The organism is Streptomyces sp. NPDC002701 (assembly GCF_042889045.1).
Taxonomy (GTDB): Bacteria; Actinomycetota; Actinomycetes; order Streptomycetales; family Streptomycetaceae; genus Streptomyces.
In genome coordinates this window covers 170,199-226,061 of sequence record NZ_JBIAQL010000001.1, presented here as the reverse complement: position 1 = coordinate 226,061, position 55,863 = coordinate 170,199, and the positions used below count along the sequence as shown (strand labels likewise).

The 55,863-nt window shown below is 69.8% G+C and carries 52 protein-coding genes, 2 tRNA genes and 1 pseudogene (2 of these 55 running past the window's edge); 31 read left to right on the top strand and 24 right to left on the bottom strand.

Going from position 1 to position 55,863, the window contains the following annotated elements; translation table 11 throughout:
* The 6 genes and pseudogenes from ACFYXC_RS00990 to ACFYXC_RS00965 form a co-directional block, all read left to right on the top strand.
* Positions 1 to 425, top strand: the final stretch of a protein-coding gene (locus ACFYXC_RS00990) for a hypothetical protein (RefSeq protein WP_389546717.1). 841 nt of this gene lie to the left of the window's left edge; 425 of the gene's 1,266 nt are visible here — the last part of the coding sequence; the start codon falls outside the window, past its left edge; its stop codon occupies positions 423 to 425.
* A complete protein-coding gene (locus ACFYXC_RS00985) occupies positions 416 to 2,050 on the top strand; it encodes a hypothetical protein (RefSeq protein WP_389545331.1) in 1,635 nt (544 codons plus the stop codon). Before ACFYXC_RS00990 ends, ACFYXC_RS00985 begins: the two co-directional genes overlap by 10 nt.
* The gene (locus ACFYXC_RS00980) at positions 2,047 to 3,381 is read left to right on the top strand and encodes an AAA domain-containing protein (protein ID WP_389545328.1); all 1,335 of its coding nucleotides are present in this window, start codon (positions 2,047 to 2,049) and stop codon (positions 3,379 to 3,381) included. The genes ACFYXC_RS00985 and ACFYXC_RS00980 overlap by 4 nt, the downstream gene beginning before the upstream one ends.
* Positions 3,382 to 3,461: 80 nt before the next feature.
* Positions 3,462 to 3,827, top strand: coding sequence for a hypothetical protein (locus ACFYXC_RS00975; protein ID WP_388916513.1), 366 nt, complete (start codon positions 3,462 to 3,464; stop codon positions 3,825 to 3,827).
* Between the two features lie 142 nt (positions 3,828 to 3,969).
* Positions 3,970 to 4,675, top strand: a pseudogene (locus tag ACFYXC_RS00970) (bifunctional DNA primase/polymerase).
* A tRNA-Lys gene (locus ACFYXC_RS00965) sits at positions 4,666 to 4,739 on the top strand. The pseudogene ACFYXC_RS00970 and the gene ACFYXC_RS00965 overlap by 10 nt, the downstream one beginning before the upstream one ends.
* Positions 4,740 to 4,839: 100 nt before the next feature.
* Here the strand turns inward: ACFYXC_RS00965 and ACFYXC_RS00960 are convergent.
* Positions 4,840 to 6,099 (bottom strand): M6 family metalloprotease domain-containing protein, encoded by a 1,260-nt coding sequence (locus tag ACFYXC_RS00960; RefSeq protein WP_389545325.1) that lies wholly within the window; start codon positions 6,097 to 6,099, stop codon positions 4,840 to 4,842.
* A 488-nt stretch (positions 6,100 to 6,587) separates the two neighbouring features.
* Here ACFYXC_RS00960 and ACFYXC_RS00955 point away from each other — a divergent pair, with 488 nt between their 5' ends.
* A complete protein-coding gene (locus tag ACFYXC_RS00955) occupies positions 6,588 to 8,663 on the top strand; it encodes a putative bifunctional diguanylate cyclase/phosphodiesterase (protein WP_389545323.1) in 2,076 nt (691 codons plus the stop codon).
* Here the strand turns inward: ACFYXC_RS00955 and ACFYXC_RS00950 are convergent.
* Positions 8,654 to 9,775 (bottom strand): LLM class flavin-dependent oxidoreductase, encoded by a 1,122-nt coding sequence (locus ACFYXC_RS00950; protein ID WP_388916521.1) that lies wholly within the window; start codon positions 9,773 to 9,775, stop codon positions 8,654 to 8,656. The two genes, ACFYXC_RS00955 and ACFYXC_RS00950, sit on opposite strands and share 10 nt — an antisense overlap.
* Positions 9,776 to 10,139: 364 nt before the next feature.
* On the opposite strand from ACFYXC_RS00950, the gene ehuB reads away from it, so the two are divergent.
* From ehuB to ACFYXC_RS00920, 6 genes are all read left to right on the top strand, one after another.
* Positions 10,140 to 11,087 (top strand): ectoine/hydroxyectoine ABC transporter substrate-binding protein EhuB, encoded by a 948-nt coding sequence (ehuB, locus tag ACFYXC_RS00945; RefSeq protein ID WP_388916524.1) that lies wholly within the window; start codon positions 10,140 to 10,142, stop codon positions 11,085 to 11,087.
* Positions 11,084 to 11,803 (top strand): ectoine/hydroxyectoine ABC transporter permease subunit EhuC, encoded by a 720-nt coding sequence (gene ehuC, locus ACFYXC_RS00940; RefSeq protein WP_389545319.1) that lies wholly within the window; start codon positions 11,084 to 11,086, stop codon positions 11,801 to 11,803. The genes ehuB and ehuC overlap by 4 nt, the downstream gene beginning before the upstream one ends.
* Positions 11,800 to 12,450, top strand: coding sequence for an ectoine/hydroxyectoine ABC transporter permease subunit EhuD (gene ehuD / locus ACFYXC_RS00935; RefSeq protein WP_388916531.1), 651 nt, complete (start codon positions 11,800 to 11,802; stop codon positions 12,448 to 12,450). Before ehuC ends, ehuD begins: the two co-directional genes overlap by 4 nt.
* Entirely contained in the window at positions 12,440 to 13,270 is an 831-nt protein-coding gene (gene ehuA / locus ACFYXC_RS00930) for an ectoine/hydroxyectoine ABC transporter ATP-binding protein EhuA (protein ID WP_388916533.1), read from the top strand. The genes ehuD and ehuA overlap by 11 nt, the downstream gene beginning before the upstream one ends.
* Positions 13,271 to 13,513: 243 nt before the next feature.
* Positions 13,514 to 14,272, top strand: coding sequence for an IclR family transcriptional regulator (locus tag ACFYXC_RS00925; protein WP_388916536.1), 759 nt, complete (start codon positions 13,514 to 13,516; stop codon positions 14,270 to 14,272).
* 146 nt (positions 14,273 to 14,418) lie between these two features.
* Positions 14,419 to 14,492: transfer RNA gene (locus ACFYXC_RS00920), tRNA-Lys, on the top strand.
* A 116-nt stretch (positions 14,493 to 14,608) separates the two neighbouring features.
* On the opposite strand, the gene ACFYXC_RS00915 is transcribed toward ACFYXC_RS00920, so the two are convergent.
* From ACFYXC_RS00915 to ACFYXC_RS00900, 4 genes are all read right to left on the bottom strand, one after another.
* The gene (locus ACFYXC_RS00915) at positions 14,609 to 15,253 is read right to left on the bottom strand and encodes a lytic polysaccharide monooxygenase (protein ID WP_388916539.1); all 645 of its coding nucleotides are present in this window, start codon (positions 15,251 to 15,253) and stop codon (positions 14,609 to 14,611) included.
* A 124-nt stretch (positions 15,254 to 15,377) separates the two neighbouring features.
* Positions 15,378 to 16,094 (bottom strand): nucleoside/nucleotide kinase family protein, encoded by a 717-nt coding sequence (locus ACFYXC_RS00910; protein ID WP_389545313.1) that lies wholly within the window; start codon positions 16,092 to 16,094, stop codon positions 15,378 to 15,380.
* Positions 16,081 to 17,316 carry an SPFH domain-containing protein gene (locus tag ACFYXC_RS00905; protein ID WP_389545311.1) on the bottom strand — a complete coding sequence of 412 codons (1,236 nt, stop codon included), beginning with the start codon at positions 17,314 to 17,316 and terminating at the stop codon, positions 16,081 to 16,083. The genes ACFYXC_RS00910 and ACFYXC_RS00905 overlap by 14 nt, the downstream gene beginning before the upstream one ends.
* A gap of 92 nt (positions 17,317 to 17,408) precedes the next feature.
* A complete protein-coding gene (locus ACFYXC_RS00900; RefSeq protein ID WP_389546714.1) occupies positions 17,409 to 18,743 on the bottom strand; it encodes a peptidoglycan-binding protein in 1,335 nt (444 codons plus the stop codon).
* A gap of 225 nt (positions 18,744 to 18,968) precedes the next feature.
* On the opposite strand from ACFYXC_RS00900, the gene ACFYXC_RS00895 reads away from it, so the two are divergent.
* The 3 genes from ACFYXC_RS00895 to ACFYXC_RS00885 all read left to right on the top strand — a co-directional run bounded on the left by ACFYXC_RS00895 (position 18,969) and on the right by ACFYXC_RS00885 (position 24,025).
* A complete protein-coding gene (locus ACFYXC_RS00895; protein ID WP_389545308.1) occupies positions 18,969 to 19,679 on the top strand; it encodes a FadR/GntR family transcriptional regulator in 711 nt (236 codons plus the stop codon).
* Positions 19,680 to 19,994: 315 nt separating this feature from the next.
* Positions 19,995 to 21,980: a glycosyltransferase family 2 protein gene (locus tag ACFYXC_RS00890; protein WP_389545306.1), complete on the top strand. Its 1,986-nt coding sequence runs from the start codon at positions 19,995 to 19,997 to the stop codon at positions 21,978 to 21,980.
* Positions 21,981 to 22,087: 107 nt separating this feature from the next.
* Positions 22,088 to 24,025 (top strand): galactose oxidase-like domain-containing protein, encoded by a 1,938-nt coding sequence (locus ACFYXC_RS00885; RefSeq protein ID WP_389545303.1) that lies wholly within the window; start codon positions 22,088 to 22,090, stop codon positions 24,023 to 24,025.
* 99 nt (positions 24,026 to 24,124) lie between these two features.
* Here the strand turns inward: ACFYXC_RS00885 and ACFYXC_RS00880 are convergent, their stop codons facing one another.
* The 6 genes from ACFYXC_RS00880 to ACFYXC_RS00855 all read right to left on the bottom strand — a co-directional run bounded on the left by ACFYXC_RS00880 (position 24,125) and on the right by ACFYXC_RS00855 (position 30,427).
* Positions 24,125 to 25,144 carry a glycoside hydrolase family 6 protein gene (locus ACFYXC_RS00880; protein ID WP_388916557.1) on the bottom strand — a complete coding sequence of 340 codons (1,020 nt, stop codon included), beginning with the start codon at positions 25,142 to 25,144 and terminating at the stop codon, positions 24,125 to 24,127.
* 473 nt (positions 25,145 to 25,617) lie between these two features.
* A complete protein-coding gene (locus ACFYXC_RS00875) occupies positions 25,618 to 26,301 on the bottom strand; it encodes a class F sortase (RefSeq protein WP_389545299.1) in 684 nt (227 codons plus the stop codon).
* A gap of 6 nt (positions 26,302 to 26,307) precedes the next feature.
* Positions 26,308 to 26,970 carry a hypothetical protein gene (locus ACFYXC_RS00870; protein WP_389545296.1) on the bottom strand — a complete coding sequence of 221 codons (663 nt, stop codon included), beginning with the start codon at positions 26,968 to 26,970 and terminating at the stop codon, positions 26,308 to 26,310.
* Between the two features lie 84 nt (positions 26,971 to 27,054).
* Entirely contained in the window at positions 27,055 to 27,834 is a 780-nt protein-coding gene (locus ACFYXC_RS00865; protein WP_388916566.1) for an HAD-IIA family hydrolase, read from the bottom strand.
* Positions 27,835 to 28,042: 208 nt separating this feature from the next.
* Positions 28,043 to 28,900, bottom strand: a complete 858-nt coding sequence (locus ACFYXC_RS00860) for a hypothetical protein (protein ID WP_389545293.1) — start codon at positions 28,898 to 28,900, stop codon at positions 28,043 to 28,045.
* A gap of 378 nt (positions 28,901 to 29,278) precedes the next feature.
* Entirely contained in the window at positions 29,279 to 30,427 is a 1,149-nt protein-coding gene (locus ACFYXC_RS00855) for an ROK family protein (protein WP_388916572.1), read from the bottom strand.
* A gap of 131 nt (positions 30,428 to 30,558) precedes the next feature.
* Between ACFYXC_RS00855 and ACFYXC_RS00850 the strand changes: the two genes are divergently transcribed.
* Both ACFYXC_RS00850 and ACFYXC_RS00845 read left to right on the top strand, forming a co-directional pair.
* Complete coding sequence (locus tag ACFYXC_RS00850; protein WP_389545290.1) at positions 30,559 to 31,710, top strand: Gfo/Idh/MocA family oxidoreductase; 1,152 nt, start codon at positions 30,559 to 30,561, stop codon at positions 31,708 to 31,710.
* A complete protein-coding gene (locus tag ACFYXC_RS00845) occupies positions 31,707 to 32,180 on the top strand; it encodes a heme-degrading domain-containing protein (RefSeq protein WP_389545287.1) in 474 nt (157 codons plus the stop codon). Before ACFYXC_RS00850 ends, ACFYXC_RS00845 begins: the two co-directional genes overlap by 4 nt.
* Before the next feature lie 39 nt (positions 32,181 to 32,219).
* Here ACFYXC_RS00845 and ACFYXC_RS00840 read toward each other — a convergent pair whose 3' ends face one another.
* Both ACFYXC_RS00840 and ACFYXC_RS00835 read right to left on the bottom strand, forming a co-directional pair.
* Positions 32,220 to 32,873: a hypothetical protein gene (locus ACFYXC_RS00840; protein ID WP_389545284.1), complete on the bottom strand. Its 654-nt coding sequence runs from the start codon at positions 32,871 to 32,873 to the stop codon at positions 32,220 to 32,222.
* Between the two features lie 35 nt (positions 32,874 to 32,908).
* The gene (locus ACFYXC_RS00835) at positions 32,909 to 34,384 is read right to left on the bottom strand and encodes an alpha/beta hydrolase (RefSeq protein WP_389545281.1); all 1,476 of its coding nucleotides are present in this window, start codon (positions 34,382 to 34,384) and stop codon (positions 32,909 to 32,911) included.
* Positions 34,385 to 34,570: 186 nt separating this feature from the next.
* On the opposite strand from ACFYXC_RS00835, the gene ACFYXC_RS00830 reads away from it, so the two are divergent.
* Positions 34,571 to 35,764 (top strand): sensor histidine kinase, encoded by a 1,194-nt coding sequence (locus ACFYXC_RS00830; RefSeq protein ID WP_389545279.1) that lies wholly within the window; start codon positions 34,571 to 34,573, stop codon positions 35,762 to 35,764.
* Positions 35,765 to 36,478 (top strand): response regulator, encoded by a 714-nt coding sequence (locus ACFYXC_RS00825; RefSeq protein ID WP_389545276.1) that lies wholly within the window; start codon positions 35,765 to 35,767, stop codon positions 36,476 to 36,478.
* Between the two features lie 214 nt (positions 36,479 to 36,692).
* Here the strand turns inward: ACFYXC_RS00825 and ACFYXC_RS00820 are convergent, their stop codons facing one another.
* From ACFYXC_RS00820 to ACFYXC_RS00810, 3 genes are all read right to left on the bottom strand, one after another.
* On the bottom strand, positions 36,693 to 37,550 hold the full coding sequence (locus ACFYXC_RS00820) for a fumarylacetoacetate hydrolase family protein (RefSeq protein ID WP_389545273.1): 858 nt from the start codon (positions 37,548 to 37,550) through the stop codon (positions 36,693 to 36,695).
* A 76-nt stretch (positions 37,551 to 37,626) separates the two neighbouring features.
* On the bottom strand, positions 37,627 to 38,430 hold the full coding sequence (locus tag ACFYXC_RS00815) for a YidC/Oxa1 family membrane protein insertase (RefSeq protein ID WP_389546711.1): 804 nt from the start codon (positions 38,428 to 38,430) through the stop codon (positions 37,627 to 37,629).
* Positions 38,431 to 38,649: 219 nt separating this feature from the next.
* On the bottom strand, positions 38,650 to 38,982 hold the full coding sequence (locus ACFYXC_RS00810) for a DUF6412 domain-containing protein (protein WP_389545270.1): 333 nt from the start codon (positions 38,980 to 38,982) through the stop codon (positions 38,650 to 38,652).
* A 453-nt stretch (positions 38,983 to 39,435) separates the two neighbouring features.
* Here ACFYXC_RS00810 and ACFYXC_RS00805 point away from each other — a divergent pair, with 453 nt between their 5' ends.
* Positions 39,436 to 40,452: an SEC-C domain-containing protein gene (locus tag ACFYXC_RS00805; RefSeq protein ID WP_389545267.1), complete on the top strand. Its 1,017-nt coding sequence runs from the start codon at positions 39,436 to 39,438 to the stop codon at positions 40,450 to 40,452.
* A gap of 194 nt (positions 40,453 to 40,646) precedes the next feature.
* Complete coding sequence (locus ACFYXC_RS00800; protein ID WP_389545264.1) at positions 40,647 to 41,009, top strand: very short patch repair endonuclease; 363 nt, start codon at positions 40,647 to 40,649, stop codon at positions 41,007 to 41,009.
* Between the two features lie 345 nt (positions 41,010 to 41,354).
* On the opposite strand, the gene ACFYXC_RS00795 is transcribed toward ACFYXC_RS00800, so the two are convergent.
* The gene (locus tag ACFYXC_RS00795) at positions 41,355 to 41,510 is read right to left on the bottom strand and encodes a hypothetical protein (protein WP_389545261.1); all 156 of its coding nucleotides are present in this window, start codon (positions 41,508 to 41,510) and stop codon (positions 41,355 to 41,357) included.
* Positions 41,511 to 42,047: 537 nt separating this feature from the next.
* On the opposite strand from ACFYXC_RS00795, the gene ACFYXC_RS00790 reads away from it, so the two are divergent.
* From ACFYXC_RS00790 to ACFYXC_RS00780, 3 genes are read left to right on the top strand one after another with little or no spacing between them, the layout of a single operon-like run.
* Positions 42,048 to 44,117 (top strand): helix-turn-helix domain-containing protein, encoded by a 2,070-nt coding sequence (locus ACFYXC_RS00790; protein ID WP_389545258.1) that lies wholly within the window; start codon positions 42,048 to 42,050, stop codon positions 44,115 to 44,117.
* Positions 44,114 to 45,088: a hypothetical protein gene (locus ACFYXC_RS00785; protein ID WP_389545256.1), complete on the top strand. Its 975-nt coding sequence runs from the start codon at positions 44,114 to 44,116 to the stop codon at positions 45,086 to 45,088. Before ACFYXC_RS00790 ends, ACFYXC_RS00785 begins: the two co-directional genes overlap by 4 nt.
* Entirely contained in the window at positions 45,085 to 45,966 is an 882-nt protein-coding gene (locus ACFYXC_RS00780; protein WP_389545253.1) for a DUF6339 family protein, read from the top strand. Before ACFYXC_RS00785 ends, ACFYXC_RS00780 begins: the two co-directional genes overlap by 4 nt.
* A 7-nt stretch (positions 45,967 to 45,973) precedes the next feature.
* Here ACFYXC_RS00780 and ACFYXC_RS00775 read toward each other — a convergent pair whose 3' ends face one another.
* From ACFYXC_RS00775 to ACFYXC_RS00765, 3 genes are all read right to left on the bottom strand, one after another.
* A complete protein-coding gene (locus ACFYXC_RS00775) occupies positions 45,974 to 47,146 on the bottom strand; it encodes a DNA cytosine methyltransferase (protein WP_389545250.1) in 1,173 nt (390 codons plus the stop codon).
* A gap of 11 nt (positions 47,147 to 47,157) precedes the next feature.
* Positions 47,158 to 48,174 carry a DNA cytosine methyltransferase gene (locus ACFYXC_RS00770; protein WP_389545248.1) on the bottom strand — a complete coding sequence of 339 codons (1,017 nt, stop codon included), beginning with the start codon at positions 48,172 to 48,174 and terminating at the stop codon, positions 47,158 to 47,160.
* A 65-nt stretch (positions 48,175 to 48,239) separates the two neighbouring features.
* Positions 48,240 to 48,899 (bottom strand): ATP-binding protein, encoded by a 660-nt coding sequence (locus ACFYXC_RS00765; protein WP_389546708.1) that lies wholly within the window; start codon positions 48,897 to 48,899, stop codon positions 48,240 to 48,242.
* Between the two features lie 222 nt (positions 48,900 to 49,121).
* Between ACFYXC_RS00765 and ACFYXC_RS00760 the strand changes: the two genes are divergently transcribed.
* The 5 genes from ACFYXC_RS00760 to ACFYXC_RS00740 all read left to right on the top strand — a co-directional run bounded on the left by ACFYXC_RS00760 (position 49,122) and on the right by ACFYXC_RS00740 (position 52,469).
* On the top strand, positions 49,122 to 49,970 hold the full coding sequence (locus tag ACFYXC_RS00760; protein ID WP_389545246.1) for a helix-turn-helix domain-containing protein: 849 nt from the start codon (positions 49,122 to 49,124) through the stop codon (positions 49,968 to 49,970).
* Positions 49,967 to 50,161, top strand: coding sequence for a DUF397 domain-containing protein (locus ACFYXC_RS00755; RefSeq protein ID WP_389545243.1), 195 nt, complete (start codon positions 49,967 to 49,969; stop codon positions 50,159 to 50,161). The genes ACFYXC_RS00760 and ACFYXC_RS00755 overlap by 4 nt, the downstream gene beginning before the upstream one ends.
* Positions 50,162 to 50,383: 222 nt before the next feature.
* Positions 50,384 to 50,845 (top strand): hypothetical protein, encoded by a 462-nt coding sequence (locus ACFYXC_RS00750; protein WP_389545240.1) that lies wholly within the window; start codon positions 50,384 to 50,386, stop codon positions 50,843 to 50,845.
* Positions 50,846 to 51,283: 438 nt separating this feature from the next.
* Positions 51,284 to 52,000 carry a hypothetical protein gene (locus tag ACFYXC_RS00745; RefSeq protein ID WP_389545238.1) on the top strand — a complete coding sequence of 239 codons (717 nt, stop codon included), beginning with the start codon at positions 51,284 to 51,286 and terminating at the stop codon, positions 51,998 to 52,000.
* Between the two features lie 166 nt (positions 52,001 to 52,166).
* Positions 52,167 to 52,469, top strand: coding sequence for a hypothetical protein (locus ACFYXC_RS00740; RefSeq protein WP_389545235.1), 303 nt, complete (start codon positions 52,167 to 52,169; stop codon positions 52,467 to 52,469).
* Positions 52,470 to 52,651: 182 nt separating this feature from the next.
* Here the strand turns inward: ACFYXC_RS00740 and ACFYXC_RS00735 are convergent, their stop codons facing one another.
* Positions 52,652 to 53,599 (bottom strand): GlxA family transcriptional regulator, encoded by a 948-nt coding sequence (locus ACFYXC_RS00735; protein ID WP_388916658.1) that lies wholly within the window; start codon positions 53,597 to 53,599, stop codon positions 52,652 to 52,654.
* Positions 53,600 to 53,813: 214 nt separating this feature from the next.
* On the opposite strand from ACFYXC_RS00735, the gene ACFYXC_RS00730 reads away from it, so the two are divergent.
* Entirely contained in the window at positions 53,814 to 54,392 is a 579-nt protein-coding gene (locus ACFYXC_RS00730) for a protease (RefSeq protein ID WP_389545232.1), read from the top strand.
* A gap of 3 nt (positions 54,393 to 54,395) precedes the next feature.
* On the opposite strand, the gene ACFYXC_RS00725 is transcribed toward ACFYXC_RS00730, so the two are convergent.
* The gene (locus ACFYXC_RS00725; protein ID WP_389545230.1) at positions 54,396 to 54,902 is read right to left on the bottom strand and encodes a hypothetical protein; all 507 of its coding nucleotides are present in this window, start codon (positions 54,900 to 54,902) and stop codon (positions 54,396 to 54,398) included.
* Positions 54,903 to 54,972: 70 nt separating this feature from the next.
* A protein-coding gene (locus ACFYXC_RS00720) for an MFS transporter (protein ID WP_388916667.1) crosses the window boundary here: on the bottom strand, positions 54,973 to 55,863 show its 3' portion. 630 nt of this gene lie beyond the right edge of the window; 891 of the gene's 1,521 nt are visible here — the last part of the coding sequence; its start codon lies beyond the right edge, outside the window; its stop codon occupies positions 54,973 to 54,975.

Genomic DNA, 55,863 nt, shown 5'->3' with positions numbered 1-55,863 from the left:
GCTTCGCCCCCGACCTCCCCGCCGCCGAGCTGACGGCCGCGGTGGAGTCGGTCCCGGCGACCTACGCCCCCGAGTGCCTCTCCGCCTGCGAACTGGCCTTCCACTGCCGCGCCCGCTCCCGCGCGGAACGGGCGGTGACCACCCTGGGCCGCTCCCTGCGGGCGGAACTGGGCTCCCTGGCGACGGTGGACGACGTCCTGTCGGCGGCCCGGGGCACCTCGGGCGACCCGGCCGACCCGACGGTCGCGGCCCTGCGCAGAGCGGCGGCACTCCGCGCGGAGGCACTGGGCACCCCGAGCACCGTAAGGGGCGCGGGGAACTGCGCGACCAGCCACGACGGCGCCGCACCCGACACATCACAGCCCGCACAGCCCGCACAGCCCGCACAGCGAACCGTCGGGCGACCGGGGGCAGCATGTCCCTGATCACCACCCTCGCCCGGCTGGAGGCCGTGGACACCGGCCGGGCCCAGCCCCTCGCCACCGTCCGCCACCGCCACCTCACCGACCGCCCCCTGGTCCTCGTACCGCTCACCACCGCGGGGGAGGCCGGCGCCCCTCTGGGCGCCCTGGTCGGCACCGACCGCGACGAGCCCCGTCTGCTCGTCGTGCCCCAGCCCCGGGACCGCGACCTGAGGTTCGCGTTCCTCGCCCAGCTCGCGGACATCGTCCTGCCGTACATCGACGGCTACGCCGAGGACGTGGAGGCGGCCGAGCGCAGCGAGACGGACCCGGAGACCGGCAAGCGGGTCAAGGTGGAGGTCGAGCTGTGCGCGGACGCCCCGCAGTTGATCGTGCCGAGCCGCGCCGGCATCGACCTCGTACGGCTGCTCGGCCGCTCCATGCGCTTCCGGCGCACCGCCGAGCAGGACCCGGAGACCCCGCACCCGGCGCCCCCGCGCGTGCCCCTGCTCGGCCGCTGGCTCACGCATTACGGGGAGCGCGCGCGAGTGCCGGGTTCGTCGCTCCTGGCCGCCCTCACGGACATGCTGTCGCGGCACTGGGCCACCGGCCAGTCCACCCTGGAGGACCAGCACCTCGGGGCACTGCTCGCCTGGATCGACCCGCCGGAGGGCGAGTCCGGCGCGGCGGCGGCGCTCCGCGCCGAGCTGCTGCGGGACGCCCAGGGGCAGCTCGTCTGCCCGCCCGCCGGGCCCGCCACCGACCCGGCCTTCGACAACAAGCTGCTCGCCCCCGCCATCGAGCGCTACGACCGCGCGCGTACGGCGCTCGCCGCCGCCGAGGACGGTGTCGAGGCGGACGAGCGGCTGGGTGACCTCACCGCGGCCGAACGGCACATCCGCGATCTGGTGGCGAGCCGCACCCGCCCCACCTGGGACGCGGTGTGGCACGGGCTCGACCTGCTGCGGACCCTGCCGGAGGGGCCGCACGCGGCCGACCGGTGGACCCGCGACCGCTGGTCGTTCACCGGGCACCGCGACCGGGTCCTGGCCGGCGAGCCACCGCAGCCGCGCCGGGACGACGCGGTCACGGCGGCGAACAAACTCGCCACGCGCGAGCGCGAACAGGCCCGGCTGGAGGCACAGGAGGCCCTCGACGACCCGCTCGTCATGGCGGGACGGCGGCTCGCGGGCGAGGCGTTCGCGGGTGAGGTCACCGATGTCGTGATGGCGTACGGCGAGGGGAAGCGGCCGAGGCCGCGCCCGCTGGTGACCGTGCGCACGGACGACACCCCGCATCTCGGCGAGCGCGCGAAGGTCTACCGCTCGCTCGGCGGAAAACCGCAGGCGGCGGAGTTCGTGGGGTACGCGGACGACGGCGCGACCGGGGCCGGGGCCACTCCGCCGGCGTCCGGCGGCGTACTCGTCGTGCTGCGCGTCCTCGACAAGATGGGCCGCGGCAAGGAGCCGGAGCCCGGTTCCGTACCGGAGAAGGGCGACCTGCTCTGCTTCACGCTCTTCGAGCACGAGCAGCGGGGCGGCGCCAAACTGCCCGACCCGGAGGACACGCCGTGGACGCACGGCGGGCCGCCCGGAGAGACCGACGCCGCCCCGCGGCCCGACGCCGTGACCGAAGAGGACGTCCTGTGACCACCGTGTCCGATCCGGGGGCCGAGGCCGGCCGCGCCACCGACGCGATCCTGCGCGACACCCTGCACGGGGCGCACCGCGGGGTCGTCGTCGACTCGCCGCCCGGCGCCGGCAAGTCCACGCTCGTCGTACGGGCCGCGCTGGAACTGGCCGACGCGGGGCGCCCGCTGATGGTCATCGCCCAGACGAACGCGCAGGTGGACGACCTGGTGCTGCGGCTGGCCGAGAAGAACCCGGAGCTGCCCGTCGGCCGTCTGCACAGCAGTGACTCCGACCCGTACGACAAGGCGCTCGACGGGCTGGCGAACGTCCGCAAGTCCGCGAAGGCGGGCGACCTCGCCGGACTGGACGTGGTCATCTCGACGGCCGCGAAGTGGGCGCACGTCAAGGGGGTCGAGCCGTGGCGGCACGCGATCGTCGACGAGGCGTACCAGATGCGCTCGGACGCGCTGCTCGCGGTGGCGGGGCTCTTCGAGCGGGCGCTGTTCGTGGGCGACCCGGGCCAGCTCGACCCGTTCGCCATCGTGGGCTCGGAGCAGTGGGCGGGTCTGTCGTACGACCCGTCTGCCTCGGCCGTGACGACGCTCCTCGCCCACAATCCGGAGCTGCCGCAGCACCGGCTCCCGGTCTCGTGGCGGCTCCCGGCGTCGGCGGCGCCGCTGGTCTCGGACGCGTTCTACCCCTTCACGCCGTTCCGCAGCGGCACGGGGCACGGGGACCGCCGGCTCACCTTCGCCGTGGCGTCGGACGGTTCGGGCCCCGACCGGGTCATCGACGAGGCGGCGGAGTCGGGCTGGGGTCTCCTGGAGCTGCCCGCCCGGCACACTCCGCGCACGGACCCGGAAGCGGTCCGGGCCCTCGCCCTGGTCGTACGCCGTCTGCTGGACCGGGGCGGCGCGGCGACCTCGGAGCGGTCCCCCGACCCCGCTCCCCTGACGGCCGACCGGATCGCCGTCGGCACGGCCCACCGCGACCAGGCGGCGGCCGTCCGCGCGGCGCTGGCCGAACTGGGCGTGCCGCAGGTGACCGTGGACACGGCGAACCGGCTGCAGGGCCGCGAGTTCGACGTGACCGTCGTCCTGCACCCGTTGTCCGGCCGTCCCGACGCGACGGCCTTCCATCTGGAGACGGGCCGCCTGTGCGTCCTGGCCTCCCGGCACCGCCACGCCTGCATCGTCGTCTGCCGCGCCGGCGTCACCGACCTCCTCGACGACCACCCCTCCACGGAACCGGTCCAGCTGGGGGTCACGGTCAAGTTCCCGGACGGCTGGGAGGCCAATCACGCGGTGCTGTCCCACCTGTCCGAACACCGGGTGCCGTGGGAGCCGTAGAGGCCCTCTTGCGCGGTCAAGGGACAATGGACGGTGGCCCACCACGAGGACGGGCCGACCGCGTACGAGGAGGAGCAGTCATGGCGGAGCCCACGCCGCGTCGGAACGAGCCGCGGCTTCGCCCCGCGCCCCTGCTCTTCGAGCCCGCGGAGGCCGCCGCGGATCCGGAGCACTTCTTCGACCTCGAGTCGATCGACGACCCGCAGGCGCTGCTGGCCCGCGCCACGGAGCTGACGCTCGCCTTCCGCGCGGCCGCCGACCGGGCCGTGGAGTTCCAGGCGATGGCCGCCGCGCAGCTCGCCGATCCCCGCCGCTTCGACCGGCTCACCCACGCGGCGATCGCCGAGCGGGCCGAGTGGACCGAGGACTACGCGAAGAAGATGGTCGAGTTCGGGCGGGAGCTGCTGCGCGGCGCGGACGCCGAGGGGTACGCGGACCCGGTCTGACCGCCCCCTTGGCATATGCCAGGCGGGCAAGATACTCCACCCCGCCCCACCCTGTCCTCGCTTTCCGCAACTCTGCGGAATCACTCGCTCACCCCCGGTACACCTGAATGTCATGAGCATCGATCGGAACCCGCTTCCGGACATGTGCGAGGCCCTCGGAACCCTGGCGGTCACCGAAGCCACCCAAGCCACCGACGCCTTCGAGGTCACCGGGGTCACTCCGGAAGGCGCGGCCTGGCTCGCCTCGGCGGGAACGCATCCGCGCAGCACCCGCATCCTGTGGGAGGACCGGCCCACCGCCCCCGTGGTGCTGGCCTGCGGCTCCGCCTTCGACGTCGTCAGCACCCCCGAGGTCTTCGGCCGCCTGATGCTGGACCGGCTGTGGGACGAGGGCCCCGGCTCGGGCCCGGTGGCCGCCCATCGCGGCCGGCTGCTCCTGTTCGCCGCCCCGGGCACGGCCCAGCGCCTGCCCTCGCTGCTCGGCTGGGAACAGCGCGGCTCGGGCGGCGCCTCCGACCGCGGCCGGGCCATCCCGCCGCTCCTCTGCCACGGCACCGGCGACGCGGTGACGGTCCCCGCCCCGACCCCGGTGCACACCGCGACGGCGGCGGCCACGGCGGCACCGGCCGCCGCCCGGCTCGACTCCCGCTGGCTCGTCGCCCCCGACACCCGCGCGCCCTGGCTGCCCGGCCCGGAGGTCATGCTCTGGGCCGCGGTACGGGCGGCCCGGTCAGCGGCCCGGCGGCGCCTGTCGGAGCCAGTCGGAGCCCTCCCCGGCGGCGCCGTTATCGATTTTTCCTCCCGCCGATCAGGATGCTAAGGTCTACGACGTCAGCAGGCGCCGCTAGCTCAGTTGGTTAGAGCAGCTGACTCTTAATCAGCGGGTCCGGGGTTCGAGTCCCTGGCGGCGCACAGACAGTGAGAAGCCCCTCGCGGAAGCGGGGGGCTTCTCGCATACCGCGTCGGGCCACCTTCACGTCATCACGTCCGGCGCGTCGTCCCGTCGGGCGCCTCAGGACGCGCCCGTCGAGACCGTCACCGTCCACGCCCCCGAGGCCGTCCGGTCCTCCACCGTGATCCGTACGTCCTCGCCGGGCACCGTGAAGCTCTCCCCGAGGGCGACCGGCGCGTCCGCGAGCGGGCCGTAGACCGAGTCCTCCCAGCAGTCCCCGGACCCGGGGTGCGCGTCGACGACCTCGATCGGCCCGCGCCCCGACTCCGCCTCGCTGCGCACGCGGTAGACGAGGACGCCCTGCGAGCAGGCCGCCCGGTCGTTGCCGGCCGGCCCCCGTACCTCGAAGGCGATGACGCGGTCCCGGGCCGTCCGCACCACCGCCAGTTTCGTCCCGCCCCCCGACCCGAACCCCGCCCAGCCCGGCCCGCCCTCCGGCGCACCCGCCCGCGTGGCGGCCTCCGCGCCCGCGGCGGCCGTGCCCGGTCCCGCCGCCAGCGGTTCGAGCGTCAGCCGCGTACCCCGGCGCCCGGCGCCCCGTACACACGCCACCTGGCGCGGTTCCAGCCACCCGAGCTTCCACTTGTGCCAGCCGAAGAGGTCCGGGGCCAGCCCGAACTGGCTGCCCATGAGGTCCCAGTCGCCGACGTACGTGTCCCAGTCGCCCTTGCCGTCGGCGGGGCGGTGGTACAGATCGGGCAGATCGAAGACGTGACCGGTCTCGTGGGCCAGGACCAGCCGGTCGGGCGGGTGCTTCTCGAACACCGTGACGACCCGGTGGATGTCCTTCCCGTCGGCCCGCAGGGGCACGTCGAGGTTCACCACCTTGGTCGCGTCCGAGTCGACGCCGGGAGCGTCGGGATCGGCGACGAGGTAGACGACGTCGTAGCGGGAGAAGTCGACCCGGGAATCCGTCACCTCCAGGGCGTCCCGCAGGTACGCGGAGCGTGCCGTCGTGTTCCAGTCGCGCCGTATGGCGTACGAGGTCGAGGCGCGCGGCATCCTGATCCACTCCTGGAGCGGGTGCGGACGCAGCCGGAACTTTCCGTAGGAAGCCTGTTCGAAGAAGCGGCTGGTGGCCGGGAAGTAGTCGGCCGTCAGTTCGCCGGGTCCGGTCAGCGGCTCGGCGTCCGGGAAGGACAGGAAGACCATCACCGCGTCCAGGCGGCGGGTGGGCCGCGGATAGGCGGCGTTCCAGGTGTCCAGGCCCTCGGAGTGGTGGGCCGCGGTCCGCTTCAGCGAGCACGGCATCGAGAGCGGCACGGCGACCGAGGGCCCGAGCAGGGAGGTGGCGGCGAGGGCCGACATGGAGGTGAACACGGCCGCGGGACCACGCCACCCGTACTGCCATCCATGCCGACGGGGTCCGGCCCCGCCACGGGTGGACCCCCTGAGGGGGAGCAGACGCGGCACGTCGACCTCCGGATGCGGAATTCGGGATACCGCACCCAGACTGTGCCGATATGTTCATCTACGCCCTGTTTATCTGATCCAAAGGAGTGAGGAGGCCGACATCCGACCGAGAGCGTCGGGGAGCACCAGGGGGGCGCCTGGCCGCGCCGACACCCCGACCACTCACTGAACGTCACAAGTGGTCGGCCGGTGAAGGAACCTGTCCAGGTGCGGGCAGAAACGATCTGTCAGAAAGGGGTGCCGTTCCTGGACACTGGGCAGTAGCTGGAAGGGCTTACGGACAGCCTCTATGATCGGCACACTTTCCTGCGCGGACACGGCTGGAGCGGCCGTCCACCACCGGCCGACCCCCGACGAGACCTGTACGACGAACGAGTGCACAGCGGGAGCGAACGGTGAGCGGAACGTCCGATGGGCCGGCGCCCACGGCAGACCTCGTCCGGTCGGCCGTCACAGAAAGTGATTTTGCGACCCCTCCTCGCGCCGGGACCCCCTCCCCCGAGGAGCGGGCCCGACGGGTCGAGCCCCTGGTAGACCCCCTGATCGATCCCCCGGTCGATCTCTCTGCGGAGCTTCCGGTCGGCCTCTCGGCCGAGTTCCCGGTCGGTCTGGCGGCGGGCCTTCCGGCGCGGCTCTCGGCCCCCGCCGCGGCCGGGAAACCGGCGCGCGCGGAGACCGGCACGGCGGCGGGCAAGGCTGCGGGCAAGGGCGACGAGGCCAGGACCTTTCGAGCCACCTTCGCCGCGGCGCCCCTCGCGATGGCCGTCGTGGACCGCGAGGGCCGGATCGTCACAGCCAACGACACCCTGGCCGCGCTGCTCGGCGCGGCGTCCGACGGGAACGGCCTCGCCGGCCGTATCGCCGCCGATCTGGTGGACCTCGCCTCGGACGCCCGTACCTGGCACGCGTACCGCGAGGTGCTGCGCGGCCGGCAGGCCCGGCTCCGCTGCACCCGGCGGCTCAAACACCCCGACGGCCACTCGCTCTGGGCGCAGGTGACCGTCAGTCCGCTGCCCGAGGAGGAGCGGGCGGTGCTGATCTCGGTCTCCGACATCAGCGGCCGCCGGGAACTCCAGGCCCGGCTGCGGCACCTGCAGATGCACGACCCGGTGACACGGCTGCCCAACCGCACCCTGTTCTTCGAGCGGCTCTCGGCCGCGCTGGAGGCGGAGGCGTACGAGGAGTCCGGCACCGGCCGGATCGGGCTCTGCTACCTGGACCTCGACGGCTTCAAGGCGGTCAACGACACGCTCGGCCACCGCGTCGGCGACCGGCTGCTCGCGGCCGTCGCCGAGCGGCTGACGCGCTGCGCGAACGAGGCCGGGTACGCGAGAACGGCCACGCCGCTGGTCGCCCGCCTCGGCGGCGACGAGTTCGCGCTGCTGGTCGAGGACTCGACGGGTACGGAGCAGCTCGCGGACCTCGCCGACTCGGTCCTCAAGTCCCTCCAGGTGCCGTTCGACCTGTCCGGGCAGCGGCTGTCGGTCTCGGCGTCGATCGGGGTCGTCGAGCGGCACGCGGCCGGCACCACCGCGACCGGACTGATGCAGGCCGCCGACACGACGCTGTACTGGGCGAAGGCCGACGGCAAGTCCCGCTGGACGCTCTTCGACCCGGAGCGCAACGCCCACCGCATGACCCGCCAGGCGCTCTCCTCCACCCTGCGTCCCGCCGTGGAGCGCGGGGAGTTCGCGCTGGAGTACCAGCCGCTGGTGGGCATGGAGGACGGCGTGCTGCACGGCGTCGAGGCACTGGTGCGATGGAACCATCCTCAGTTCGGCACACTGACGCCGAATCGGTTCATCGGACTGGCCGAGGAGGACGGCTCGATCGTGCAGCTCGGCCGCTGGGTGCTGGCCACGGCCTGCCGGCAGGCCCGCCGGTGGCAGCTGGACCACCCGGACGCGGAGCCGGTCCTCGTCAGTGTCAACGTGGCGGTGCGGCAGGTCTGGGACTCCGACCTGGTGTCCGACGTGGCGGCGATCCTCGCGGAGACCGGGCTCGCCCCGCACCTCCTGCAACTGGAACTCACCGAGTCCGCCGTGATGGGCTCCGCGGGCCGGCCGCTCCAGGCCCTGCAGGCGCTCAGCGACATGGGCGTGGGCATCGCCATCGACGACTTCGGCACGGGCTACTCGAACCTCGCCTACCTGAGCCGGCTGCCCGTGTCGGTGCTGAAGCTCGACGGGTCGTTCGTACGCGGCTTCCAGTACGAGAGCGGGGACTACGAGGGAGGTGACGGCAGCGCCGCGCCGCCCAACCCCGCCGACGAGGTCGTCGTCGAGGCGATGATCCAGCTCGCGCACCGGCTCGGTCTGACGGTCACCGCCGAGTGCGTGGAGACGGCGGGCCAGGCGGCCCGCCTGCGGCGCATCGGCTGCGACACCGGCCAGGGGTGGCTGTACTCCCGCCCGGTGCCGCCGGACCGTATCTCCGCCCTGCTGGCCGCGGCGGCCTGCTCTCAGCCCTGAGCCGCCCCCGGCAGGCCGTAGGCGTCCGCGATCAGTTCGTACGAGCGCAGCCGTACCGCGCCGCTGTGGGCGTTGGCCGTGAGCATCAGCTCGTCGGCGCCGGTGCGCTTGTGGAGGCCGTCGAGGCCCGAGCGGACCTCGTCGGCCGTGCCGTGGATGACGTTCGCGTTCCAGGAGTCCATGAACTCCCGCTCCATCGGACTGAAGTCGTACGCCTCCGCCTCTTCCGGCGTCGGGACCAGGCCGGGGCGGCCGGTGCGCAGGCGGACCATGTTCAGCGCGGCCGCCATGACCTGGCGGCGGGCCTCCTTCTCGTCGTCCGTCGCCAGCGCGGAGACGCCGATGAGGGCGTAGGGCGCGTCGAGCACCGCCGACGGCCGGAAGGACTCCCGGTAGAGGTCGAGCGCCGGGATGGTGTTCTGGGCGGAGAAGTGGTGCGCGAAGGCGAACGGCAGGCCGAGGGTGCCGGCGAGGCGGGCGCTGAAGCCGGAGGAGCCGAGCAGCCAGACCGGCGGGCGGTGCGGGTCCTGGACGCCGCCCGGTGAGGTCGCCTGGACGGGGCCGGGGACCGCGTGGATACGGGCGTACGGGTGGCCGGCCGGGAAGTCGTCGTCCAGGAAGCGGGTCAGTTCCGCGAGCTGCTGGGGGAAGTCGTCGGCGCCCTCGTTCAGCCGTTCCGTGCGGCGCAGGGCCGCGGCGGTGGCGCCGTCCGTGCCCGGGGCGCGGCCGAGGCCGAGGTCGACACGGCCCGGGGCCAGGGCTTCGAGCGTGCCGAACTGCTCCGCGATGACCAGAGGGGCGTGGTTCGGCAGCATCACGCCGCCGGAGCCCAGGCGGATGCGGGTCGTGTGGGCGGCCAGATGGGCGAGGATCACCGCCGGCGAGGACGAGGCCACGCCCGGCATGGAGTGGTGTTCCGCCACCCAGTAGCGGTGGAAGCCGCGGGCCTCCGCGAGGCGGGACAGCTCCACGCCGGTCCGCAGGGCCTCGGTCGCGGTGTGGCCCGCGCCTACGGTGACCAGGTCCAGGACGGAGAGGGGGACGGGGGCGGTGCCCTGTGCTGTGCCCCGTATGCCGTCTTTGTCGCTGATCGAGTGGTCCGGTGCCGCCACGGGGTTTCCTCCTGTTAGTGCTCGCGTACTCCGCGATGCCCTAACAGGAGGTGGTCTCCGCTTATTCCCTCGCCCCCGCCGCCCCTACCCTTCCCGTCACTACTCGGGGGCCAGCCCCCGAACCCCCGGTCCTCAAACGCCGGACGGGCTGAAAGCATTTCAGCCCGTCCGGCGTTTGAGGACGAGCGCGCCAGCGCGACAGGGGGGTCTGGGGGCGCAGCCCCCAGGGTCGGGACGGGAAGGGGCGGCGGGGGCGAGAAAAGGCTGCGAGCCGCTCGGTCCCGGCAGGCGCCGCGGATGTGCGCCAGGAAAGGGGCGCAAACTCATCCGCATACCCCGCATCGTTCTGGGTAGCCGCGCGCCCATGGCTCCACCAACTGGGAACGAGAAGAAGGCTTCGCCGGACAGAAGGACCCGCGACCGCGGCCCGCACGGCACGAGCCGCCGGTCGCTCCTGGCCGGCGTCACGGCGCTCGGTGCCCTCGGCACGCTCGGCGCCACCGGCTGCAGCCGGGTGGCGACCGCGTCGGGCGAGAACGGCGGTGACCTCCTGGACCGCCTGAAGGCGCAGGGCGTCGTCCGCCTCGGTATCGCCGGTGAGATCCCCTTCGGCTACATCGACAGGGACGGTGAGCTCACGGGCGAGGCCCCGGAACTGGCGAGGGTCATCTTCAAGCGGCTGGGGGTGGACCGTGTGCAGCCCGTACCGACGGAGTTCGGCTCGCTCATCCCCGGTCTGAAGTCCCAGCAGTTCGACGTGGTGGCCGCCGGGATGTACATCAACGCGGAGCGCTGCGCGCAGGTGATCTTCTCCGACCCCGACTACCAGATGCTCGACGCCTTCATCGTGCGCAAGGGCAACCCCAAGAAGCTGCGCGACTACAAGGACGTCGTCGAGTCGGGGGCGAGGTTCGCGACCGGGACCGGTTACGCGGAGATCCAGTACGCGGTGGAGGCCGGGTACGAGGAGAGCGACATCCTGATCGTCCAGGACCAGGTCGCGGGCATGAACGCCGTCGAGGCGGGCCGGGTCGACGTCTTCGCCGGCACGGCGCTGACCACCCGCGAGGTCGTCAAGAAGTCCCGCAAGGTGGAGTCGACCGAGCCGTTCGCGCCCCTCGTGGACGGCAAGCCGCACACGGACGGCGGCGGTTTCGCGTTCCGCCCCACGGAGACCGGACTGCGGGACGCCTTCAACGTGGAGCTGCGCAAGATGAAGGAGAGCGGTGAGCTGCTCCGGATCCTGCGACCCTTCGGCTTCACCGAGAACGAGATGACCGATCTGACCGCGAAGGAGTTGTGCGGCGGATGACACCGGGACTGTGGGAACTCGTACTGAAGGGCGTCTGGGTCACGGTCCAGCTGCTCGTCCTCAGCGCGCTGCTCGCGGCGGCCGTCTCCTTCGTGGTGGGCATCGCGCGCGTCCACCGGCTGTGGATCGTCCGCTTCCTCGCGGGCTTCTACACGGAGGTGTTCCGCGGCACCTCGGCGCTGATCATGATCTTCTGGGTGTTCTTCGTGCTGCCGCCCGCCTTCGGCTGGCAGCTGGTCCCCCTGTGGGCGGGCACCCTCGCGCTGGGTCTGACGTACGGGGCGTACGGCTCCGAGATCGTGCGCGGCGCCCTGAACTCCGTCGACCCGGCGCAGCTGGAGGGCGGGATCGCGCTCAGCTTCACGCCCTGGCAGCGGCTGCGGCTGATCCTGCTGCCGCAGGCGGTGCCGGAGATGATCCCGCCCTTCTCCAACCTGCTGATCGAGCTGCTCAAGGGCACCGCCCTGGTGTCCGTGATGGGCATGGGCGACCTGGCCTTCAGCGGGAACCTCGTGCGGCTCGCGCTGCAGGAGAGCGCGGAGATCTACACGTACATCCTGCTGATCTACTTCGTGATCGCCTTCCTGCTCACGCGGCTCATGCGCGGTCTGGAGAAGCGGCTGAAGGCCGGGATCGGACAGGTTCCCGAGAAGGGTGTGTCCCAGCGTGAGCTGCACCGCCCGGAGACCACCGGAGTCGGCGGAGGTGCCGTATGACCTGGGACTGGAGTGCCGTCGGCGACTTCATGCCGCACTTCTGGGACGGGCTGCTGGTCACCCTGCAGGCCCTGGTGCTCGGCTCGCTGATCTCCTTCGCGCTCGGCCTGGTGTGGGCGCTGCTGATGCGGGCGCCGTCCCGCTGGGTGCGCTGGCCGGTCGGGGTGGTGACCGAGTTCATCCGCAACACCCCGCTGCTGGTGCAGCTGTTCTTCCTCTTCTACGTGCTGCCCGAGTGGGACATCACGTTCTCCGCGATGACCACCGGTGTCGTCGCGATCGGGCTGCACTACTCGACGTACACGATGCAGGTCTACCGGGCCGGCATCGAGGGCGTGCCGGCCGGCCAATGGGAAGCGGCCACGGCACTGAACCTGCCCCTGACCCGGACGTGGACCGCGGTGATCCTGCCGCAGGCGATCCGCCGGGTGGTGCCCGCACTGGGCAACTACGTCATCTCGATGCTCAAGGACACGCCGATGCTGATGGCGATCACGGTCCTCGACATGCTCGGTGAGGCGCGGCTCTTCGCGCAGCAGAACTTCCAGTTCACCGAGCCGCTGACGGTCATCGGCGTGGCCTTCGTCCTCATTTCCTATCCGGCTTCCCTCCTCATGCGAGCCCTGGAGCGACGTCTTGTCCGCTGACACCCCCCTGACCAAAGACTCCGCGGCCGGCTCCGGCGCCAATCCGGCGGTGGACGGCAGCGAGCTGATCCGGTTCGACAAGGTCACCAAGCGCTTCGGCGGCAACACGGTCCTCGACGAGCTCGACTTCTCCGTCGCGTCCGGCAAGCACGTCACGCTGATCGGCCCGTCCGGATCCGGCAAGACGACGATCCTGCGGCTGCTGATGACCCTGCTCAAGCCCGACGAGGGCACGATCAAGGTGGGCGGCGACTACCTCACCCACGAGGAGAAGAACGGCAAGCTGGTCCCGGCCGGCGAGAAGCACGTCCGCGAGGTCCGCAAGAACATCGGGATGGTCTTCCAGCAGTTCAACCTCTTCCCCAACATGAAGGTGCTGCGCAACATCACCGAGGCGCCGGTGACCGTGCTCGGCATGTCCAAGGACGCGGCGGAGGAGCGGGCCCGCGAGCTGCTCGACCTGGTGGGTCTGGCCGAGCACATCGACAAGTACCCGAGCCAGCTCTCCGGCGGTCAGCAGCAGCGGGTCGCGATCGCGCGGGCCCTGGCGATGCGGCCGCAGGTGCTGCTCCTCGACGAGGTGACGTCCGCGCTCGACCCCGAGCTGGTCGCGGGCGTCCTCGACGTGCTGCGGGACATCGCGCGCACCACCGACATCACGATGCTGTGCGTGACCCACGAGATGAACTTCGCCCGGGACATCTCCGACCAGGTCCTGATGTTCGACTCGGGGCGGGTTCTGGAGTCCGGCCCGCCGGAGAAGATCTTCGGCGCTCCGGAGCACGACAGGACCCGGGAGTTCCTCGGCGCGGTGCTCTGAACCCGCACGGTCCGGGACCGGCCCTTCCGGCCCTGTCGGCGCATGAGCACGGCATATGCCGGGAGAACGCGCCGCAGGCGGGAAGGGCCGGAACGCGCCATCAATCTCGCCGACAGCCCCTCCTCGTACCTGCCGCGGCGGCTATCGTGGAGGGGGCCCGGCCGTCCGGGCCGCGTTGACGCGCAGGTCGCAGAGCGTTCCGCCGACCTGCGAGCCGGGCCGAAAAGCGCAGGGGGACCAACCGTGGCGCTGAAGCACGAGCCGACCGCCCCGTACCACTCGGCCCAGGACGCCCTGCGTGTCCTGGAGACCGTGGCACGGCACACCACCGGAGTCACGGACGCCGAGCTCGCCCGTGACACCGGCCTCGGCACCGACCGCCTCACCGCGCTCCTGCGGATGCTGCGCCGGGAGGGGTACGTCGAGCAGCTCGCGGACGGGGCGTACGTCACCGGGGACGCCTTCGGCAGGCTGGAATCCGCGCACGACCGCGACGAGGCCCTGCGCGGCCAGCTCCAGCGCAACCTCGACCGGCTGCGCGACTCGCTCGGCGCCGCCGTCTACATGAGCCGGTACGTGGACGGTGAGATCCATGTCACCCAGTGCGCGGACGGCCCCGCCACCCCGGCGGTCAACGAGTGGGTGGACTTCCGCTCCTCGGCGCACGCCAGCGCGATCGGCAAGAGCCTGCTCGGTCAGCTCGACCTCAACGGCCGGCGCGACCATCTCTCCCGTCACCGGATGGCCCGGCTGACCTCGCGCACCATCACGAACGAGCGGGTGTTCCTGTCCCGGCTCGACGCCCAGGCGCCCACGGTGCCCGTGCTCGACCTCCAGGAGTACGCGGTCGGCACGGTCTGCGCGGCGGTCCCCATCACGGCCGGCTCGGCCGTGGGCTGTCTCGCCCTCTCCCTGCCGCTGGAACACGTCCACCGGCTGCGCCGGGCGGCGGACACCCTGAACCGCGGCGCGGCTCCGGTGCTGCTCTCCCTGGCGATCTGAGCGGCGCCCCGCACCCGCGGGCCGGGGCAGCTCCCTGACCTGCCCGTCCCAGTGGCCCGCGGCACACGCGGGTGGTGCGGAGCACCCCTGCGGACCGGGTAGTATTTTCTTTGTCGCCGGCCGCGAAAGCGGCAGGCGGGAGTCACGCGCCGCTAGCTCAGTTGGTTAGAGCAGCTGACTCTTAATCAGCGGGTCCGGGGTTCGAGTCCCTGGCGGCGCACAGAACGAAGGGCCTCCGCGAGAGCGGGGGCCCTTCGCGTTGCGCGGGGTCGCGGTTCCACGCACACCGTCACGGCCGTGCCGGCGTGCGTGGAACCGTCCCGTGGGGGGCGGCGGTCAGAAGGTGACGTCGGAGCAGGCGTAGAACGCGTTCCCCGTGTCGGCGATGGTCCAGACCGCGAGGATGACGTGATGACCGCTCTTGCCGGACGGCAGGGTGCCGTTGTGCGAGAGCGTCGCCGGGGGCTGGCCACTGTAGGGGACGGTCAGGAACGGGGCGGTGTCCAGCGCGGACCGGCTCAGCGGAGCGTTCTGGTTCCAGCCGTTCCTGGTGATGTAGTACTTGAAGTCGGTCGTGGAGTGCCGTGCCGTGAACTGCCAGCGGAAGGTGTAGCTCTGCCCGCCGCTGACCCTGGTCGTCGGCCAGGCACCGCCCGAGGGGGTCGTCGCCTTGTCGAGGGCCCCGAAGTTGGTGTGGTTCGCGGAACAGATCTGGCCGTCCGCGGGACCGCCCGCCGGGAAGCCCTTGGGGCCCTCGACGCTCTGGGGCTCCCACTGGATGGCACCGCAGTTGGCCACGCCACCGTTCTGGCAGAGCTTCTGCCTGCTGACGGGAAGGTCGGTGTAGCCGTGGCCGGTGGCCCCGCCGCTGGAGAGCACGAGCGCTCCTGTGGTGGCGAGCCCGACGGCGGCGGCGTACCACTTGAGCCGCTTGCGGGGCGGGGGAGCCGGCTGAAGAGTCGACTGGGGAGTTTCTCGCATGCTGCCGCTCCTGGAGAACGTGGGGGAAGTTCCGTGAGCCGTGCGTGCGCGTCGCGATGCGTCGAGCGATGATTCAGGTCTAGACCAAGTACCAGATTATTGCCAGGACTTGGCTGTGTCCATATCAAAAATGAGATGGGTCCACACGCACCGCGGAGAGAATTTGGTGGCACCGGTCCCGCGAGCCCTCCACGAGCTCCCCGTTCGGGCCGTCGTTGGCCGCCACCCAGTCCCGCGCCTGCGCCTCGTCCCGCCCGCCCGCCAACTGCCGCTCCACCAGCCTCTTCTGCCGCACGTCCCCCGGCACCTCCACGTACCAGCACTCCCCCAGGAGCACGTACGCGTCCCGCCAGCCCGGCAGATCGCAGGCCAGGTAGTTGCCCTCGGTGACGACGAGGCGGGCGGTCGGGGGCACCAGATGCCGTGCGGCGACCGGCTCGTGCAGGGTGCGGTCGTAGTCGGGTACGTAGATGTCACGGGTCGTCTCGTCGGTGACCCGGCGCAGCAGGTCGACGTACCCCCACACGTCGAAGCTCGGCTCGGACCCCTTGCGGGCGGTCAGGCCGAGGCGTGCCAGCTGGGCGTTGGAGAGGTGGAAGCCGTCGAGCGGCAGATAGGCGGCGCCCTCGCCGAGGTGCGCGACCAGGGCGCGGGCCAGGGTCGACTTGCCGGCGCCGGGCGGTCCCGCAAGCCCCAGTAGGGCACGCGGGGTGTCCTCGGTCAGACTCCAGGCGTCCGCGGCGAGTTCGGCGAGGGGACGGGGGGCTTCGGCAGGGGCAGGGGAACCTTGCGCGGGGGTACGGGGGTCTTCGGCGCCAGTGCGGTGGTCAGCGATCTCCATGCCCCGTATAGAACGCCACCGTCAGATCCTTCACCAGGGCCTTGCGCTCGTAGTCGTCCAGCTCGACCAGTCCGCGCACGGTCAGCCGGGTCACCGTGTCCTCGACGGAGTCGACGACCGAGGTGAGGACCTTGTCGCGGTGCCGGGCGTCCAGGGCCGCGATACGGCGGCGCTGCATCACGGCGGCGACCTCGGGCGCGTACTCCACCCCGAGCGGCTGGGCCGAGAACACCTGGAGGCCGACCGCCGCCGCGTCCGCGGCCACGAGGCGGGTCAGCGCGTCGCTGACGGCCTCCGTGTTGCGCAGGGCCGGGGCGTCCGCCCCCCATGCGGCGGCCGGCGCGTTCGGTGAGACGTCCGCCGGCTGCTGGGCGAGCACCCGGGCGAGCGCCGCCTCCACGCACTCGCGCAGGTACCGCTGGTGGTCCTCGACGCCGAGCGCGGCGCGGGCGGTGTCCTTCACCCGCCAGACGACGAGCACGACGACCCGCAGCGCGACCCCGTTCGCGTCGACCGCCGCCAGCGCCTCGCTGCGCCAGTGCCGCAGCCGTACGTCGACCCGGCGGCGCAGCAGCAGCGGGTTCACCCACATGAGCCCGGTGCGCCGCACGGTGCCCCGGTAGCGGCCGAAGAGCCCGAGCACCCAGGCACGCCCGGTGCGCCCGCGCGCGAGCCCGCCGAATCCGAACAGGCCGAGGGCCCCGCAGCCGGCGAGCGCCGCCCACTGGGGGCCGCCGAGCCCGGCGCCCGCGCGGTCCGGCAGGCCCAGCGCGGCCACGGCGAGCGACGGCAGGACGCCCGCCCACCACGACACGAGGACACCCCCGGCCGCACCGGCGGCACCGGCCAGCACTCCGGCGATCCCCGGCAGCACCCGCGCGGGCCGTTCCGTCAGCTCGGGGTCGGCCTCCGGCGCGGGCCGCCGCGGCAGCGGGGCCGGTGTGCGCCGGGCGATCCGCGGCTGCTCCCCCTCCCCCTTTCCGGGCTGCGCCCGCAGGGGGGCGCCGACATCGCGCCGGCGGCTGACGACGGCGGGCGCGAGCGTCACGGACACCGGCTCGGACTCGTCACGGAACAGCAGGTGGACGGGGATCTCGGTGGTCGCCTCGGTGCGGATGACCCGCGCCCCGCGGACACCCGTGTCGCGGCCCGCGGGGTCGCGCCCGCCCGCCTGAGGGCACCCCTCGGACTCCGGTGAGTGTGAAGTGGTCGTCGTACTCATACGTGCCTCCGTGCCTCCGCGCCAGGAAGAACTGCCATGAGAGAAGGCCCTCGCGAGAGGGGCCGCCGGGTCGGGCGCCAAGTGAGGCGCCCTCAGGAGAAGAGCCGCCGCCAGGTCTCGGGGCCCGGGTAGCCGTCCGCCGCCCCGCCGCGCCACCCCTGCGCGCGCTGGAACGCCTCGACGTTGCGCCGGTCGCCCTCACCCCAGCGCGGTCCCGGCCCCTGCGTGTAGTGCTTGCCGAACCCCTTCTTCACGAGTTGCCTCCCGAGCCGGGTGACATGGGCGTTGTCGGCACCGGGGCGGAACATCGCCCGGCCGGGGTAGCCGTACGGGGCGACGCCCGACGCCGGGGGCCGCGTGGGAGTGCCGGAGCCCCCGCTCGCGGCCCCGACGTCCCGGCCCTTCCCTCGCACCAGGTACGACCAGGTCCCCGGGCCGGGCAGTCCGTCGGCGTCCGCCCCGGTCCAGCCCTGTGCCAGCTGGAACGCCCGGGTCGCCCGCCGGTCCGCGTCCGACCAGCGCGGACCGGGCCCCCAGGTGTAGAAGGCCCCGGCTCCCCGCGCGACCAGCATCCGTCCCAGCCGGGTGACGTACGCGTTGTTCGCGCCGGGTCCGAAGGCGGACGGGCCGGGGTAGGCGTTCTTGCCCGGAGCGGTGATCGGCGTGCCGGTGCCTTTACCGCCCGTCCCCGGCGGATCCGGCGTCAGTCCCACGTAGCGGTACGGGAGATAGCGGTCGGAATTGCTCCAGTAGGCGTACGGAGTGGCTTGCCTGCGGGCGTGCGGGCGGGTCTGCTCGTACGCGATGTACTGGCTCTGGGTGTGATCGGTCCAGCCGCCGAAAATCGTGACGTGCGACCCTTTCTCGGGGTCGGCCGGATTGTGGAAGAGCAGCATGTCCCCGGCTCTGAGATCTCCCTTGCCGATCCTGACGCCGTACTTGTCGAGGCTGCCCGTCCATTCGTTGCCGCCGAGTTTCCAGGCCATCGAGACGAAGCCGGAGCAGTCCTGCCGGTAGCCGTCGGACCAGTACGCGTCCATGTCGTAGGGGACTTGCGCGGCGACCCACTCCTTGGCCCGGTCGATGATCTCGGCCCGGGTCGTCGCGGGCGCCCTGACCTCGGCCGGAACGCCGCCGGGGCCGTGCAGCGGGGCCCTGTCGCCCTGGGGCGTGCCGGGGTCGTCGGCCGCGGGGAGGCCGGGGTGCTGCGGGGCGTGCGCGGCGGCGACGGCGGGCACGGCGCCGGGGACGCCGAGCACCGTGCCCGCGGCCGCCGCGAGGACGAGGCCGAGGGCCGGGGGGCCGGCCGCGGGATGCGCGCGGAATCCGCCGCCCCTGGAATGCGGCAGTACGCGCCGCCAGTGTGTACAGCCGGGACAGTCGCAGTCGCTCGCGGGATCGAATTCCTCGAATACCGGAGCGGTCATGCTTTTCCTCTCGTCGTCCTGCCCGTCGTTCTGCTGGAGATCTGCACGCTTCTGCACGTTCGTCAGTTTCACAACGGCTGGCGGACATCGCATGTTGACGGTCCGAATGATGTAGCGGGGCGCGGCCCGCTTTTCCAGGGGCGCGGACATTCGCGCGCTCAGCCCCTACTCACCGGCGGAAGGCGCCCGGGAGGGCGCCGGCGGGGGACCCGCTACTCTCTCGCCATGGCGCGCGACCTCCAGGAGCAGATCAAGAAGCTCATCATCGACCGTCGGCTGCCCTCGGGCGCCGTACTGCCGACCGAGCCCGACCTCATGGAGCTGCTCGGCGCCAGCCGCAACTCCGTGCGCGAGGCACTCAAGGCCCTCCAGGCGATGGGCATCGTCGAGATCCGCCACGGCTTCGGCACCTACGTCGGCCCGATGTCCATGGCCCCGATGATCGAGGGCCTCGCCTTCCGCACGGTCGCCGGTCACTACCGCGGCGAGGACAGCCTCCTGCAGCTGCTCCAGCTGCGCGAGGCGGTGGAGACCGGGCTGGTCTCCCGGGTCGCGGGCAGCGTCACGGGTGAGGACCTGGCCGCGCTGGACGCGCTGGTCGACCGGATGGAGGCGGAGGCCACCGCGGGCGGAGGTCTCGCCGAGACCGACCGCGCCTTTCACGCCACCCTCTACCGGGGTCTGGGCAACGCTCTGCTGAGCGAGCTGCTGGAGGCGTTCTGGGACGCCTTCCACCGCGTACGCACCGACCTCGTGGAGCTTCCGCAGGATCCGAAGGTCACCTGCCGGCAGCACCGGGAGATCCTCGACGCGGTGCGCTCGGGCGACGCCCTCAGAGCCGAGGACGCGATAAGAGAACACTTTGGCAACATCCGCGCGCGATTGACCACAACGGTACCGAACGAGACCAGCAGGCACCCCAATGAGCGCGTATGACCGGTAAACACCGTGTTTCGCATCTTGCGATCATGGGGAACCGCGTAGAACCCTGGGCAACAAGAGGCTGCGGTTACAGCGCAGTCGGGGGCTTGGAACCGGTTGCGTCCGAAGGCGGGGATTGGGGCCCCGTTCATGAGCGGATGTCGAGGGGGACATCATGCAACCGGAAGGGCGCTCCACCATGTCTATAAGGTATGTGGATGATGTGGTGACGGGGGCCTGCTGTTGATACGCCTGTGCATGGTCCAGGGGGGACCGGCCGGCGAAGGGAACAACGAGCACGCGGAAAACTCGCGTGTGGGGGGATGACTCATGACGTCGACGCCGACGGGCGCCCGGCAGAACTCCGACCCGTCCGAGACCACCCAGCTCAGGGTGCCGTCACAGACGCGGACCGGCACTTTCCGCAGAATCAAGAAGAACCTGCCGAGATACGACTACGAGCACTACAGCCGGCTCGCGGGTCCTCTCACACAGCCCGATCCGACCAAGCCGTACAAGGTGCAGTACCGCACGCTGCTCTCGCAGGAGCCGCACCGGCTGCGCGCCGCCCTGATGCTGGGCGCCGCCCCGCTCCTGTCGATCGTGCTGCTGGCCTGGCTGCTGCAGCCCGCGCACTGGACCGAGCGCGACTATCCCGCGTACGACTTCCTGCCGGCGCTCGACATGGTGATGCTCGTCTCGATCGGTCTGATCGAGCTGTTCCGCTGCATGAACGTGCTGTCCAACGCGCACGCGACGCTGGTCGCCCGCGACCCGGTCCCGGTGGTCCCCGAGACCGGCACGAGAGTGGCCTTCCTCACCTCCTTCGTGCCCGGCAAGGAACCGCTGGAGATGGTGACGAAGACGCTGGAAGCCGCGGTGCGGATCCGTCACCGCGGCCTCATGCACGTCTGGCTGCTCGACGAGGGCGACGACCCCGAGGTGAAGGCGGTCTGCGAGCGCCTCGGCGTGCACCACTTCTCCCGCAAGGGCGTCGCGAAGTGGAACCAGAAGAAGGGCCCGCACCGCGCCAAGACCAAGCACGGCAACTACAACGCCTGGCTGGACGCGCACGGCGACCACTACGACTTCTTCGCCTCCGTCGACACCGACCACGTGCCGCTGCCCAACTACCTGGAGCGGATGCTCGGCTTCTTCCGTGACCCGGACGTCGGCTTCGTGATCGGCCCGCAGGTCTACGGCAACTACGACAACCCGATCACCAAGGCCGCCGAGTCGCAGCAGTTCCTCTTCCACGCGCTGATCCAGCGCGCGGGCAACGCCTACGGCTCGCCGATGTTCGTGGGCACGTCGAACGCCGTGCGCATCAGGGCGCTGAAGCAGATCGGCGGCCTGTACGACTCGATCACCGAGGACATGGCGACCGGCTTCGAGATCCACCGCCACAAGAACCCGGCGACGGGGAAGAAGTGGCGCTCGGTCTACACCCCGGACGTCCTCGCGGTCGGCGAGGGCCCGAACGCCTGGACGGACTTCTTCACCCAGCAGATGCGCTGGTCACGGGGTACGTACGAGACGATCCTCAAGCAGTACTGGAAGGGCGCCTACTCGCTGCCGCCGAGTAAGTTCTTCAACTACACGATGATGATCATCTTCTACCCGATGTCCGCCCTCAACTGGATCCTGGCCGCACTGAGCTGCGCCCTGTTCCTGGGTCTCGGCGCCTCGGGTGTGAACATCGACCCGGCGATCTGGCTGATGCTCTACGGCAACGCCTCGGCGCTGCAGATCGGTCTCTACGTCTGGAACCGCCGCCACAACGTCTCACCGCACGAGCCCGAGGGCTCCGGCGGTGTGGCGGGCATGATCATGTCCGCGCTGTCGGCGCCGCTGTACGCGAAGGCGCTGATCGACTCGATGCTGCGCCGCAAGAGCAAGTTCGTGGTCACCCCGAAGGGCGACTCCGCGAGCCCGGACACCTGGTTCGGGACCTTCCGGTACCACTGGTACTTCATCGCGATCTTCAGCGGTTCGATCGCCGCCGGCTTCGTCTACGGTCACGCCCACCCGGCGATGATCATCTGGGCGACGTTCGCGCTGCTCATCACGGCCTCGCCGATGTTCGCCTGGCGCTGGATGATGCGGCAGGACAGGAAGGGCAGGAAGCACCGCCACGGCCGTGCTCCCCAGGAGGCCCCGGCGCCCGTGCACGACAGCCGGATCCCCCTGCAGCCCCAGCAGTCCCCGGCCGCCGCGCACACGGCACAGCACAAGCCGAGCTGGGCGTCGAACGCCGGGAACGACCAGACCGTACAGATCTCCCTCGGTGGCCGGCGGGACTCGTCCGGGCACTGAGGCCGTGGCCGACCCGCCGGCGCCGGGCCGGCCACCGGGCGCCCGGCGCCGGAAAGAACCTCCGGGCGCCGCCGAACATCACCAGCACACGTCAGACGGGAATTGAAGTGAAAGACGGTTCCAGCCGCCGCCGTGCCCGCCGCATCGCGATAGGTGCGGCGGTGGTGCTTGCGCTGGCCGGGATGAACGGACCCGCGCTCTACCGCTTCGGGTCGGAGCAGTACCACGAGTACAAGATCAACAGACCGGAGTACAAGGCCGAGAACGGCAAGTGGGACGTCGTCGAGTTCCCGGAGGAGTACCGGCTCAACACGATCCACGCCGCGCTCCTGCACACCGGCAAGATCCTGCTGATCGCCGGCTCGGGCAACAACCAGGACAACTTCGACGCGAAGAAGTTCGACACCCGGGTCTGGGACCCGGTCGCGAAGAAGATCAAGAAAGTCCCGACGCCCGCCGACCTGTTCTGCACCGGCCACACCCAACTGCCCAACGGCAACCTGCTGATCGCGGGCGGTACCAAGCGGTACGAGAAGCTCAAGGGCGACATCACCAAGGCCGGCGGCCTGATGGTGGTCCACAACGAGAACCCGGACAAGCCGATCACCCTGCCCGCGGGCACCCGCTTCACGGGCAAGGAGAACGGCAAGACGTTCGTCTCCAAGGACCCGGTCAACGTCGAGCGGGCCACGAAGGTCTTCGACCCGGCGACCGGCAAGTTCCTGCGCAACGAACCGGGCCTCGGCCGGATCTACGTCGAGGCGCAGAAGAGCGGCGCCAAGTACGAGACCGGCACGCAGGACAACTACCGCGTGCAGGGCCTGTCGGGCGCCGACACCCGCAACACGTACGGCATCGCCGAGAAGCTCGCCCTGGACAAGAAGGACTTCCAGGGCATCAAGGACGCCTACGAGTTCGACCCGGTCGCCGAGAAGTACATCAAGGTCGACCCGATGAACGAGGCGCGCTGGTACCCGACGCTCACCACGCTGTCGGACGGCAAGATCCTCAGCCTCTCCGGCCTGGACGAGATCGGCCAGCTGGTGCCGGGCAAGAACGAGGTGTACGACCCGAAGACCAAGAAGTGGACGTACACCAAGGGCATCCGGCAGTTCCCGACCTATCCGGCGATCTCCCTGATGCAGAACGGCAAGCTGTTCTACTCGGGCGCGAACGCCGGCTACGGACCCGACGACGTCGGCCGCGACCCTGGCGTCTGGGACCTGCGGACGAACAAGTTCAAGAAGCTCAAGGGCATGTCCGACCCGAAGCTGCTGGAGACCGCGGGCACGGTGCTGCTGCCGCCCGCGCAGGACGAGAAGTACATGGTGATCGGCGGCGGCGGGGTCGGCGAGTCCAAGCGGTCCAGCAAGAAGACCCGCATCGTCGACCTGCTGGCCGACAACCCGAAGTTCACCGACGGACCCGAGCTGGAGAAGGGCACCCGCTACCCGCAGTACTCGATCCTGCCCGACGACGACGTGCTGGTGTCGGGCGGCTCGGAGGACTACCGCGGGCGCGGCGACTCCAACATCCTCCAGGCCCGGATGTACGACTCGGGGACCAACGAGTTCAAGCGGGTGGCCGACCCGCTGGTGGGCCGCAACTACCACTCGGGCTCGATCCTGCTGCCCGACGGCCGCGTGATGTTCTTCGGCTCGGACTCGCTCTACGCCGACAAGGGCAACACCAAGCCGGGCAAGTTCGAGCAGCGCGTCGAGATCTACACGCCGCCGTACCTGTTCCAGGGGTCGCGGCCGACGCTGTCCGGCGGACCGAAGACCATCGAGCGCGGTGACTCGGCGACGTTCACCACGCAGCACTCCTCGTCGATCAAGACGGCCCGGCTGATCCGGCCCAGCGCGTCGACGCACGTCACCGACGTCGACCAGCGGTCCGTCGCGCTGGACTTCGAGAAGACCGAGGGCGGCATCGAGGTCACCGTCCCGAAGAGCCGCAACCTCGTCGGGTCCGGCTGGTACATGCTGTTCGTGACGGACGACCAGGGCACTCCGAGCAAGGCGCAGTGGGTGAAGATCCCCTGACCGGAACGGTGACACCGGTCGGTCACATCGGTCGGTGACAGTCGGGTTGCCGGGGGCGCCCTCCGCACACGGAGGGCGCCCCCGGTCGTCCCGCAGCGGCTACTGCTTGCCGGCCTTCGCGAGTTCCAGCGCGTACTCCGGCCACCACTGGCCCGCCTTCGGCCCGTCCTTGCAGGTGCCGTCGGACTCACCGGGCCGCTTGACCCACAGGTAGGCGTCGACGAGGTCGTCACCGGTCTGCGTCGTCGGTGACTCGCCCAGCGCGCGCCCGGGCGGGTTGCACCAGTTCTCCTCCGGGTCGCCCTCCGTGTACGGGCCGTTGCCGTTGCGGCTGGTGTCGATCACGAACGGCTTGTTGCCGACCTTCGCCGACAGCTCCTTGCCGTACTTCGTGCTGTCGGGCGTCTTGTAGAAGTTGGACACGTTGACCGCGAATCCGTCGGCGTTCTCGACGCCCGCCAGTTTCAGCGGCTCCACGATGTCGTCGGGCTTGCCCCAGCCCGCGTTGCCCGCGTCCAGGTAGACCTTCGTGTTCTTCAGCGACTTGAACTTCTCCACCGCGCCCCGCAGGAGGTCGTAGCGCTCCTCGTGGAACTCGTCGGGGGTGCAGCCGTCCACGATGTGCAGGACGGCGTCCGGCTCCAGGATCACCGTGGCCGCACGGTCGCCGATGCCCTTGGCGACCTGGTCGATGAACGCCCGGTACGCGTTGCCGTCGGCCGCGCCGCCGCCGGAGAACTGGCCGCAGTCGCGGTGCGGGATGTTGTAGACGACGAGCAGCGCGTCCCGGTCCGCCTTCGTGGCGGCCTCGGTGAAACCGCGCGCCTCCTGCTCGGCGTTCTCCGGAGTGAGCCACTCGCCGGTGGGCTGTTCCGCGATCTTGCGGATCAGTTCGGCGTCCTTGTCCTTGCCGTCCTTCACATAGGTGGCGACCTGTTCCGCCGCGTTCCCGTCCGGGTTGACCCAGAACGGGTCCTTGTCCTTGGGCTGCTGGCTCACCTTGGCGCCCGGCTCGTCCTTGTCACCGCCGTCGCCCGAGGACGAACATCCCGCGAGCAGCAACACAGCTCCGGCCACCGCCACGGACGCCTTTGCCCCGGCCCCCCTGCTCCCGTACATCAGAAACTCCCCCTCGGGTGCACCGTCCGAAAGTACCAATCCTGACATACGTGCCGGTCGGCCCACGAGCGCAGTCCCGCCTTGTCGGCCACCTGTTACAGCGTTCGACGACCGGTCGGAGGTCCGGCACACGGGCGGTCCCCGGCGAGCCCGCCCCGGGGTGGCGGAAGCGCGTCGACGGCGCGGCCAACTGCGCGGATGACGCAGCGCCACCGGTGCGGGACGTGACGTCATCCAGACCCTAGGCCGGAACGCTCATCCGTTCTACAGTCGTCTCAGACGGCCCCGGCCCCCGGCTGTCGGCCCCTCCGCGCGCGCCCGTACGCACCTGTACGCGCCCTCACGCGCCCGGGGGCCCCTGATCCTCCCGTGCCGGTCGCCGGGTTACTCCCGCAGCCCGTGCGCCCACGGTCGAGGACCGGCCCGGTCGGCGGCTCCGGGGGGAGCGGGCCACCGACCGGGCCGGGTGCCGCTCACCGGTCGCTGCCGCTGAGGTACGCCGAGACGACCACGTTCGCCGTGTAGGTGCGGCTGTCCCGGTCGAAGGAGCCGCCGCACGTGATCAGCCGCAGTTCGGCGCGCCCCGACTGCCGTACCCCGTACACCTGCTGGGCGTCGAAGCGGTCGCGGGCGAAGACCTGCACGTCCTCGACGGTGAACTCGGCGACCGTGCCGTCCTCGCGGGTCACCCGGACCGCCGCACCCGGCCGCACCTCGCTGAGGTGGTAGAAGACCGCGGGCCCGGTCTCGGTGTCCACGTGCCCGACGAGCAGCGCGGTCCCGGGTGCTCCGGGCCGCACACCGCCCCCGTACCAGCCGACGGTGCCGGGCCGCCCGTACGGCGGTGCCTCGACCGCTCCCCGCGGATCGAGACCGCGGGTCACCACGGGTGCCCGCACGTCCAGCGCGGGAATCTCCACGAGTTGCGGCCGCGCACCCCGCAACGGCTCGGCCGCGGGCGGCAGTTGCACGCCGAGCGGCCGTCCGACCGCCGCCATGTCGCCCGTGGTCGGCGAGGACGTGCCCTGCCGTATGTCGGTGACCTCGCGGCCCCACAGCCACAGTCCGAGCAGCAGCAGGGCCCAGGCGACGCCCATCAGGAGCCGGCCGCCGCCCGGGGTGTGCTCCCGGCCGTCCCGGTGTTCGCGTGATGACATGGCGCCTCAGTCCGTACGGCCGCGCCCCCGCCGGGCGCTGCTGACGGCCACGGCGACGACGGCGACGGAGGCCAGGACGAGACCGACGACCGCGTGCCGGGTGCCGGGCCCCTCCGACCGGTCCTCGGCGGCGACGCGGGCGGAGCCGCCACCACCCGCGTGCACGGGGGCGACGGGGGACGCGGGCGCGACGGGGGAAGCGGGCACGGTGTCCCGCCGCCGCTCCGGCCCTTCCTCCGCTTCCCGCTTCTCCTGCGCCTGCTTCTCCTTCTTCTCCCGCTCTTCTCGCCTTTCTTCCTTCTCCTGCTTCTCCTGCTTGTCCCGCTGCTTCTTGTCGAGGACGGTGACGGTGCTCCTGACCTTGTCCTCCAGGCCGTCGCAGGTGACCCTGACGTCGTACGTGCCGGGGTCGAGCGTCGAGCGGACGCGGGTGCCGCCGGTCAGGGCGCCGGACTTGCCGGTGAGCCGCGCGTCGGCGACGAACGCCTCGGACGCGGCGGTGCCGGACTTCCCGGTGCAGCCCTGGACCCGCAGCTGGATGTCGCTGCCGGGAACCGGGGATCCCGGAGTCACAAAGACGCCTCCGTCGGCCGCGTACGCCGGGTACGCGGCGGGGGAGAGTGCGGCGGCCACCACTCCGGCACAGAGAGCGAGTCGCAGTGAACCCATCGTGAACCTCCAGACATCTGGAGCGTCCTCCGCGGGCCACGGGGGCGCATCCGGGGAGGGGGCCCACTGCTCCGTACGGGTGGCTCAGACGCGTTCGACGAGGTCCGCGATGGAGTCGACGATCGTGGACGGGCGGTACGGGTACTTCTCGATCTCCAGGGGCGTGGTGAGCCCGGTGAGGACGAGGAAGGTCTGCATGCCCGCCTCCAGGCCAGCCAGGACGTCCGTGTCCATGCGGTCGCCGATCATCGCGCTGGTCTCCGAGTGCGCGCCGATGGTGTTGAGTCCCGTACGCATCATCAGCGGGTTGGGCTTGCCCGCGAAGTACGGCTTCTTGCCGGTCGCCTTGGTGATGAGCGCGGCGACCGCGCCGGTGGCGGGCAGCGGGCCCTCGGTGGACGGGCCGGTCTCGTCGGGGTTCGTGGCGATGAAGCGGGCGCCGCCGTTGATCAGCCGTACCGCTTTGGTCATGGCCTCGAAGGAATACGTACGGGTCTCACCGAGGACCACGTAGTCGGGGTCGTGGTCGGTCAGCACGTACCCGATGTCGTGCAGCGCGGTGGTCAGCCCCGCCTCACCGATGACGTACGCGGAGCCGTCGGGGCGCTGTTCCTCCAGGAACTGGGCGGTGGCGAGGGCGGACGTCCAGATGTTCTCGACGGGTACGTCCAGGCCCATCCGGCGCAGGCGGGCGTGCAGGTCGCGGGCCGTGTAGATGGAGTTGTTGGTGAGGACCAGGAACGGCTTGCCGGACTCCCGGAGCTTCTTTATGAAGGCGTCGGCGCCGGGGATGGGCACGCCCTCGTGGATGAGCACCCCGTCCATGTCGGTGAGCCACGATTCGATGGGCTTGCGCTCTGCCATGTGCCGTCTCCTGCCGTACGCGTGCGGAGTCCGCCGTGCGGGGTGGGTGCCGTGCGGGGTGTGGGGGACGCCGCCACGGCTGTGTACCGGCGCCACCGGACACAGCTGTGTGCCGACGCCCCCAGCCTAGCCATCCGCTCGATCTTGGTGGAGGGGGCGGCGGGTGGGTGCCGACGGTGGCTGCGGACGGTGGGTGCGGGCGGCGCCGTCAGCGTCTGCCGCGGCGGGCCAGGACCACCGCGGCGGCCCCGGCGCCGAGCAGCAGCAGCGCGGCGGCCGTCGCGGCGAGGATCGCGCGGATGGAGGAGAGCCCGGTGCCGGCCAGCTCCTCGGCGAACGGAATCCCGTCCGGCACGCCGTCACCGTCGCTGTCGCTGCCGCTGTCGGAGGCGTCCTGGCGGTCCCGGCCGCCGGTGTCGCCCGTACCGCCGGTACCGCCCGTGTCACCGCGCCGCTCGTCGGCTCCCTCGGCCGTGTCGCCGCCGACGATGCGGAACCGGTAGTCGTTCGACTGCCCCACCCAGGCGCCGTCGTCCTCCTGCCGCTGTACGACGGCCGCGTTCGCGACGACGTCGTTGGCCACCGCGTCCGAGGTGACCGCGAGCCGCACCTTCACGGAGAGGGTCTTGCCGGGTGCCACCGTGAACCCCGCGAAGTCGCCGTCCTCCCCGGCGGAGCCGAGCACGCCGATGTGCTCGTCCTCGTCGGTCCGCTCGAAGGTGACCGGGCGGGCCCGCTCCCCGACGTAGAACTCCAGGCGCGGCTGCTCCGGCCTCAGCGCCCTCTTCCCGTCCACGAGGACGACGACGGGGTGGATGTTCTCGCAGGTGGCGTCGGTGGTGTTGGTGAGATCGATGTACCAGGTCCGGAACCCGCCCCCGGCGTCATAGGCGTCGGGTCCACCGTGGATACGGGTACGGACGGGGAACTCCCGCCTCCCGGCACCGGCACAGCTGGTCCGTCCGGGTTCGACCCGCCCGACGTGCCGATCGGTCCCGGCCGCGGGAACCGCCTGCGCGGAACCGGGCACGGCGGGCACGGAGGTGAGGGCGGCTGCGGCGGTCACGGCAAGAGACACGGGCTTGCTCAGTCGCATGAACAAGGGACACTGCCACGAACCCCCGCCCCACCACCCCCGACCCGCCGCCCAACCCCCCAAACGGCCCAGCACCACCCTCCAAGGGCAGGGCCAAAGGGCCGAGGGCCGAAGGCCGAGCCCCAAAGGGGCGCGGGGAACTGCGCGCCCAGCCCCCACCACCCGCAGCCGAACCCCTCACCGATCCCGCCAGCCCCTCAAAGCCCCAAGGCCCCCGGGGCTACCGGGGCTACCGGGGGCCTCGGGGGCGAGGGCCGAAGGCCGAGCCCCAAAGGGGCGCGGGGAACTGCGCACCCAGCCCCGACCCCCCGCAGCCGAATACCCCCAGAGGGCAAGGCGGAGCCAACCTCACCCCTGCGACCGCCCGAACAACGGCGCCAACAACAACTGCGCCGCCCCTTCACCCACCCCCCGCCCCCCGCCGGAGGCAACCCGCACAGGGACAGGACTCCCCGCCCCCTCCCGCCGGGCCCGCTCGTCGAGCACGGCCCCCACCCCCCGCACGAAACGCCCCGGCTCCGCCGCCACCGTGCGCCCGCCGAGCAGGACGAGATCGATGTCGAGCAGTCCGACGAGGTTCGCGGCGCCCTCGCCGAGGACACGGGCCGCCTCGTCGATGTCGCCCCGCGCCACCGCCGCGAGGCAGAGCACCTCGACGCAGCCCCGGTTGCCGCACGGACAGAGCGGCCCGTCCAGCTGGACGACCTGGTGCCCGAACTCCCCCGCCCCGGTACGCGCCCCGCGATGCACGGCGCCGCCCAGGACGAGCCCGGCCCCGAGACCCGTACCGAGGTGCAGGTACGCGAAGGATCCGACCTCGCCGCCGACCGCCAGCCCGAGCGCGGCGGCGTTCGTGTCCTTGTCCAGCACGACAGGCACACCGAGCCGCCGCGCCAGCGCGTCCCGCAGCGGAAACCCGTCCCACTCGGGGAACCCGGTCACCCGGTGCAGCACGCCGTGCGTGTGGTCGAGCGGCCCCGGCATGGCGACACCGACCCCGAGAACGGACGACGCGACACCGGCACCGGCACCGGCCTCGTCCAGCCCGCCCAGCACCCCCTCCGCCAGCGCCCGGACCTCACGCACGACGACCGCCAGCACGGCCTCCGCCCCCGCGCCCAGGTCCAGCGGGGCCCGCCGCTCCCCCACCACCGCGCCCGTCAGGTCGACCAGTACCGCCCGCAGCTCGTCCCGGTCGACGTGCAGCCCCACCGCGTGCCCCGCCTCCGGCACCAGCCGCAGCGCGGTGCGCGGCTTGCCTCCGGTGGATGCCTGCCGGCCCGCTTCGGTGACCAGCCCGTCCTCCCGCAACCGAGCGGTGATCTTGCTGACGGCCTGCGGGGTGAGCCCCGTACGCTCGGCGAGTTCGAGGCGGCTCACCCCCGCCCGCCCGGCGCGCCGCAACAGGTCGAGCAGCAGCGCGGCATTGTGGCTGCGCAGCGAGAACAGGTTCACGCCACTGCCCCCGCTCGTCCCCGCGGCCCTGATCGAAGCCACTCGGCACCCTCCGCACTGCTCGTCGCGCCGCACATCACACCACCGACCGCCCGGCCCGTCCCAGAACCCGCGTCCACCCCCATTGTCACCGGCGCTTGCACTTTGGCAACAGCGTTGTTTAAGTGGAGGGCATGACTGGCACAGGCTCTGACACCTCCCTCGGCCAAGGCTCTCCCGGCACCGGCTCCCGCCGCGAGGGCCCCTTCCGCGTGGGCCTCGTCGGCTACGGCCTCGCGGGCTCCGTCTTCCACGCCCCGCTGATCGCCGCCACCGAGGGCCTCACCCTCGACACGGTCGTCACGGCGAACCCGGACCGGCAGCGACAGGCGAGGGACGAGTTCCCGGACGTACGGTTCGCGGCCACTCCCGACGAGCTCCTGGAGCGCGCCGGCGAGCTGGACCTGATCGTCATCGCGTCCCCGAACAAGACGCACGTCCCGATCGCCCGGGCCGCTCTCCAGGCGGGCCTGCCGGTCGTCGTGGACAAGCCGATCGCGGGCACGGCGGCACAGGCCCGCGAGCTGGCCACCCTCGCCGAGGAGCGCGGCCTGCTGCTCTCCGTCTTCCAGAACCGCCGCTGGGACAACGACTTCCTGACCCTCAGGAAGCTGATCGCCGAGGGGAACCTCGGCGACGTCTACCGCTTCGAGTCCCGCTTCGAGCGCTGGCGCCCCGAGCTCAAGGGAGGCTGGCGCGAGTCCGGCGACCCCGCAGAGATCGGAGGTCTGCTGTACGACCTCGGCAGCCACGTGGTCGACCAGGCGCTGGTCCTCTTCGGCCCGGCGGCCACGGTGTACGCGGAGTCGGTCGTACGCCGCCCGGGTGCCGAGGCCGACGACGACACGTTCATCGCGATCACGCACACGAGCGGCGTCCGCTCCCACCTCTACGCGTCCGCGACGACGGCCCAGCTCGGCCCGCGCTTTCGCGCCCTGGGCTCGAAGGCCGGCTATGTGAAGTACGGCCTGGATCCCCAGGAGGCGGCCCTGCGCGACGGCGAACGTCCGACCGCGGGCGGCGGCGGGCAGCAGGGCGAGAAGGAGTGGGGCGTGGAGCCCGAGGAACTGTGGGGCCGTATCGGCGCGGGCGAGTCCCCGCTCACCGGCGGCGGCACCCCGGTCCCGACCCTGCCGGGCGCGTACCCGGCGTACTACGCGGCCGTGGCCGACGCCCTGCGCGGTACCGGCGAGAACCCGGTCACCGCGCTGGAGGCCGCCGCCGCCCTGGACGTCCTGGAGGCCGCGCACCGCTCGGCCCACGAGAAGGTGACGGTGACCCTGTGAGCACTCCCGACGCACCGACGATCGCCGAACTGGAGGAGCAGGAGCGTCGCCTGACGCTCCCCCGCTTCACCCATGACGACGCGTGGACCCTCGGCACGCTCCTGGTCGAACTGGCCCGCGAACGCGAGGCGCCCGTCGCCATCGACATCCGCCGGGGCGGCCAGCAGCTCTTCCACGCCGCGCTCCCCGGTTCGGCCCCGGACAACGACGCCTGGATCGACCGCAAGCGCCGGGTCGTGGAGCGCTACGCGGCCTCGTCCCTCCTGGTGGGCACCCGCTTCCGCGCGAAGAACACCACGTTCGAAGCCTCGTCCCGCCTGGACCCCGACACGTACGCGGCCCACGGCGGAGCCTTCCCGATCACGATCGAGGGAGCGGGCGTGATCGGCACGGTGGTGGTCTCGGGCCTTCCGCAACTGGAGGACCACGCGCTGGTGGTGGAGGCCCTGACCCACTTCAAGGGCCGGTAGCCAGCCCCCCGGCCCCCCAGCACCGACTCTCCGCCTGGTTCAGCTCGCCGCGCCGTCGAGCAGTCGGCTGTACCGCACCCGCAGGGCCCGCTCGGTGCCGGCCGCCGCGGTGAGCAGGGTCAGCACGGCGTTGCACCAGGCCGGTGGATGGACCGGCGCGGTGAAGGCCCCGACGTGCTCGGCCACCTCGGGCACCCCGGTGACGTGTTCGGCGAGCTGCGCGGCCAGCACGAGCAGGGCGACGACGAGCACGCTCAGCGAGGCGGTGCCGATCCCCCGGCTCAGTGCCGGACGCGTCCGGTCGAGGTGGGCGCGGCGCCCCTCGGCGGAGGCGCTGTCCGGGACGAGCAGGTGTTCGGTGCCCGCGGCGGTGACGTAGTGGCAGCGCCGCAGCCCGAAGGCGCTCAGCCGCACCTCGACGGTGCCGCCGGGGACCGGGAAGGCGGCGGGGAGCCGCGACCGGGCGTGGTGCCGGCCGTCGAGGTACAGGTCGGCCCCGGCCTTGGTGGACGTCTGGTCCTGACCGCGCCTGACGTCCACGGCGTAGACCGGCTGTCCGCCGTCACCGCCGGTCGGCCGGAGGTAGAACAGGGAGCGGTACGGCAGCTGCCACCAGCGGAACCGCTGGAGCGGCCGTCCGTCCCCCGGGGTGATCCGCCGGGCGGCCCGGCGGTTCCGCATCTCCTCGAACATGTCCGGCGCCTCCGTCACTCGCTGCCGTCACTCGCTCACTTGACCGGTTCCGCCGCGCAGGCGAGGTCCCGCGCGGGGCGTTCTCCGGTGGTCAGGAACGTCGTCGCCGCGTCGTCGGCGCACGAATTGCCGGCGTACGGGTAGACGCCGTGGCCGCCCTGATCGACCGTCACCATCGTGGCCCGCCCGCCGAAGGCCCGCCGCAGCTCCCGGGCGCCGGCCAGCGGCGTGCCCGGGTCGCGCTCGTTCTGCAGCATCAGCACGTTCGACGGGCCCCGGCCGGTGATGCGTACCGGCGGCTCGGTCCGCTCCCGGGGCCAGAACGCGCAGGGGTTGACGCTCGCCGTGGAGCCGCCCAGCATCGGGTACCTCAGCCGGTCGACGGCGGCATTGCGCTGGTACTCCCGGATCGTCCCGGGCCAGCGCGTGTCACCGCAGACCACGGCGAAGCGTGCGGACAGCAGGTTCTCCGCGTTCGCGGGCAGTTCCGGGAGCGGCAGCCGTCCCCCCGTGTCGACCGCCTTCCAGAACGTGGCGAGTTCGGGCAGGGAGACGTCGGCGTAGAGCTTCTCGAAGGTGTGCCCGCGAAACAGGGTCCCGTCGAAGCCCTGGACCGGCTTCGCGTCCAGGCGCTCCACGAGTTCGTAGAACGTGGCGGTGACCTGCTCCGGTGTGGAGCCCAGGCCGTACTCGGGGTGCCCGGCGGCGAACGCGGCGAAGTCGGGGAAGCGGTCCCGCATCCCCCGGGCGAACAACCGCATCGCCGTGACGTCGTAGCCGCCGGGACCCAGGTTGCTGTCGAGCACGATCCGGTCGCCGCGCCGCGGGAACAGCGTCGTGTAGACCGCGCCGAGGTAACTGCCGTAGGACGCGCCGAGGTACGACAGCTTCGGCTCGCCCAGGGCCACCCGCAGGCGGTCCATGTCACGCGCGGTGTTCGCGGTGGTGGTGTGCGGCAGCATCCACGCCGTCCGCGAACCCACGCACTGTCCGGCGATCCTCCGCGCGTACGGGGCCTCCCGCGTGACGTCGGCCGCGGTGTGCGCGTACGGCGGGAAGTTGCCGCGCCACTGCTGCTCCCGCGTCAGGTCGCAGGTCACCGGCGTACTGCGGCCCACACCACGCGGGTCGAAGCCGATGATGTCGTAGGAGTCGAGCACCTCCCGCGGCAGCCCGGAGGCGGCGAGGACGGCCGGGTACGTCAGGCCGGAGCCGCCCGGACCGCCCGGGTTGGTCAGCAGGACGCCGCGCCGCTGCGCGGGCTTCTCGCTCGCCAGCCGGGAGACGGCGATCTCGATCTGCCGGCCGTTGGGACGGCGGTGGTCCAGCGGGACGTCGAGCGTCGAGCACTCCAGGCGGGGCGCGTCGGCTCCCTCGGGGCACGGACCCCACTCCAGCGCGCCCGGCGTCGGTATCGCTGTCGGCGTCGTGGCCGCCGACGACACCGACGCCGGCAGCGCGGTCACCGCCAACGCGGCGGCGGTGAGGGCCAGGGACAGACTTCTGCGCATGGGGTGTCCTCCTGTGGGGGGCTGTACCGGCACGTGAAGGAGTCTGTTCACCGGGAACGGCCGGCACATCGGCCCGGCGGACCGGCCCGCCCCCGACCGCGGGAGGGGCGCGGGTTAGACCTGGGTCCAAGACGCATCGGTCCTCGGTCTGACCCGCCGGCCGCGCCTTGTGGGGACAATGGCCTGGTGAACACGGACGGTGTGCCGCGGATCGGGACGTGGCGGCGGGTCTGGCCGCTGACGGTGGCCGCGGCCGTGGGCGTGCCGATCTGGCTCGCGACCCTCGCGCTGATGCGGAACCAGGCCGGCGGCCCGGGCTCCTGGACCCTCATCGGTGACCCGCTGACGGCCCTGGGCTGTATCTCGGTGCTCCTGTGGCGGCGGCGACGGCCCCTCACGGTCGCCCTGACGGTCACGGTCGCCTCGACCGTGTCGGCGCTCGCCACCGGCGCCGCGCTGATGGCGCTGTGCTCGGTCGCCACCCGCCGCCGCCCGGTGGAGATCGGGGCCGTCGTCCTGGCCTACGTGACCGCGTCACAGGTCGCCGTCTGGGTGTACCCGGTGGAGGGTTCGGCCGACACGTCGTGGTGGGTCCCGGTCGTCGTGCCGGCGCTGACCGCGGGGATCGCGGTGGCCGCCGGCATGGCGGTCGGGGCGCGGCGCAACGAGGTGCGGTCCCTGCGGGAGCGCGCCGAGAGCGCGGAGCGGGAGCAGAGCGCGCGGGCGGCGCAGGCACGAGCGCTGGAGCGCAACCGGATCGCCCGCGAGATGCACGACGTCCTCGCGCACCGCATCTCCCTGGTCGCCATGCAGGCCGGCGTGCTCGATCACCGCCGCGACCTCTCGCCCGACGAGAACCGCGTCCTGGTCCGCGGTATCGCCGAGGGCTCCCACCAGGCGCTGGAGGAGCTGCGGGAGGTCCTGGGCGTGCTCCGCGCCGACCCCGGCCACCCGGAACCACCGCAGCCCTCCCTCGACCGGATCCCCGACCTGGTGGCCGACGCCCGCGCCTCGGGCCTCGACGTCCGGCTCGCCGACACCGTGACCGGGGTCCCGCCCGACGGCATCGGACGGACCTGCTACCGGATCGTCCAGGAGGCGCTGACCAACGCCGCCAAGCACGCCCCCGGCGCGGTCGTGCGGATCACGCTCGACGGCGCCGCGGGCACCACCCTCGACATCGGCGTCCGCAACGGACCGGCCCCCCTGCGCACCGCACGGCCACCGGCCTCCGGCTTCGGCCTGCTGGGCCTCGGCGAACGGATCACCCTCGCCGGCGGCGAACTCGACCACCGCCCCACGCCCGAGGGCGGGTACGTACTCACCGCACGGCTGCCCTGGCCGGACGGCCCCGCCCACAGCCACGAAAAGAGCGCCTGAGTGAAAAGCCGACCCGCTCCCGATTCCGGCCCCGGCCCCGGTCCCGGTCCCGGTCCCGTACGGATCGTCATCGTCGATGACGAGGAACTGGTGCGCATGGCCCTGCGGCTCGTCATCGACGGCGAACCGGACCTGACCGTCGTGGCGGAGGCGGCCGACGGGAACGCCGCGCTCGCCGTGGTGGACGAACAGCGGCCCGACGTGGTGCTGATGGACGTACGGATGCCGGGCCGGGACGGTCTGGACACGACCCGGGAACTGCTCACCCGGCCGGCGCCGCCCCGGGTGCTGATGCTGACCACCTTCGACTCCGACGACCTGGTGCTCGGGGCGCTGAGCGCCGGGGCGCTCGGCTTCGTCCTCAAGGACACCCCGCCCGCGCGCATCCTCGACGCGGTACGGACCGTCGCGGACGGGAATCCGGTGCTGTCCCCGGCGGCCACGGCACGGGTGATCGCCGCGGCCACCGGCCCGGACTCCTCACACATCCGTGAACGGTCCCGCGAGAACGCCCGCCGACGGCTGTCCGTACTGACCGAACGGGAACGGGAGACCGCCCAGGCCATCGCGGACGGCCTGGGCAACCCGCAGATCGCCGAGCGCCTCCACATCACCGTAGCCACGGTCAAGGCCCACACCAGCAGCCTGTTCACCAAGCTGTCAGTCGAAAACCGAGTACAAATCGCCCTCCTGGTCCGCGACGCAAACTCCTGACCCCTGCCTCACAGGGGCGCGGGGAACGGCGCGTCTTTCGCCTTTCAGCGGCGCGGGGAACGGCGCGGTCTTTGTCTTTAGGGGCGCGGGGAACGGCGCAGTCTTTTGCCTGTCAGGGGCGCGGGGAACTGCGCGACCAGCCACAACACCCCGCACCCACCAACACACCCCAGCCAACCCCCGCCCACAAAAAACCCGCACCCCAGTGGAACGCCTACGCAGAGGCAAAAACCTGCCGCTGCCGCCCCAACCCCTCAACCTCCAACTCCACGACATCCCCCGCCCGCAAGAACGGCTTCGGCTCAGCCATCCCCATGGCAACCCCCGCCGGCGTCCCGGTATTGATCACATCCCCGGGATGAAGAGTCATGAACTGACTCACATACCGCACGACCTCCCCCACGGAGAAGATCTGGTCCGACGTACTCCCGTCCTGCCGCACCTCCCCGTTCACCCACAGTCTCAGCCGGAGCCCCTGCGGATCGGTCACCTCGTCCGCAGTCACCAGCCACGGCCCCAGCGGATTGAACGTCTCGCAGTTCTTCCCCTTGTCCCAGGTCCCCCCACGCTCGATCTGGAACTCCCGCTCGGACACGTCGTGCGCCACCGCGTACCCGGCGACATGCCCGAGCGCCTCCTCCCGCGTACCGAGGTACCGCGCCGTACGGCCGATGACGACCGCCAGCTCGACCTCCCAGTCGGTCTTCACCGAGCCACGCGGCACGAGCACGGTGTCGTGCGGCCCGACGACCGTGTCCGCCGCCTTGAGGAAGACCACCGGCTCGGCGGGCGGCTCGGCCCCCGTCTCCCGGGCGTGGTCGTGGTAGTTGAGGCCGATGCACACGACCTTGCCTATCCGGGCGAGCGGCGGCCCGATCCGCAGCCCGTCCGCGTCGAGCGCGGGCAGCTCCCCGCCGGCGGCGGCGGTACGAATCCGGTCGAGGGCCCCGTTGTCGGAGAGCAGCACCCCGTCGATGTCCGGCACGACGCCCGACAAGTCGCGCAGGACGCCCTCGGTGTCGAGGAGCGCGGGGCGCTCGTCCCCGGCCGGACCGACTCGCAGCAGCTTCATGAGCACGTTCTCCCTTGATCGCGGGCAGCCCGACCGATGGGGTAGAGCCATCGGAGGATTGGTCGATCCTCCAAGGTCAGCGTCCAGTAGGCAATACCCGGTTCACGGACTGGACCGCACCCGGCATGTCCCGGTACAGCACCGCCCGCTCCACCGCGCTCCACGTCGTGCTGGTCACCACGTACAGCGCGGCGGCCAGCGGCACGAACGCGACGGTGAACAGCGTGAAGAAGGACATCAGCGGCATGACCGTGGTGAGCGCACCGAGCCCGGGCACCTGCGGCTGCCCGCCCTGGCCCCCACCGGCCGCACCCGCTGCTCCCGCGGCACCCAGCGCACCGCCCGCACTCGCGGCCATCATCGACTTCGTACGCCGGTAGTTGAAGGTGGCGACGACGGCGACCACCCCGAACAGTCCCAGGTACACCAGCCCCTGCGCGCCGAGGACACCACCGTCGCCGAGCGCGTCCGCCCACCGGCCCCCGAGCGGTGCCGCGAACAGCTTGTGGGCGAGCAACGCGTTCGGTTCGTCGCCGATCCGCGAGGCGGAGAACAGGTGGTAGAGGAGGAAGAACGCCGGCAGCTGGAAGAGGCTCGGCAGGCACCCGGACAACGGGGACACCTTCTCCGCCGCGTGCAGCTCCAGCACCGCCTTCTGCAGCTTCTCGGGATTCTTCCCGTGCTTCTTCCTCAGCTCGGCCACCCGTGGCTGCAACGCGGCCCGAGCCCGCTGCCCACGCGCCGAGGCCCGCGACAGGGGGTGCACGAGGAGCCGTACGAACGCGGTGAACAGGACGATCGCGGCGGCCGTCGCCGAGGTGTGGAAGAGCGGATCGAGCACCTCCGCGAGCCCTTCGACGAGGCTCGCGAAGGCGGACATGAAGGAGGAGTAGCCGGAAGCGAAGACGGACATGGGTGAGCCCTCCGAGGGTCTCGTCGTGCCGAGGAGAGGAGACGTGACGTGACGTACGTCGGCATGACGACCCGCGAGGGGCGTGCGGAAGCGGAAAACCAGTAGCAAGAAGCAAGTAGCAAGAAGGCAGAAACGCGGCGGCCACCGTCTGCGCCGCACGCCGCGTGCTGCGTGCCGCGTGCTCTCCTACGTCCCGTACGTCCCCTGCGCGGCCGTCGGGAGGGACAGCCCGGGAGCTCGGGGACGCCTGCGCCCCCGGGCGTCGGGATCGCGCTGCGGCAGGAACGCCGTGCGCTGCTCCCGGTCGCGCATGGCCGTACGGACCCGTGTACGGGGCACGGCGGGCGCGAGCCGCGAGGCGATCAGGGAACAGGCGGCGAGCGCGGACCCGGCCGCGGCGGTCGCCGCGAACGTGACGGCGACGGCACCGGAGAGGCTGCCCGTGTCGAGGAGCGCCACCTGCAGGACGAGGACGAGCAGCAGAACGGCGGGCTTCACCTGCGCCCAGGTCCGTGTCATCGGCTGCTCCTCCTTCCTGATGTCCTCCTGCCGTTATACACGACGCCGGCAGACAGGAGGCACGACGGACTCCAGCCTGACCGTGGTACCCCGGGGGCATGGTCGTCACCCTCCGAGCGGGGGCAACACGCTTGCGGATGGGCGGAGTTGATGGTGCAGCGGAGACCCGTGCGACTGCGTCGGCGGCGGGCGGGCTCCCGGGGTACGCGCATCGCCTCGGCCGCCGGTCCTGCAGTCCGCGTTCCTCGGCGAAGCGGGCCCGGCGGCGGAGGGCTGAGTGCTGCGTGCTGGGTGCTGGTGACGACCTACGTCGACCCGTCCGAGCCGCGGGGCGGGCACGCCCCGCCCCGGCACCGGCGCGGCGTGCCCGTGCGGTGCGGGATCCCGGCCCTGGCCTGCACATGCCTCACGCATACCTCACCTCTGTCGGCCGTCGGCAGTACCGTGTCACCCATGCGCCCCGACACGTCTGCCGAGTACGTCGACCACAACGCCGAAGCAGCACGCCTGGAGCGGACAGCCGGCCTGTATCCCGAGGACGCCGAACACCTGCTGTTGCAGGCCGCGGCCCACCTCGAACTCGCCGACGACCGCCCACGAGCCACCGCTCTCTACGACCGCCTGCTCGCCGGCACGACCCCTCTGGAGAACCCGTTCCTGGTACGGGCCCTGAAGGCGGCCAACCTCTGGGAGTACGGCCACGAGGCGGAGGCTTCGGCCATCATCGCCGGAGTCCGCGCGGCGGCCCCCCGGGACCCCGCCCCGTGGGTGATCGTCGCGGAGGCCCTGGAGGCCCACGACGAGCTGGAGGCCGCCCAGGAGACGTTCACGGAGGCGGCGGTCCACCTCCTGACCGACGTCCCGGAACCCCCGTACGCGACCCACTCGATCCTCTTCGGCCGCCACCGCGTACGCCGCATGCTGGGCCTGCCCCACGACGCCTGGGACGGTCTCGCGGACACGCTCCACTCCTCCCCGGTCTCCCTGGACGAACTCCACGACCCGAAGCGCGTGTGGTCCCTCGGCTCCGAGAACCCGGCGGAACTGGCAGCGGAGATCTCACGCCTGCGCGCCGAACTGGGCACGCACCGGGAGACGTTGTCCCGCCCGTTCCCGGTGGCGGTCCTCCACTGGCCGGCCCCCGAACTCACCGAACTCCTGACGGCGTACCCGTCCCTGTCCACGGAGTACCCGTCCCACGAGGAACACCTCACGACGATAGAGGCGTCCCTGCGCGAACTCGCCTCCTCCGGCACCCCGAACCTCGGCATCGTGACAGGCACGGTCCCGTCGTACGAGGCGTTCGCAGCCTCGGAAAGCGCGTCCCCCGCAGACGCGTCACTCCTACCGCAGTACGCAACAACCCTGGCCGCCAGAGGCAGGGCAACAGCCTGGCCACCGGAGCGGGGGGCGGGTTGTTGGTGTGGGTCGGGACAGGCTTATGAGGCTTGTCATGGGGGCGGCGCCTGAGAACGCCAGCGCTCGACTTGGCAACCGGCGCCACCAACTCCCCTTTTAATACCCGGGGTTGGTGGTGCAGGCGCCCATCCGTGACTAGTTGAGACACACCACCCGACCGACCCGGTTCTTCATGGAACCGACGCTGGCATAATGCCTCCGTGCCTCACTCTGTCGTCCCGTCTTCCTCTGCCGTCTCAGCTCGCATGAGCCGCCAGGGCTCCCGTGACACTGCACCGGAGATTGCCGTCCGACGGCTTCTGCACGCTTCGGGACTGCGATATCGAGTGAACGTACCCGTGCCCGGCATGCCGCGTCGCACGATCGACATCGCCTTCCCGAAGGCAAAGATCGCTGTCTTCTTGGACGGTTGCTTCTGGCACGGGTGCCCCAAGCACGCGACACAGCCCAAGGCGAACGCCGAATGGTGGCGGGCCAAGCTCGACAAGAACATGGCCCGGGACCGTGAGACGACTGAGCATCTGAGAGCCGAAGGTTGGACTGTTCTGCGCTTCTGGGAACACGAAAAGCCTGCGGAAATCGCCCAGTTCGTCATTGACCGTAAATAGACACCAGGGACGGTTGACCCAAAATGAGACATATAGGCCACCGAAGCGACTCGAAGCGAAAAACGTAGCCACCGTCGACGATTTCACTCAACCCCTCTCAAACGAGGCAGAGTTGAAGCGCGACGGACCGCCGCAAAGATCAAAGGACAACGCGAACCCGGCAGCCCAGGGCGAACAGGACCTGGGAGAATGTCATCACTACCGCAAAGATTCGTCTCGCCTATGGCAAGGCGCAATTAACGAACAAGCCTTGGACCGGCCGAGACTGGCCGCACCGCGTCAAGTCCAACACCTGGCGCCGATGGCCCTTCGTTGACGATTGCGAATCCCTCAGGTTGCTGACGACTATGAATCAGCCCCGCGCTCGCCTTCTGTGGGCTCTGCAGTGATGCCATCGACGACGTCACTGATGCCGAGATTGATCTCCTCCGGCCCTCTGGTGAGTTTGATCACGGTTGATGAACCGCTGACAGTGAACTCCACGGAGTAGTGCCCGTCCATGGGCACCTCAGCGAAGACCTCGCGCCTATTGGGACGCACGGAACCTCCACGATTCCAAAGATTGCTTGGACAACAACAAGCAGGAACAGTCGCCGTAGCGGTTGGGTCACTCCCCAACCGTGGGACGGTTCGACATGACGAACCTGGGGACAGCTCCCATCAGGGTCACCTGCGCGAACAGGCACTTGCGACGCACCAACACAACGATGTCCGGCCGTGATTCGCGCTGCACGGCCCCAGCCGATCAAACAAGAAGCAGGGGAACCAGGCGTGTACCACAGGACGTCTGGACAGTATGAAGACAACTGAGACCCCGCAGGAGTGCGGAGTGACCGGCAGCCTACCGCGTCTCGCTCGTCCGTGCGAACGAGTCAAATCCGTTCGATGCGGCATCGATCGGCCTGCTAGCATCGCACCCATACCCGCCATCGGACAATCACATGAACTAAATATGCACCATATGTCCGAATCTAGTTAAGCAATGTTAAGAAGCAAAAGATCAATTAACCACGTGCCCGCCGTAGAGCGAAGGTGACGATGAAGGACTTCAGTACGTGGCTCAGCGACCGACTGGCTGAGCGCGGGATGAGCCAGAAGACACTCGCAGAGCTGACCGGGGTCACTGGCGCAGCTGTGACCGGCTGGATCAACGGCCGTTCAGAACCGCGGTACGAAAAGATCGCCGCCATCGCCGCGGCCCTGAACGTCGAGGTCGAAGACGCTGTCAACCGCCGAACTCCGGTGGCACCTTCTGATGACGTCAAGTGGATCTTCCGAGTAGCTCCGGAGGACGGCGGGCGGGAAGGCGGCAATACGGCTACTTTCGCCTTCTCCGCGAGCCTGGACGTTCTGGCACGAGAGGCGACCCAGAACAGCCTCGATGAACAGTTGCCGGGATCCGAACCAGTCACCACCAAGCACACGCTCCATGAGTTGACCGGCCAACACCTACGGGACTTCATGGGTGCTCTCGGATGGGAGTCGATCGAAAGACACATCCATGCGGCGGCAGACACCCGTCAGAAGGTCGGCCGTGTACTGCGCGACGGACTCCTCGAATTGGAGCGTTCCCAGCGACTCATTCTGCTACGCGTGGACGACTTCAACGCAACCGGCCTCACTGGGCCGGAGTTCGAGGACGGACGATTCGCTCGTGTTGTCCGGCGGACACTGGACAGTGGCAAAGCGGGTGTGCAAGGCGGATCCTTTGGCCTGGGGAAAGCCGCTCTGTGGGCAACCAGCCGATTCGGGCTGGTTCTGGTGAACAGCACACTGTCTGTTCCCGAGGGCGGGCGCACAGAACGACGCATGGCCGGCAGGCTGGAACTGCCTTGGCACACGCTGGATGGCGTGGAGTATGCCGGTCCGGGCTGGTTCGGTACTGTCGCTCCAGAGCGCCAGAACACGGCTCAGTCCTGGTGGGGTGAAAAGCAGGCCGCAGAGTCTCTCTACCTGGAGCGGGACGACTCCTCCCCAGGTACCACGTTCCTTGTCGTCGCCGCCTACGACGGTTCGGGTGAGACCGAGGACCTGGAAGACATGCACGATCGCTTGGTACAGAGTCTTGCGCACAATTTCTGGGCCTCCATGGTCGGAGGGAGACTGGAGGGCGCGAAACTCCGTGCGTCCGTTGCCTCGTTCCGCAACGGCACCCCAGTGCGGGCCGAGGAATTCATCGACCCGTATGCGCACGAGCCTGCGCGTTCACGAGCTGTGCAAGCATTCCTGGACGGCGAAACCGTAGATGAGCTCACTGACCGCGACCAAGTTCTGCAAACCACAGTGCCCCTGGAGTTGCGCCGTCGTAAGGACGATCAGAGCTCCAAGGATCCGGGTGTCCATGAAGCGGTGTTGCTCCTCACTCCTGCCAGCGATGACGATGAACATCCGAATTCCATTGCCTACATGCGTGCGACAAGAATGGTCGTCAAGTACAAGCGAGTCGGCGACCTTCCTCTAGGACATCGCCCGTTCCAAGCTGTTCTTCTCGCTGGAGCAGCAACCCGCAGCGAGGCACCGGACGCCGTGGCTGCAGAGCATTTCCTTCGCACTGCGGAGCCACCGGATCACAACGACTGGATCGGTACAGAGGACCTCACTGCAACGTACGAACGTGGCGCGCGTCAAAAGGTCATGGATTTTAAGAAGCTGGCGGAGCAGAAGGTAAGAGAGGTCCTGCGCGGTCAACAGAATGAGACTCTCCAGGACGAAGGACCGGAAGTACTGCGCGAGTTGCTTCGTTTGGATCCACCGAAATCGACGCGAAGTCACGGATTCCCGATCGTGAAGGCCATCGAAGGGTTTCTCGATGACACAGGTGCTTGGGACGTGACGGTCACAGTGAAATTGCCCAAACGCGACGAGCCGTGGGTTCTCGCGGCGGTGCCGAAATTCCTCACCCGCTCTACAGCGCCACTCAACGTCGAATGGAGCAAGTTGCTTCCCCTTGATTCCTGTGCGTTGACGCCCCTCGGTAACCTAATCTTTCGCGATGGCGCCACTCAGGGGAGATTCCGAGGGGTCACGGATATCTCCAGCCACCCTGTGTCCGCGGCGATGTCGCAAGTCATGGTCGACGTGCGACGGGCGAAGGAGGAACTTTCGTGAGATCGGTCTTCCCCTACCGGGTACTCAGTAGCGACGTTACCCTAAGGGTGGAAAAAATCTCGGTGGACAACAAAGCCAAAGGGCTGGACCGGATCAATGACAAGGCTCAGGTCGTAGCTCTGCAGGATCTCGAGGAGACCAACCAGCGATGGGCAGACATACGTCTAAAGGTGTCTGTGAGAACAGACGGGACAGAGCTTTCCTCTGGACCATGGACGCTTCCGCAATGCGTCGCCGTGGTTACCAATCGGCGGACCAACGTCTATCACTCGTTCCCCTTGGACCCTCAAGATGGGGGGGTCTGGGTCGGCGACATTGAGCTGAGACGTGAAGAGCACGTCGGACGAAGCCAGTTGTCCGCAAGCATCGTGGCCACGGTTGATGGCATTGAGGGCCGGCTCATCGGCGTTTCCGAAACAAGCTGGGATGTGGACTTCGAAGCGAAGGTACCTGCACCCGAACGTTCAATGAAGATGCGCTGGATCGACTTCACCGAGCACGACCACCTCAAGGAATACCGCGACGACCCGTGGCTGGTCGACTCAGAAGCCGGCGAACCTGTACTTCTGCTGAATTCATCTGTGGACGGGCTCCGTGGCGTACTGGAAACCCCCCATGGAAGTGAACAAAAACTTGTCCGAGAGATCATGGCATCCCAGGTGGCGTCCGAAGCATGGAGTGCGATGTTCAACGCAGCCGTGTATGCCTGCGACGTACTGGACGGCGAACCGCAGTGGCCTGGTGGGTGGCACGAGGATGTCCTGCGAAAGATGATCCCCGATCTGTATCCCGACCTCTCCCCCGAGGACGCTCTGATTGAATTGGTGGAGGCTCGTACAGACGGCGAGAACGGGAGCGACTTGCAGCGTCGGTTGATGCACGGTTCCGGCGTGCACTCCCGTAAGCCCAGAAAGGTGTCAACCGCTTTGCGTGATCTGCGACGCATGGCCAACAGGAGGGAGACCACATGAGATCAGATATCGGGTTCGAGATACCGGAGAGACTGGGGCGGCTCTCGGATTCCGTGGCCGGCAAGGTCCTGACTCCCAGCGTCGTGAACGGTGGGCCCCTACCTCAGGCAACGCTGATCAGCAACTCCACCGAACCTCCGGATGATTCACCCCGATGGAACGCCGCGGAAGTACGCGCCTTGGTCGAAGAAGCAATGGAGCGTTTCATCGACGAACGCCCTACGACGTCCGATGCATGGCTTGCTCCCCGATTGCACTACACGCTGCGCCTGACCCGCGCCGAGGCAAGCGATTCAGGCTTGTGGAACTTCATAGCGCTCCGGGTCGCACCGGACTATGTCCGGTGGCGTTGGGGAAAAGACAGGGGCGGCCAAGTGTCCGTGCGGCAGGCGGCACGGTTCAGTGGACGCTGGGATATCCAATGTTTCTCCCGCCTCTGGTGGGCAGCGGAACTGTTCCGTGACGGCGAGGACTACCGGCCTGTGGTCGTCGCATGCAGTAATCAGGACGTACTCAACACGGTACTAAGATTGAACATGAACCATCATCGACCGTCTGCGCAGGCTTTGGTGGAGCTTGTTGAAAAAAAGACCGTAAGCACAGGACGCGAGGTGAATGGTCTCGTCAAAGCGGCAGGTGCGGCAGGTAGCACGCTGACATACGAGGTAATCGCGCCCGATGAGCCCAAAGATTACGAAGCCCTACAACAATGGATCGATGCCATCGAATCGGATCCTGTATGGAATCCGAACAGCCTTCCCCAAGGCCCTATTGACGGTAGTGTGCCGTACCGCTCAGTCCAGCGGTTGGCCGAATGGTTCGAGGAACTCTTCGAGACAGCACCGGTTCGCGGCAAGCTCAACGAAACAGCTGAGTGAACAAGGATCACCCTCTGAGCGCCCCGTACACCATTCCGGCCAGAGCTCTCGCAAGACCGACAGGAACAGCATTTCCGATTTGTCGGCCAATTTGAATCTTGCTGCCGCTCCACTTGAACGAGGCCGGAAATCCCTGAATAAGGGCGGCCTCGTAATGAGTGATTGGTCGATGCTCCCGAGGATGTAGATAGCGTCCCTTCTCTGGCTTATAGAACTCAGTCCTGATCGTCACGGACGGCCGATCCCAGTACATGCGGCCCATTACATCGTGAGAGCCGCTCCGGTGCGCCAACCACCTCTCCGTGGACAGTTCCGGGGGAAGGTCATGGCGGTTGCCACCCACAGGAATGGCCCTGTAACGCTTTTGCGAGAGCTCCGTCGGATTGCGACCAAAGTGCAAATCCGTCGTTCGAAACGATCCAGGAAGGGTGACCTTGAGCGGCTCACATGTTCCTTCTGGCAGCTCTGTAGTGAGCGTCTCAGCCGGCGTTCTCCCGAACACCGCAGGACCGACCGCGACCCACTTCTCGATACCACCACCAGGAATAAACTCGTCCGCCTTCTTGGCGTGACTCGGATCCGGATATCTCAGATTTTCCAGATCCTTCAGATCTCGACGTACTGCAAGCACGATCACTCGACGCCTGGACTGAGGAACTCCGTAGTCTGCAGCGTTCAGAACCGAGTGTTGAACCAACATGTAGTCTCGAAGCATGCCGTCCGGCTTTTCTGTGGCCTCGTGAAGCAATGCAAATTCAGGAGACAACAAGAATCGATCGACGTTCTCGACAATAAAAATCTTAGGTTTGATGGCGTTGACGACCCGCGCATACTCTTTCCAGAGTTTATTTCGCGGATCACTCTTGTCTTCTTTTCCCAATCCGGAGAATCCCTGGCACGGAGGACCGCCAAGAATCACCTCGGCCTTAATCTCCTGGGCATCCGGATCCCAGTCTTCGATGTCTTTCGCATGGATATGATCGACACCGTTCGCTTCATCCGCAAAGTTCAGTGCGTAGGTGGAAGCGGCAGCAATATCGTGCTCCACTGCCGCCACCGTACGAAATACCGGCGAACCTGCGCCGTTCGGCCTGAACTCGTGGAACCCTTGCGTGAAGCCACCACATCCGGCGAAGAGATCAACGATGTTGATGGGGTCCGTGCGCTGGGTGGCGTTCATGCGGCCCGATCTTAGCCAGCGAGCTGCGACTGCGGCGAACCGGACCCAGCGAAGTGGAGGGCCGCAGCGATCTGGCGACCGACCGCGGTAGCGAGGGGCGGCGGAACCGCCTGCCCGACCTGCCGATAGCCCCGGGTCTTCCTACCGGCGATCTGCCAGTGCGGCGGGAACCCCTGGAGCAGGGCTGTTTGCGCCAAGGTCAAGGCAGGGAGCTCGTTGCGCTCGCCCCCCTGCGCCCATCCGTCCTCGGGTCCCGGCGGTTCATTGGCGAGAGTGCCACCGTTGATCCCGATCTTCTGCCAGATCGCCTTGGCCCGCTCAGGACCCAGATCCGGGCCGCCTCGCTTCTCCGAACCGCCCACCAACGTCGGCGCAACGATCTGTGCCTGCTGCGCCCAGGCCCTGGCATGCGGCCAGCCTCGACTGGCCATCGATTCATATAGCACCTCGCCAACATGTGGCGGCGGCTCGGGTGACGGGGCCGGCCAAACGAAGGCGTCCGCATACGGCTCTCGCAACGCGACAAAGAAGCCGTGCTCCCGGCTCTGAGGGACGCCGTAATTCTTCGCATTCAAGACATTCGCGAAGATTCGGAACCCGAGGTGCTTCAACTCGTCTTCGATTTCTCTACGCACATCGGCGAAGTCGTCCTTATTGACCAACCCCGGCACATTCTCCATGAGTACCGCACGTGGTCTGACAGCTCCCACCAGATAGAGAGCCGCCTTGATCAGTTTTCGTTCAGGCTGGTCATCTCTACGATTGATCGTAGCCATCGACTTCACTCGTGGGGTGCCCGCAGACAACAGATCCACGTCGTATACCTCTGAGTAGTGCTGTGGGTCGAAGGTGTTGAGATCCTCCTCCACGAGCAACCACTCGTGCCGGTTGGCAAACAGTGTCGCCAGCGCCTTCTCATCGGTGTCCACGAGTGCGGTCGGAGCAAACCCCGCCGCCTCCAACCCGAGTGCTAGTCCACCTGCTCCGGCGCAGATCTCCAGAGAGCTGAAGGGAGTTGAGGAAGGCATTCGGCTCCTTCATCGACGATACGTATTCTGCAACGTACGCCAAGAGGTGCCACCGCGACATGGAATCAGGATCGATGGCCACTCGTGTCAGCAGAAGGCTCCAAGACCTCCGCTTCGAAGCAGGTCTGTGCCCGAGCCAGCGCCTCGCCCGGATCACAACCGTGTGCTCGCAACCAGTAGAGGACGTCGATGATCACATCGATCGCAACTTTCCCTACGCCGGTGGCACACACAGCGCTTGAGGTTGCTGCCCGCGGGTTTCGAGCAGCGTCGTACAACCGGAACACGGTCTCGACTCTGGCGGCCCGAGCGCCGCCACCGTACCCGTTCCCGGAGGACAGACCTGTCGCCAGCTCGCACCACGTCACCTTTCGGTCGGCCAGAAGCAGAACACCCCAGTTGTCGGCTACGGCGTCGACGAGGGCCATACCGCGTCCTCCCTCGGAGTCCGGGCCGGCGGAGAGAAGAGTGGGCAGCGCACGCATATCGGGGTCATGGATCTCGATACGCAGCCGCGTGCCGCGCACGGATACCGCGAGCGTCGTCGGCGTGCCAGGGCCGACGTGCGTGATGACATTGGACACGAGCTCGCTGACACACAGTTGAGCTTCGTGCGTGACGTCCTCCAGCCCCCATGCCTGGAGGTGAAGCATCATGACGCGGCGCAGGGCCGCGACTTCCTCGGGTTCAGCAGTGAAGTCCAAGTCCCAGGGCTTCCGCGACATGGATGCTTCCTCGATCACCAGATCCCCTTTCGTTACTCACGCCCCCTGCGATCGATGCGCAGTGGAGTGCCTCGAGCACAGACAGTGAGAGGCGTCGCAAGCCAGAATGGCGTCAGCGTGTCCCGCTATGCAATGTGCATAGCGGGATTCCCACTTCTGAGTGATTGTCAGGCGGCATCCTTGGCGCGAGACTGAACGTCCGCTACCTGCAGGAGGGTTGAAGTGGCTGGTTCACCGACGGCACGCCGTCGTCGTCTCTCGATCGAGTTGAAGAAGCTGCGCGAGGGCAACGCCTTGACCTGCGCACAGGTCGGCGCGGCGTTGGACTGGAGCGGGTCCAAGGTCAATCGGATGGAGACAGGGAGCGGCCGGGTCCAGCCGTCGGACATCGATGCACTGTGCCGCTACTACGAGACCGACGACGAGCTGCGCGAGTTCCTGAAGTCCCTGGCCAGGCAGGCCAGGACTCGCGGTTGGTGGCAGGAGCACGGGGCGGGCGTACCTCAGTGGTTCTCCATCTACATCGGCTTGGAACAGGAAGCCTCCACGATCCGCCAGTACCAGTGCGAGTTGCTGCCAGGGCTCATGCAGACCTCTGCGTACGCCTGCGAACTGCACAAGACGGGGGCACACCTACCGGCCCAGGACATCGACCGGGCAGTACGCGTACGCATGGAGCGCCAAGCCATGCTGACGCGACCCGAGGCCCCGGACGCCTGGTTCGTCGTGAACGAGGGGTCTCTGCGCAACATCATCGGAGATAGAACTCTGATGAGAGAGCAACTCGAACGGGTGCTGGAGGCGGCCGAGTTGCCGAGTGTCACTCTGCAAGTCCTCCCGTTCGACTCAGGTACCTACCCGGCCACGGGATCCTTCACCATGCTCGGCTTCCCCGACCAGGAGGACCCGGACATCGTGTACCGGGACGGCATCACCGATGCCGTCTACCTCGAAGGGGAGCATCATGTGCGTGAGTACACCAGGGCCTTCGACGGCTTGAGGGCCGCGGCTCTGAGCCCTCAGCGTTCCGTCCACCTGATCGAGTCCGTCCTTAAGGAATACGCAGGATGAAGATTGAGCGGTCTGCTCCCGGAGCTCTCTCGCCGTGGTTCAGGTCCTCCTACAGCAACGGCGCGGGCGGTGAATGCGTCGAGTGTGCCCACGACCTGGGCGGAGCCGTCGTTCGTGACTCCAAGCGTGGCGAAGGACCGGTCATAGCGGTCCGCGCCCATGCCTGGCGGACCTTTATACGGGCGTTGTAGGGCCGTCTTGATGGCGTGCCTCGTCTGGGATGTGTGTTCGGAGTGACGTATATCCTGGCGCGCGACATACCGGCTGTCGGGCGGGCAAGTAGTAGGGCGGCCTCGGGGTGTGGCCAGGTGTAGGTCGATAGGGAGCCGGGGGACGACGTGGGGCTTGCTGAGCAACTGGTCACGGTGAGGGCTGTCCTGGCGGGTGCCGCGGGTTCGTATGTCACTACTCGGTTGACCGAGCGTGATCGGTTCACGCGGGATCTTCGTGTGCGGTGGGATGCGCATCGGCTCGACTCGTATGTCGCCTATGTGGCCGCAGTGAAGCACGTCAATCGGTGCACCCAGCAGATATTCGGCCTGCAGTGGGACGGTGGCGATCCTGCCGGGCGGGACGCCCTGGTGGCCGAAATGCGGGCCGCCGAAGGGGATCGGTCGCACGCCTTCGAGCAGGTGATCCTGCTCGGCGATACCGCGACTGTGCAGGCCGGTCATGATCTCAACGAGCGGCTCTGGCAGTTGGAGCGGCCGGCGCGGGGTGTCGAGGAGATCACCGAGGACGTGTGGCGTGAGCGCGCGAACGCGTGGTTGGTCGCGCTCAACAACTTCCACGCGCATGCTCGGCGGAATCTGGGGATCGAGGGAGACGGCGCTCGGCGTGATGTGGTGCCGCCGACTCGTGCGAGCGCGGACTAACGGACTAGTTGGCGATATGTAGGTCTTGCGGGTGCCGTAGGGCCGCCCGCTTCTCAGCCAGTTTCGTGCTTCCGCGACCCGCGTAAAGGGCGGCCTTCGGCCGTCGCCTGCGGCGATTCCGCTGCGCTTCACCCTTGACTCGGCCCGCTCCAGCACGGGGTGGAAGCGAGCGGGCGGCCCGGAGGAAAGGAGGCCCGGGTGGGGCTGTGGGCAAGTTGGTTGCCTTGTGGAGTGGGTCTGTGGGCGCGGACGCGTCTCGCCAGCACGCCGGGTCGACTCGGCGGCCTCGGGTGGGTAGTTGGGGTGGTGGGGGCGGTGGCCCCGCTGGTGTTCGAGGTGCCGTGCGGCGGTTGCTCCGGACGACCGCTGCCCACCGTTCCCTTTCGGTACCGGTGCCCGGAGGGGCTAGGTGTGGTGTGCTCGGGGATGATCTGTTCCATGGGGCATGAGAGAAGGCGCGGGGCGGACATGGACGACGTCCGGGTGTGGGACGAGCGGCTGGCCTGGGCGTACGGGCTGATCTCGAAGGATCCGGGTGAGCGGGCCGCCGCGCTCGATCAGTTGGCCTCCGCCAGGAAGGCGACGGCGGAGGCCCTGGACCGGTTCAACACGACCTTGATGACGTTGCAGGGGCAGGGGGTGCGGGACCCGTACCGGGATCCGGAGCTGCGCTCGGCCCACGAGGAGTACCTGCGGATCCGGAGCCGTTCGCTGCCCGACGGAGTGTGGGGCGGCGGGGACTGCGAGAACCTCCTCGCATGGCCCGGGCTGCCCTACGCGCTGCTCTTCCTGGAGTGGGAGGCCCGCTACCCGGACGAGTGGACCCTCACCGCCAAGGCGTGGGGGACGAAGGAAGGGCTCATCCGGGAGCTGGCCGTGCCCGCCGTCGGGCAGGATCCGGTGGCCCGGGTCAAGTTGATCGATCTGGTGGAAACCGTCGTGCGGCGGGCCTATCGCTGCAAGGACCGCGAGTACGTGCGCGTCGCCCGGGTCGTCGACGGGCATCCGTTGCGCGTACGGCTGGAAGGGGCCCTGCGGTCGGAGAATCCCTGGGCCCAGTTGCACGCCGGGTACGTGCTGTGGATGCTCGACCGGCCCGAGCTGCCCAACAGCCGTCATGTCTGGCGTACTTGGCTGGCCGACTCCCGTCAGTGACGTCAGTGACGGGAGTGAGATCAGTGACGTCACGGCGGGGCGACCCTTGTCCTGCCCGGCCGGCTGCCCGCATGCCCGCCTGCCCACCTATCGGCGTCCGTTGCGAGGATGGTCGGTCTCGGCCGACCGTCGAACGCAGCACCAGCACCAGCACCAGGAGGCAGTCATGGCGAAGGTACCGGCCGCGGTGGTGGCCGCGAGTGGGCTCATCGGCGGGTACGGGGTCGCCCGCTGGACCAGGAAGCGGGAGCTCGGCGGGGTCGTGCTCGCCGTCGCCGGGGCGGCCGCCGCGCAGCAGTGGCGGCAGCGGGCCGGCGGGAGGGCGGCGGGGGCACTGACCGCCGCGTACGTCGCCGCCTTCGCCGGATCCCATCCGCTCGCCAAAAAGGTCGGGGCATGGCCCGCGGTGTTCGGGTCGGCCGGGGCCGTCGCGCTGGCGTCCTGGGCCGTGGCCGACCGGCGGGGCTGAAGCACGCAGGCCCCGACCGGCGGGGCTGAACCGCACCGGCCCCGACCGGTGCCGCTGGACCGCAGTAACCCCGACCGGCGGCGCTGGACCGCACGAACCCCGACCGGCGGGGCTGGACCATACGGTTGCCGGGGTCGCCCCACGCGCGCCCCCGGCCCCCCGGCCCCCCGACAGCAGGGCCGCTAGCCCACAGCCCTGAACGCCCTCCGGTAAGCCTGCGGGCTCGTGCCCACCACCCTCTTGAAGCGGTCCCGGAAAGCGGTCGGTGAGCCGAACCCCGCCTGGACGGCGATCCGTTCGACGGGGTGGGTCGTCGTCTCGAGAAGGTGCTGGGCCGTGCGCACCCGCGCCCGGTGCAGCCACTGCAGAGGCGTCGTACCGGTCTGTTCGCGGAAACGGCGGTTGAGCGTACGGGCGCTGGTACCCGCCCGTGCGGCGATGTCCTCCAGCGTCAGATCGCGGCCGGCGTTCTCCTCCATCCAGGAGAGCAAGGGCTCCATCGTCGTACCCGCCGGGGCCGGGGGCTGGCTGTGGACGATGAACTGCGCCTGTCCGCCCTCCCGTTCGAGCGGCATGACGGACATCCGGGCCGCGTGGCCGGCGACGGCCGAGCCGTAGTCCTTGCGGATCATGTGCAGGCACATGTCCATCGCCGCGGCGGCACCGGCCGAGGTGAGGAACTGGCCGTTGTCGACGTAGAGGACGTTGGGGTCGACCGTCACCGCCGGGTGCATGGCCGCCAGGTCCGCCGCCGCGATCCAGTGCGTCGTCGCCCGCTGCCCGTCCAGCAGGCCGGTGGCGGCGAAGAGGAACGCGCCGACGCAGATCGAGGCGATGCGCGTACCGTTCGCCGCCGCCGCGCGCAGGGCCTCGCCCACCCCCGGTGGCAGCGGGCCGGTCGGGTCGACCGTGCCCGGCAGGATGATCGTGTCCGCCTCCGCCAGCGCCTCCAGCCCGTACGGCGCCCGTACGGTGAAGGCCCCCGCGTTCACCTCCTCGGTCACCGAGCACACCTTGATCCGGTAGGGCGAGCGGCCGTCGGGCAGCCGCGCCCAGCCGAAGGTGTCGATCGGAGCGGAGAGGTCGAACGGGATGACCTGGTCGAGCGCCAGTACGGCCACGGTGTGCATGGCAGAAGAGTAGGCATACCGCTGGTTCTGGCCAAGCGCCGCACATGACTGCCTGCACAAGACTGCCTGCACATGCCTGCCTGTACATGACGTGCGGAACGGCGTGCGGAGTTACGTGTGGAGCAGTGCACTCAGAACCTCTGGCGAGAATCCGTTGAAGCGTGGCAGTCCTGCCACTTCTCCGCGATCCTGCACGCCGCCTACCGTCCCCTTCGTGACCAAGTTCCTCCTCGTACTCCACGTCCTCGTCGCGATCGTCGCCATCGGTCCCGTCACCGTCGCGGCCAGCATGTTCCCGCCCAGCGCCCGGCGCGCGCTCGCCGATCCCGGTGATCCACGCGCGACGGAGACCGTGCGGCTGCTGCACCGGATCTGCCGGGTGTACGCGGCCGTGGGCATCGCCGTGCCCGTACTCGGCATGGCCACCGCCCTCAGCATGGGTGTGCTGAACGACGCCTGGCTGGTCGTCTCGATGGTTCTGACCGGGATCGCGACGGCGGTTCTCCTGGCGCTGGTGCTGCCGCGCCAGGAGGAGTTGCTCGAAGCGGTGGAGGCGGCCGGCGGCGCGGAAGCCACCGCGTCGACCGTCACACCGGCCGAAGCCACCTCGACGGCGTCCACGTCCACCCCCGCGTCGGGGGAAGCGACCACGACGGCGTCCGCGTCCACAGACGTCGCCGCCAGTACCCGCGTGACCGTTCAGCTCGCCATGTTCACCGGTGTCTTCAACCTGCTGTGGGCCACCGTCACGATCCTCATGATCGTGCGGCCCGGCTCCACGACGGGCGCCTGACGCTCAGACCTGCGGCCCGCATGCCGTGGGCGTGGGCGCGGGCCGCTGATGAGCGAGGACCAGCCCGTCCATCGAGTCGCCGGTGTCCTCCTTGAAGCGCCGCGCCACGGTCGTCGCGACGAGCACGCCCGCCGAGCCGACCAGGGTGGCGAACGCCCAGGTCAGGGACCAGGGCCAGCCTGACACGCCGGGCGGCTCGGGATGCGCGCGCAGGGCGGCGTACAGGAGCGTGGCCGGTGGCACCGCCACCAGCAGCAGCGGCCAGGCGAGGGCGTCGCGGCGGCCGAAGTACGCGGCCAGGAGGAGCAGACAGACGGCCAGGACCGCGATTCCGGGCCCGGTCACCTGGATCGTCTCCGTGGCCTGGCCGGCCGACTCGGGGTGGTCGCGCGGTTCCCGGGGGACGCAGAGGAGGTACGCCGCCGAGGACAGGGCGGCACCCAGCAGGCGGGTCAGCCAGCGTTCCGTCCAGGGGCGCTTCGACAGCGGGCCCAGCAGCTTCTCGGTCATGGGAACGAGGGTTCCTCTGTCGCACAGGGGGCCGACAGAGTACGCGTACTCAGTTCGGGCGGGTGAGGGCCTAAGCCTTGGCGCCCGCGCCCCTGCCTCCGCCTCCGTCCGCGCCCGTTCCCGTCTCCGGTGACGCGGCCGTCGACAGCGGGCTCGCGATGTCCTCCAGGGAGCGGCCCTCCGCCTTGACCGCGAGCGCCGCCGCGACGAGACCCGCCGCGCACATCAGGCCGGCGCCGATCTGGAAGGCGAGAACCGTGTCGCCGACGACCCCCGTGCTGGTCAGCTCGGCGAAGATCAGCGGGCCGCTGATGCCGCCGGCCGCGGTGCCGATGGCGTAGAAGAAGGCGATGGCCATCGCGCGGGTCTCCATCGGGAAGATCTCGGAGACCGTCAGGTACGCGCTGCTCGCGCCCGCCGACGCGAAGAACAGGACCACGCACCAGCAGGCGGTCAGGGTCGTCGCGCTCAGGGAGCCGCGGTCGAAGAGCCAGGCCGTGCCGAAGAGCAGGACGCCGGAGAGGATGTAGGTGGACGAGATCATGATGCGGCGGCCCACGGTGTCGAAGAACTTGCCGAGGAGCAGCGGGCCGATGAAGTTGCCGGCCGCGATGACGGCGAAGTAGTAGCCGGTCTTGCCGGTCGGCACGTCGAAGAACTCGGTGAGGATCGCGCCGAAGCCGAAGGTGATCGCGTTGTAGAGGAACGCCTGGCCGATGAAGAGGGACAGGCCCAGCACGGCGCGTTTGCGGTACGTCGAGAAGACCGTGCGGCCGATCTCCAGGAACCCGATGCTCTTGCGCTGGTGGATGGTGATCTCGCGGCCGTGCGGCGGCAGTTCGCGTCCGGTCTCCTCCTTGATCTGCCGCTCGGCGTCGGAGACCAGCCGTTCCGCTTCCTCGCCCTTGCCGTGGATGAACAGCCACCGTGGGCTCTCGGGGACGTTGCGGCGTACGAGCAG

Bases quoted from the DNA above. Each gene is read 5' to 3' on its own strand.
- ACFYXC_RS00985 (WP_389545331.1), top strand. From the start codon at position 416: ATGTCCCTGATCACCACCCTCGCCCGGCTGGAGGCCGTGGACACCGGC.
- ACFYXC_RS00975 (WP_388916513.1), top strand. From the start codon at position 3,462: ATGGCGGAGCCCACGCCGCGTCGGAACGAGCCGCGGCTTCGCCCCGCG.
- ehuB (WP_388916524.1), top strand. From the start codon at position 10,140: ATGGCTCCACCAACTGGGAACGAGAAGAAGGCTTCGCCGGACAGAAGG.
- ehuC (WP_389545319.1), top strand. From the start codon at position 11,084: ATGACACCGGGACTGTGGGAACTCGTACTGAAGGGCGTCTGGGTCACG.
- ehuD (WP_388916531.1), top strand. From the start codon at position 11,800: ATGACCTGGGACTGGAGTGCCGTCGGCGACTTCATGCCGCACTTCTGG.
- ACFYXC_RS00915 (WP_388916539.1), bottom strand. From the start codon at position 15,253: ATGCGAGAAACTCCCCAGTCGACTCTTCAGCCGGCTCCCCCGCCCCGC.
- ACFYXC_RS00910 (WP_389545313.1), bottom strand. From the start codon at position 16,094: ATGGAGATCGCTGACCACCGCACTGGCGCCGAAGACCCCCGTACCCCC.
- ACFYXC_RS00905 (WP_389545311.1), bottom strand. From the start codon at position 17,316: ATGAGTACGACGACCACTTCACACTCACCGGAGTCCGAGGGGTGCCCT.
- ACFYXC_RS00900 (WP_389546714.1), bottom strand. From the start codon at position 18,743: ATGACCGCTCCGGTATTCGAGGAATTCGATCCCGCGAGCGACTGCGAC.
- ACFYXC_RS00895 (WP_389545308.1), top strand. From the start codon at position 18,969: ATGGCGCGCGACCTCCAGGAGCAGATCAAGAAGCTCATCATCGACCGT.
- ACFYXC_RS00890 (WP_389545306.1), top strand. From the start codon at position 19,995: ATGACGTCGACGCCGACGGGCGCCCGGCAGAACTCCGACCCGTCCGAG.
- ACFYXC_RS00880 (WP_388916557.1), bottom strand. From the start codon at position 25,144: ATGTACGGGAGCAGGGGGGCCGGGGCAAAGGCGTCCGTGGCGGTGGCC.
- ACFYXC_RS00875 (WP_389545299.1), bottom strand. From the start codon at position 26,301: ATGTCATCACGCGAACACCGGGACGGCCGGGAGCACACCCCGGGCGGC.
- ACFYXC_RS00870 (WP_389545296.1), bottom strand. From the start codon at position 26,970: ATGGGTTCACTGCGACTCGCTCTCTGTGCCGGAGTGGTGGCCGCCGCA.
- ACFYXC_RS00865 (WP_388916566.1), bottom strand. From the start codon at position 27,834: ATGGCAGAGCGCAAGCCCATCGAATCGTGGCTCACCGACATGGACGGG.
- ACFYXC_RS00850 (WP_389545290.1), top strand. From the start codon at position 30,559: ATGACTGGCACAGGCTCTGACACCTCCCTCGGCCAAGGCTCTCCCGGC.
- ACFYXC_RS00840 (WP_389545284.1), bottom strand. From the start codon at position 32,873: ATGTTCGAGGAGATGCGGAACCGCCGGGCCGCCCGGCGGATCACCCCG.
- ACFYXC_RS00835 (WP_389545281.1), bottom strand. From the start codon at position 34,384: ATGCGCAGAAGTCTGTCCCTGGCCCTCACCGCCGCCGCGTTGGCGGTG.
- ACFYXC_RS00820 (WP_389545273.1), bottom strand. From the start codon at position 37,550: ATGAAGCTGCTGCGAGTCGGTCCGGCCGGGGACGAGCGCCCCGCGCTC.
- ACFYXC_RS00815 (WP_389546711.1), bottom strand. From the start codon at position 38,430: ATGTCCGCCTTCGCGAGCCTCGTCGAAGGGCTCGCGGAGGTGCTCGAT.
- ACFYXC_RS00810 (WP_389545270.1), bottom strand. From the start codon at position 38,982: ATGACACGGACCTGGGCGCAGGTGAAGCCCGCCGTTCTGCTGCTCGTC.
- ACFYXC_RS00805 (WP_389545267.1), top strand. From the start codon at position 39,436: ATGCGCCCCGACACGTCTGCCGAGTACGTCGACCACAACGCCGAAGCA.
- ACFYXC_RS00800 (WP_389545264.1), top strand. From the start codon at position 40,647: ATGAGCCGCCAGGGCTCCCGTGACACTGCACCGGAGATTGCCGTCCGA.
- ACFYXC_RS00795 (WP_389545261.1), bottom strand. From the start codon at position 41,510: ATGGACGGGCACTACTCCGTGGAGTTCACTGTCAGCGGTTCATCAACC.
- ACFYXC_RS00790 (WP_389545258.1), top strand. From the start codon at position 42,048: ATGAAGGACTTCAGTACGTGGCTCAGCGACCGACTGGCTGAGCGCGGG.
- ACFYXC_RS00780 (WP_389545253.1), top strand. From the start codon at position 45,085: ATGAGATCAGATATCGGGTTCGAGATACCGGAGAGACTGGGGCGGCTC.
- ACFYXC_RS00775 (WP_389545250.1), bottom strand. From the start codon at position 47,146: ATGAACGCCACCCAGCGCACGGACCCCATCAACATCGTTGATCTCTTC.
- ACFYXC_RS00770 (WP_389545248.1), bottom strand. From the start codon at position 48,174: ATGCCTTCCTCAACTCCCTTCAGCTCTCTGGAGATCTGCGCCGGAGCA.
- ACFYXC_RS00765 (WP_389546708.1), bottom strand. From the start codon at position 48,899: ATGTCGCGGAAGCCCTGGGACTTGGACTTCACTGCTGAACCCGAGGAA.
- ACFYXC_RS00755 (WP_389545243.1), top strand. From the start codon at position 49,967: ATGAAGATTGAGCGGTCTGCTCCCGGAGCTCTCTCGCCGTGGTTCAGG.
- ACFYXC_RS00745 (WP_389545238.1), top strand. From the start codon at position 51,284: ATGGGGCATGAGAGAAGGCGCGGGGCGGACATGGACGACGTCCGGGTG.
- ACFYXC_RS00740 (WP_389545235.1), top strand. From the start codon at position 52,167: ATGGCGAAGGTACCGGCCGCGGTGGTGGCCGCGAGTGGGCTCATCGGC.
- ACFYXC_RS00735 (WP_388916658.1), bottom strand. From the start codon at position 53,599: ATGCACACCGTGGCCGTACTGGCGCTCGACCAGGTCATCCCGTTCGAC.
- ACFYXC_RS00725 (WP_389545230.1), bottom strand. From the start codon at position 54,902: ATGACCGAGAAGCTGCTGGGCCCGCTGTCGAAGCGCCCCTGGACGGAA.